Here is a 55,057-nt window from a genome sequence, read left to right on the forward strand (position 1 = left end):
TGGATGCCGAGCGAGACGATCGCCGTCAGCCGGTCGCGGGCGACAAGCACGGCGGCAAGGCCGAAGGCGGCAATCAGCAAGACCGCCCATTCATGGGGCCTGACGTCGGCCGGCCAGGCGGGAGGGCGCGGCAGTTCGCCATGGACGACAGGGGGAATGATGAGGACGGCGGCGACTGCGAGGAAGGTGCAGGTGACATAGATCTCCAGCCGCCCCGGCTGGAGGACACGCATGAGCCGGCCGGCGAAGCGGACAAGCCCCGATACGGCAAGGTCGAAACCATGATCCGGGCCGCGCCCGGCCGCGCTGAGGAAACTGACCATCGCCGAGCGGGCGGGCGCGAGCTGCCAGTACACGCCGATGCCGAGCAGTATGGTCAGGGCGGAGAGTGCCAGGGGCAGGCCTGGATGCAGCGCCAGCGAAACGTCGATGCTGGCGGGGGTCTGGCGGATGGCGGCGGCGATCGGCGAGGAGAGGACGGCGTGGGTGAAATTCGAAAAGACCGCAGCAAACAGGCCAAGGGCAGCGAGAATGGCCGGGCCGAGCCAGAGCAGGACGGGCGCTTCGTGCGGGTGTTTCGGTGTCTCCAGCGGCTTGCCGAGGAAGGGTTTCAGCCCGACAGCGAAGGCGACGGCAAACATCAGCGCGTTGCCGAAGACGGTGATGGCGGTGAGAGTCAGCGCGCGGACATCGCCGCCGACCAATGCCGTATAGATCTCCTCCTTGGCGAGGAAGCCGAAGAAGGGCGGCAGGCCGGCCATGGAGAACGCCGCCGCAACTGCGATGATTGATGTCAGCGGCATCGCCCGCATCAGGCCGCCGAGCCTGGTAATATCGCGCGTGCCAGTTTCGTGATCGATGATGCCGGCGACCATGAACAGCGCGCCCTTGAAGAGGCAATGCGCCACCAGATAGAGCGCCGCCGCCGCCACCGCATGTTCCGAGCCGAAACCGATCAGCATGACCAGCAGGCCGAGCGAGGAAACGGTGGTATAGGCGAGCTTGAGCTTCAGGTCGGTCTGGCCGATGGCAAGCGCGGCGCCGACCGCCAGCGTCAGCCCGCCGAAGAAGGGCAGAAGGATTTCCCAGGCGGTGGTCGCTCCCAGCACCGGGTTGAGCCGCATCAGCAGATAGACGCCGGCCTTCACCATGGTGGCCGAATGCAGGTAGGCCGATACCGGCGTCGGCGCCTCCATGGCGTTCGGCAGCCAGAAATGGAAGGGAAACTGCGCCGACTTGGTGAAGGCGCCGCCCAGGACCAGGATGAGGACAGCGAGATAGGCGGGGCTTTCGCGCAGGAGATCGCCAAATGCCATGAGCTGCGACATCCGGGTGACGCCTGTGATGTTCCAGAGGATCAGCAAGCCGGCGAGCAGGCAGAGCCCTCCCCCGCCGGTCACCACCAAGGCCTGCAGGGCAGCGCGGCGGGCCGCCGCGCGCTCGTGATCGAAGCCGATCAGCAGGAAGGAGGTGATCGATGTCAGTTCCCAGAAGACGAAGAGCATCAGGAAACTGTCGGAAACGACGACGCCGAGCATGGCGCCCATGAACAGGAAGATGAAGGAGAAGAAGCGGCCCAGATCCTTGTGCCCCTTGAGGTAGCCGCCGGCATAAAGCACGATCAGCGTGCCGATGCCGGTGATCAGCAGCGCGAAGGCGAGCGACAGGCCGTCGAGGAACCAGGAGAAGGAGAGATTGAAACTCGGCACCCAGGCATAACCGCCGGTGACGACCTCGCCGCGCGCGATCTGAGGAATGAAACGCAGGAAATGCAGGAAGGCCAAGAAGGGCGCGATCGCCAGCAGCCAGGCGCCGTTGGCGCCGAAGACGCGGATGACGAAGGGGGCGGCAAGAGCGCCGGCAAGCGGCAGACACAGGGCCAGAAATGTCAGAGCCGTGACATCGGCCATGTCTCCTCCCCAACCGCGGTAAACGAAGCGCCAGCGAAAACCGGCCTGTCTTCTGACTTAGGCGAAACAGGAGAGCGTCTCAAGCGATTTCGCCCAGAGGGCGAAGCCAATCAGGCCGTCGTCAGGCTGCCGTCCGGGCCGGCATCAGGCTGCCGTCCGGGCCGCCGTCAGGCCGTCGTCCGGGAAAAACGCGTCAGCAGCCGGGCGAGGCAGCCGTGCAGGACGAAGACCAGAAGCGTCAGCGGCCAGATCAGGCAGGCGAACAGCCCGGCGAGACGATGGAGCGTCAAGCCGTCATGGTTGGCCCAGCCTTCCAACAGTGTGACCGCCACGGCCGCCAGAGCGACGAGGCCGTAGAGCAGGACAATTGCTGCTTCAAACACCAGTGATTCCCCAATGCACGTAACATTAACCCTAACAGAAAACCCCTAACGGATGTAAGAGCAAGCGTCCTCCTCCAAAAGCGGTACACGGCGAATTGGGCAGGATGGTGCCCAAGGCTTGATGAATCGGCGATGGCGCACCACATTTTCTCGCAAAACGGAACCGCCCCTGGCGAAAGGAGCATGGCATGTCCGAAACTGCAACCACCGCCAAGATCCATAAAACCGATGCGGAATGGAAAGAACAGCTCACTCCCGAGCAATACCGCATCACCCGCCAGCACGGCACCGAGCGCGCCTTCACCGGCCCCTACTGGGATTCCTTCGAGACCGGGCTTTACCGCTGCGTCGGCTGCAATGCACCGCTTTTCCGCTCCGACACCAAATTCGATGCCGGCTGCGGCTGGCCGAGCTATTTCGAAGCGGTATCACCCGATGCAGTGACCGAACATCGCGACACGGCCTTCGGCATGGTGCGCACCGAAATCCGCTGCGGCAGCTGCGAAGCCCATCTCGGCCACGTCTTCCCCGACGGCCCGCCGCCGACCGGCCTGCGCTACTGCATCAATGGACATTCCATGGTGTTCGAGGCGGGGAAGTAAGCGCCTGCCCTGCAATCGGCAAGCGGCTCATCCGGATGCGATGAGCCCAGACCGGCCCCTCATCCGCCTGCCGGCACCTTCTCCCCGTTCTGACGGGGAGAAGGGGATATGCCGCAACCTCTCGGTCCCTCTCCCACGTCTCGCAGGGCACGTCCCCTCTCCCCGTTTTTACGGGGAGAGGGCTAGGGTGAGGGGCAAACCACATCGACGCTGAGCGAATCTGCCCGATCATTCGTGCTCGGCAGGGCATGGCCAGCTTGTCGGAACGGAGAGGCCGGCAGGGAGTTTGGTCGAGGCATCGCCGCAGGCGAGGTCGATCTGGGCCTGTTCGAGCCCGGATGCGGCCGAGAGATCAAGCCCCTCGATGCGGGTGAGGAACATGAAGGCGCGCTCGAACATTGCCGGGCCTTCGAAGGCGGCGCCGGAGAGATCGGCGCGGGAGAGATTGGCGAAAGAGAATTTCGTTCCCGTCAGCACCGCCTTGTCGAAATCGGCGCGGCCGAGCTCGGCCTTTTCGAAACTCGCGCCGGCAAGCCGGGCGCCGGCGAAATTGGCCCGCTGCAGCTCGGCGCCGGCGAAGCTGGCGCCTTCGCCGATAATATTGGCGAAGCTGGCGCGATAGGCCTCGATCTTGGCGAAGTTGGCGCCTTCGGCATGGGCGCCCTCGAGCGAGGCGCGCACCAGCGTTGCCTTCTCGAGATTGGCGGATTTGAAGTTGGCGCCGGCCAGATCGGTCAGCGAGAAATCGGTGCCGATGAGATTGGCGCCTTCGAGATCACTGCCCTGCAGCATCAGGTTTTTCTTGGTGCATTCCTGCCAGTCGAGCTTCGGTGAGGCCAGGCTGCCGCAATCGGCGGCCCGGGCGGCAACCGGCGGAAATGCCAGAAGGACGAGGGCAAGGAGACCGAGTGACGATCCGTGCATTGCCATTGAACTGTTCACCTCCATGACATCAGGGCATTTTCGGGCACGACATTTCGGGCATGCCGTTCTGAAGCCGCCTCTCGCGAAGCAGGCTGCCTCGCCTTTCTTACACAGCTCAGACTACAATAAAAAGATGGCGAACGCCTTCACAAAGGGTTGCCGGGAGTTGCCGGATCAGGCCGGAGGCAGGCGAAGCTCCATGCAGGTCAGATCGAGCCAGCGGCCGAACTTGGTGCCGACTTCCGAAAATCGGCCGGCGATGCGGAAGCCGAGCTTTTCGTGTAGCCGGATCGAGGCGGTATTCTCGGCCTCGATGCCGGCGATCATCACATGGATATTGCCGGCCGCGGCACGGACGATCAGTTCCCGCATCAGGCGCTCGCCGATGCCGGCGCCACGGCAATCCTTGTCGACATAGACGGAATGCTCGACCGTGTGGCGATAGCCGTCGAAGGCCCGCCAATCGCCATAGGAGGCGTAGCCTGCGACCTTGCCCGAGAGTTCGGCGACGATGACCGGAAAGCCGCGCGCCTTGCGCGCCTTCATCCATTCCCGGCGGTTGTCGAGATCGACCAGCGTATCGTTCCAGATTGCCGTCGTGTGTTCGACGGCGTGGTTGTAGATATCGCGGATCGCGGAAAGATCGGCTTCGCTGGCGTCGCGGAGGAGAACGGCGTCTGTCATGATTGCCCGGCTCGAATTGACTGCCGGGATGGCATACGCGCCCCTCCCGAAGATGTAAACGACGGCTTTGGGAACAGTTAATGTCAGACGCCTGACGCCGACAGGCTGAAACAGGTGAAGACGGCCGAATAATGCACGGCTGCGGCGGTAACGACGAAACCGTGCCAGATGGCGTTCTGGAAGCGCAGCTTCTCCCAGACATGGAAGATGACGCCGAGCGAATAGATGACGCCGCCGATGACGATCAGCAGCATCGAGGCGGAGGGAATGCGCGCGGCGACTGGCCCGGCCACCAGCACGCCGCTCCAGCCCATGGCGAGGTAGAGCAGGATGGCCAGACGGTCGTAACGCCCGGGAAAGACGCATTTCAGCACGATGCCGGCGGCGGCGAACAGCCAGATCGCCACCAGCATGAAGAAGAGCAGCGGATCGTCGGCGCCGCGCTGGAGGAAGGGCGTGTAGGTGGCGGCGATCAGCAGGAAGATCGCCGAATGATCGAAGCGGCGCAGGTACCATTTGGTGGGCGAGACCGGCCAGGCATTGTAGGAAAAGGAAATGGCGAGCGTCAGCACCAGCCCGACACCATAGATCCAGGCCGCGGCGAGCGCGCCGTAAGAGCTCCAGAGCGTGGCATAGAAGATCAGCACGGTGGCGCCGATCAGCGCCAGCACGAGACCGACGCCATGGACGATGCCGTCGGCGATCAGTTCATATTTGTCGTAGACCCAGCGAATACCGTTGAACTCGGCCATGCACGCCAATCCGTGTTGGACCCCCGCCTGTAATCGTCTCATCGAACAGACGGGCGCGCAACTGGGGCTAAGCGCACAGGCGGTAAATCTTCGTGACAGGCTGCAAGACCTGCCGCACATCAGATCTTTTGCCGGTCGACCAGCACCGAGCATTTGGCATGGCGCACGACCCGGTCGGCGGTGGCGCCGATGAAGTAGTTGGAAAAGTCCGGAACATGCGAGGCGACGATGATCAGGTCGGCTCCATGGCTTTCGGCAGTCGCGATGATCGCTTTGGCGGGTGGGCCGTTGCGGATCTCGACGGTTGCCGCAATACCGGTCGTGGCGACCAGCGTTTCCAACTGGTCGCGGCTGTCCTGCATGGCGTCCTCGACCATATTGGCCGGCAGTTCGACCGCGACATAGGTCGGTATATCCTCGATGACGTTGAGGGCGATAATCTCGCCGCCGGCGTCGAGCAGGGACGCCGCCTTGCGGAGGATCTTTTCTCCCTTTTCGATGCCGCCGAGCGCCACCGCGACGATGATCTTCCTGTACATGGCTCCCTCCATGACTGCGATGCATAAGCTTCCTCTAAAAAGATATGATCGCATTGATCGCAATCAAGTGGGCGCAAGTCATCGTCAACAATTGCTCAACGCTTCATCCTCAAAAACGCGTCTTCTGTGAACAATCGGAATGCCCCATATAGAGCTCAAGTACGGCAACCGAGGAGACAGAGCGAATGAACCGGCGAAACTTCCTCGGGCTTGCTGCGGGCGGCACTTTTGCCGCCACCGCCGGTACGCCTTCCATTCTACAGGCCGGATCAAGGACAGGAGAACAATCCATGACGACCGAAACTTCCTATGCACTGACGCGGCCCGCCTATGTCGACCAGTCGCATCTCGTCGTCACCGATCTCGGCCTGGTTTCCGGCTTCTATCAATCGATGCTCGGCCTGAAGGTCATCGAGAAGACGGCGAGCGGCGAAGTGCTGGGTGCCGGCGGGCAGCCGCTGCTGACGCTGACGACAGCGAAGAACGCCGCGATCGCGCCGCGCAACGCCGCCGGCCTTTTCCACACTGCCTTTCTGATGCCTGACAGGGTCGAGCTGGCGCGCTGGCTGCGCCATGCAGCCCATAACAATGTCGTGCTCGACGGCGCTTCGGACCATCTGGTCAGCGAGGCGATCTATCTTTCCGACCCCGAAGGCAACGGCATCGAAATCTATGCCGACCGGCCGCACGAACAGTGGAAATTCGATCAGGACGGCATGGTCGATATGGCGACGCTGCGCCTCGACCTGCAGGCACTCTATGACAGCGCGCCCGAAGACCGCTGGGACGGCATGGCTTTGGGAACGGCGATCGGCCACCTGCATCTGCAGGTCGGCGATATTCCGAACGCAGACGCCTTCTATCGCGACGTGCTCGGCCTCAAGCTGATGGCGAGCCGTCCGGGCGCGAGCTTCTTTGCGACCGGCGGCTACCATCATCATATCGCCGCCAATATCTGGAACAGCCGGGGTGCTGCGGCACGCACCGCCAACATGACCGGACTGTCGGACTACAAGATCCGCTTCAACGACAAGGCGACGCTGGATGCGGCGGTCGCCAAGCTCGACGAACTGGAGATCAAGAGCGAGAAACGCGACGGCGGCACCTTCCTCAGGGATCCCTGGGGCATCGGCCTGACGCTGTCGGCCTGATTTCTCGGCGGAGCGGCTCGGCCATAGCGGTTGAAACGGTTGGCGCCATGCCGGCAAAACCCTCCGCGTGAAGGCACGGCGGCTGCCGCTTGCCGGCCGGCCGTCCCGGTCAGGGAACCGGAACCGCATCAGCGCGTTTCCATCGCGAAGCAATGGGGCTTCGGGGACCTCACCGCATGGGCATCGCCAACGGCATCCGCAAACATGCAAAGAAGATCGCCATCGGCGAACGCCATACCAGCGCCTGGGCGCAGACACTGAAGGAAACGGCGGAAGAGCTGCCGCCGCCACCGCTGCACCGGCTGGAAAAGGACGGGCTCGACATCAGCATGGCCTGGGCGATCATCGGTATCTTCGCCATACTCGGCCTTGCCGCCGTCTACATGATGTCGCTGATCCTCATCCCGATCACCCTTGCCGTCGTCGTCGGCATGATCCTCGGCATGGCGGCGGAAAAACTCAGCAGGATGGGCGTGCCGCGGCTTGCCAACGCCGTCCTGCTGTCAAGCTGCGTCGCGCTGGTGATCTTCCTGCTGGTCAACTCGCTCGCCGGCCCACTGGTGGCTTTCGCCAATGAAGCGCCGGCTTTTGCCGAGCGCACCATCAACCGCGTCATGCCCTATCTCGAGCGCATCCAGTGGCTGCATATCACGCCGGCGACATTCGAAAGCGGGCCGATGTCGATCGGGGCGCTGATCGAAAACACCGGCAACGTGCTGCATGTGGTGACCACCAGCCTGACGCCGGCACTGGTGCAGGGAATGATCTTCTTTGCGGCGCTGCTGCTCTTCCTCGCCAGCCGGGTCAACCTGCGCAAGGCAATCATCATGACCTTCCGCACCCGCACGCAGCGCCTCGCGGCAATCCGCGTCATCAATGGCGTCGAACAGGTGCTCGGTTTCTATTTCGCCACGGCCTCGCTGATCTATATCGGGCTCGGCGTGGTCATGACGATCATCGCCTATGCCAGCGGGCTGGCGGCGCCGGTGCTCTGGGGTTTCTTCGCCTTCCTTTCGAGCTTCATCCCCTATCTCGGCATCACGCTGATGACGCTTGCCGTCGCGATCGCCGGCATCCTCACCTATGACAGCCTGTTCACCGGGCTGATGCCGGCCGCAGCTTTCTTCACCGTGCATCTTCTCATGGAGAACCTGATCTTCCCGGCGGTGATGGGACGGCGGCTGGAAATCAATCCCTTCATCGTCTTCCTCGCCATCCTGTTCTGGACATGGATGTGGGGCGCTGTCGGCGCCATGCTGGCGCTGCCGCTGTCGCTCATCGTCATGACTGTTATCGATGAACTGCTGATCGAAGAAAAACCGCAGCCGCAATTGCCGAAGTGAACTGAACGGGAGGCGTGGGTGGCATCCGATCTCGATCTCAACGAATCCGATCACGACCAGATGGTCAGCGGCCGGTCTCTCTGGGGGAAAAGCGGCATACGGCCGCAATGGCGGCCGATCGAACAGAGCTTTTCCGTCGAGGTGGCGGTGATCGGCGGCGGCATCACCGGCGCTTTGGTGGGCGAACATCTGTCGGCGCGCGGTTTTTCCGTTGTGATCATCGACCGGGAGGAGCCCGGCTTCGGCAGCACGTCGGCGAGCACAGCGATGCTGCAATGGGAAATCGACAGCACGCTGACCGAGCTTGAGGATTATTACGGCTTCGAGCGCGCGGCCGGCATCTACCGCCGCAGTGGTGCAGCGGTCGCCGGCCTTTCCAAGCTGATTGCCGCAAACGGAATTGCCTGCGGCTTCCGGCCGCGCAACACGCTCTATCTTGCTGGCAATCGCGAAGGCGCGCGAGACCTTCTGGAGGAGCGGCAGCTCCGCCGCCGGGCGGGTCTGCCGGGCGTCTATCTCGAACATCCCGATCTCTTCACCCAGTTCGAAATCGACCGGGATGCGGCGATCTTTTCGCCGAGTTCGGCGGAATGCGACCCGCTGCTCCTGACCTGGGCGCTGATCGAAATGGCCGTTCGGCGCGGCACGAAGCTGGTAAAGGCTTCCGTGACGGCGCTTCACAGCGAAAGCGATCACGTCACGGCCCAGACGGACGCAGGCCACCTCATCGAGGCGCGCCATGTCGTGCTTGCGACCGGCTATTCGATGCCGGGCTTCGACATGCCGAAGCTGCACCGCGTCAGTTCGAGCTGGGCACTCGCCACCGTGCCGCAGGATCCGGCAAATTTCTGGCGCGACAGGGCGCTGATCTGGGAAGACAACCATCCCTATCTCTATATGCGCACGACAGCCGACAACCGCATCGTTGCCGGCGGTGAGGATGACGGCACAACCGATCCCGAAATGCGCGACCGCAAGCTGCCGGCAAAGACCACGGCAATCCGGGAAAAGATGAAGCGGCTATGGCCGAAGGCGGATACGCGGGTGGAGCACGCCTGGTGCGGAACCTTCGGCGAGACGGTCGACGGCCTGCCGCTGATCGGCCCGGTGCCCGAGATGCCGCATGTATTCGCGGCCTACGGCTACGGCGGCAACGGCATCACCTTTTCCTACCTCGCAGCCCAGATGATCGGCGCCATGCTCGCCGGCATGCATCGCGACTGGTTCGAGGATTTCGCGCTCGACAGGGAGGGACCGGGGATGCGGCGGTTTGAGGATCGGTTCGGAATTGGGGACGAGTTGCGGTAGACGTTCGCATTGGCTGTTGTGCCATGTACCCCCTCTGCCCTGCCGGGCATCTCCCCCACAAGGAGGGAGATCGACAAGAGGCTGGACCATCGTTCTCTCGTTGCCACAGCGCAGCAGCTATGCGGTCGTTGTTTGGGGAAGCCACCGCGCCCAGCCAATCTCCACCCTTGTGGGGGAGATGCCCGGCAGGGCAGAGGGGGGTGCCGCACGGCACACCTTCAACCGCCGCACTACTCCGTCGTCTTGTCGTCGCCGGTATCCTCGACATCCTCGAGGCGGACGAACTCGGTGCCCTTGGCTTTCAGATCGACCAGCGCCTTGGCGACCCCCTCGCCGGCCGCATGGGTCGGCTGGTTGATGTGGGAGATGACGACGTCGCCGTCCTTGGCCGAAGCGATGCGCTTTTCGGTGATCGCTGCCCCGAGCAGCGAGCCGCCGTCGCCATTCACCGAATAACCGGCGATACGGTAACCCATGGCGCGGATCTCGGCGATGGCGGAAAGGTCATATTTGGCCGTGGAGCCTCGGAACCAGTGCGGCGCCGGAATGCCGGCCGCGGCCATGGCGGCAGCGCCGCCCTCGACTTCCTGCTTTACCGCCTGGGCCGAGCCGGCCGACGCGATGCCATAGATCAGCGTCGGCGTGTCGACGGCCGGAATATGGTTCTGACCGTGGTTTTCCAACTCGAAGAGATCGGGATTCTCGAGGAAGACGGCAAGGGCTGCAGGATTGCGCTTCAGCCAGCGGGCGGTGACGAAGATCGTTGCCGGGATGCGTTCCCGCACCAGGGTCGAAAGAATGCGCTCATCCGCCTGGCCCATGCAGGCATCGAAAGTCAGCGCGATGCGGGCATGGCCGGCGAGGTTGGAGCGGGCGATATGCAGATGCGGCTCGACGAGTTTTACAGCCGGCGCCTTCGAGACCGGAACTGTTGCGGCCGAGATCGGCGGCGCAGACGGCAATTCGTCCGCCGATGCGGCTGATATCGCGGCCAGGAGGAAGGCCGAAGCGAAAAGGATGCGGTTCATATCGGGGCTTCTACGATTGGGTCCGTCGATTTTAGCGGGTGTTCCTGCATGGCGCCATGTGGCCGGATGTCACCGCAGCCGCCGGAACAATCCACGGCATCAATCGTAGAGATAATATTTGTCCCACTTCTCGCGCGGCACCTTGTCGCCGATCTGGTAATCGAGCTCGCGCACGTTGATATGCTGCGGACCGGTGATGCAATTGTAGGAGAGATGGTACCAGTCGCCCTTGCTGCGGAAGACCGCACCCGGCGCCTGCAGCGAATTGTCGCCGGCGACCGGATCCTTGAACGTATAGGCGATGACTTTGTCGGGCTTGAAGCCGGTGCTGTCATTGTTGATGCGGCTCATCGCCTCGGTGTCGCAGCTCTGTTCCAGCCGGGTCGAGGGATCGAGTTTTTCCAACTGCTTCTTGATGGCGGGATCGACGGCAAAGGCGGGGGCAGCAAGGCCAAGGAGGGATACGAACAGGAGCAGACGTTTCGGCATTGTGGAGAAAATCCCTTACTGTTGTCCATTCTTCACCCTGCCCCGGGCAGCTTGCCGGGGGCTTGGCATGTGCAAATTTCGCTCAGCGAGAGCGGACATTCTTAAATATTGTGGTGACATCAAGGCAAAGCGGGCAGAGCCGTCTCCTTGCCTGTGGAAGGTCATCCGCACCCTTGGCGCAGCCTTGCCGCTTGATCCGGCGGCGGCGCGCCTCTATCTCTTGCCAACCCGACATTCCCACCGGAGCCAATTCCTTGTCCGTTTTCAAGAGCCTGCCGACACCGCCCGCCGCACCGAAAAAGCCCGTCTCCGATACGCGCCACGGCATTACCCGCACGGACGATTATGCCTGGCTGCGTGCCGACAACTGGCAGGCGATGTTCAAGGATCCGTCGATCCTCGACCCCGAGATCCGCCAGCATCTCGAAGCCGAAAACACCTATATGAATGCGGCGATGGAGGACACCAAGCCGCTGCAGAAGGCGCTGTTTTCCGAAATGCGCGGCCGCATCAAGGAAGATGACAGCTCGGTGCCGATGAAGGATGGCGCCTATGCCTACGGCACATTCTACGTCACCGGCGGCGAACAGCCGCGTTATTTCCGGATTGCCCGTGACGGCGACGTTGCCGACGAGACGATCCGCACGGTGCTGCTCGACGGCGACAAAGAAGCCGCCGGCAAAGCCTATTTCCGCCTCGCCGGCCTCGACCATACGAGCGACCATAGCCGCGGCATCTGGGGCTATGACGACAAGGGCTCGGAATTCTTCACCCTGAAAGTGCGCGACCTCGCGACCGGTGAAGATCTTGCGGACCGGATCGAAAATACCGGCGGCGGCGGCGTCTGGGCGCCCGACGGCAAGAGCTTCTTCTATTCGGCGCTCGACGAGAACCACCGGCCGTCGAAGGTCTTCCACCATATTGTCGGCCGGCCGCAGTCGGAAGACCGGCTGGTCTATGAGGAGGCCGATGCCGGCTTTTTCATGGGCGTCGGCGGCTCGCTGCTCGACGATGTCATCTATATCGATATTCACGACCACGAGACCAGCGAATACCGGCTGCTGTCGACCAAGGATCTCACCGCCGAACCGAAGCTGGTGGCGGCGCGCGAGGAAGGCATCGAATATTCGCTGACCGAGGGCGGCGACGTCTTCTACATCCTGACCAATGACGGCGGCGCCAAGGATTTCAAGATCATGGAAGCGCCGGTCGACAATCCGGTCAAGGAAAACTGGCGCGAAGTGGTCGCCCACAAGCCCGGCACATTGATCATCAGCCACATGGCCTATGCCCGCCACCTTCTGTGGCTGGAACGCAAGGACGGCCTGCCGCAGATCATGATCCGCGACCGGGCGACCGGCGAGGAACATGCGATCGGCTTTGCCGAGGAAGCCTATTCGCTGGGGCTTTCGGGAGCGGCGGAATACGACACGGATATCATCCGCTTCTCCTATTCCTCGATGACGACGCCGTCGCAACTCTACGACTACAATATGGTGACGCGCGAGCGCACACTGTTGAAGACGCAGGAGGTGCCGTCCGGCCATAATCCCGACGACTACGTCACCCGCCGCGTCTTCGCGCCGGCATGGGACGGCGAGAAGGTGCCGGTCACCCTGCTCTATCGCAGGGATACGCCGCTCGACGGCACCGCCCCCTGCCTGCTTTACGGCTACGGCGCCTATGGCATCACCATTCCGGCCAGCTTCAACACCAATTGCCTGTCGCTTGCCGACCGCGGCTTCGTCTATGCCATCGCCCATATCCGCGGCGGCAAGGACAAGGGATTTGCCTGGTACGAAGACGGCAAAATGGAAAAGAAGACGAATACCTTCAAGGACTTCGTCGCCGCCGCCGATTATCTGAATCAACAGAAGTTCACCTCTTACGCGAAGATCATCGCCGAAGGCGGCTCGGCCGGCGGCATGCTGATGGGCGCGGTTGCCAACATGGCGCCGGAAAAATTCGCCGGCCTCATCGCCGCCGTTCCCTTCGTCGATGTGCTCAACACCATGCTCGACGATACGCTGCCGCTGACCCCGCCGGAATGGCCGGAATGGGGCAACCCGATCGACAACAAAGAAGAATACGAGCAGATCGCAGCCTACTCGCCCTACGACAATGTCGGCGCAAAACCGTACCCGCCGATCCTGGCGCTCGGCGGCCTGACCGACCCGCGCGTCACCTATTGGGAGCCGGCCAAATGGGTGGCGAAGCTGCGCGAGGAGACGACCGGTGAAGCGCCGATCCTGTTGAAGACGAACATGGACGCCGGCCATGGCGGCGCGTCCGGCCGGTTCCAGCGGCTGGAAGAGATCGCGTTCGAGTATGCGTTTGCGATCAAGGTGGCTGGGAAGATGTGAAATCTTTAGGGGTGCCGTGTTGCACCCCCCTCTGCCCTGCCGGGCATCTCCCCCACAAGGGGGGAGATCGGCAAGAAGCTATGCCTCGCCCTAATTTTGCGATCCATGTGACGGCCAGTTATTTGGGGAAGCCGTCGCACCCAGTCAATCTCCCCACCTGTGGGGGAGATGCCCGGCAGGGCAGAGGGGGGTGTCCCACGGCACACCATCCACGGAGAAAGAAATGCCCGTCTACATCGCCCTGCTCCGCGCCGTAAACGTCGGCGGCACCGGCGCCTTGCCGATGGCTGACCTCAAGGCGATCTGCGAAGACCTCGGCTTTACCGACGTGAAAACTTACATACAGAGCGGCAATGTGCTGTTCCGCTCGAATGAGACAGAAACGGCAGTCGAGGAAAAGCTCGACGAGGCGCTCGGGCAGAAGATGGGCAAACGCCCGGGCGTTATGGTGCGCAGCCGGAAAGAACTCGAGGCGATTGCCGCCGGCGCGCCCTTCCCCGACGCCAAGCCGAACTTCCTGCTCGTCTGCTTCCTGCCCGAAAAGGCATCCGCCGATACGCTTGATAAAATGGTGGCGCCCGATGGCGAAGAGGCGAAGCTCGCCGGCCGGGAGATCTATGTGCATTATCCCAATGGCTCCGGCCGCTCGAAACTGAAGCTGCCGGCGCTGAAGCCCGGGACCTCGCGTAATCTCAACACCGTCCGCAAGCTTGCGGAACTGGCGGCCGGCATGGAGAACAAGGACTGAGTGCGAGGCGCAGAATTTGATTCAAGCGACGCGCGTCAAGCCTTTGTTTCTCCAGCCACCTTCGTCCGTCTGGCCTTATAGCCGCTGATCTCCTCGCCAGCGGTCGGCGAGAAGCGCAGGTTCCAGACGGTCGCGGTGATCGAGATGAGGGTGACGACGATGAAGGCGGTGGAAAAATCGCCCAGATCAGGCGTTTCGACATTGTTGAAGGCCATCGAGCCGTGCAGCGCCAAGGCGCCGATGCAGATGCCGAGCGACAGCATAAGCTGCTGGAAGGTGGTGTAGAAACTGGTGGCCGAGCTCATCCGCTCCTTGTCGATCTCGTCATAGGCAATGGTGTTATAGGCGGTGAACTGGAACGACAGGAAGAAGGCGCTGAGCACCAGAACGACGAAAATCAGCGGCATCGGCCAATCCGGCCGGAAGGCGGCGCAGAGGGCATAACCGACCGTGCCGAGGATGCCGTTGAGCACGAGGCTGCGGCGGAAGCCGAGCCGGCTGAAGACGAAGCGCGCCATCGGTTTCATGGCGAGCGAGCCGAGCGCTGTGCCGACGACGATCTGGCCGGCCGCGGCGGCGGACAGGCCGAAGCCGATCTGAAAGAGCAGCGGCAGCAGGAAGGGCTGCGCGCCCTGGGTGATGCGGGTCAGAGAACCGGCGATGACTGAGGTGCCGAAGCTCGGCACCTTCATCAGCGAAAAATCCATGATCGGCGACGGATGCCGGCGGGCATGCCTGAGATAGGCGATGCCGAAGAGCAGGCCGACAGCAATCAGGAATATCGAGAAGGCGCCCTCGCCTTCGTGGCTCGACATTTCGAAGCCGAAGAGCAGCGAACCGAGCGAAATGCCGGAGAGCACAAAGCCGATCGTATCGAACGGCCCGCTTGCCTTGCCCTTCACCTCGTCGATGTAGATCGAGACGAAGATCATGCCGATGATGCCGATCGGCACGTTGATGTAGAAGATCCAGCGCCAGTCGAGATAGGTGACGAAGAAACCGCCGAGCGGCGGGCCGACGATCGGGCCGATCAGCGCCGGCACCAGCAGCCAGGACATGGCGCTGACCATATCCTTGCGAGCGACGCTGCGCATCAGCACTAGGCGCCCGACCGGCATCATCATCGCGCCGCCTATGCCCTGCAGCAGCCGCGCCAGCACCAGGAAGGACAGGGTGGGCGCCAGCGCGCAGAGGATGGAGCCGATGACGAAAACCGCAATGGCGGCGCGGAAGACGGTGCGCGAGCCAAAACTGTCGGCCATCCGGCCGCTCGCCGGAATGAAGATCGCCAGGCTCAAGAGATAGGAGGTCAGCGCGATCGACATGGCGGGCGCGCTGACGGCGAAATCGCGCGCCATGGTGGGCAGCGCGGTCGCCAGCACGGTCGCGTCGATGTTTTCCATCAGCATCGCGCTCGCGATAATCATCGCGATCACCCTGAAATTGGGCGCGGCGCGCCGAACCATCGGCGCCTGGTAAATCTGATCCGACATCGTCCGGAATCACTCGCGGTGGCGCGGCGGAGCACACGAGGCAGCAAGGCCGCTGATATGACTGGCACAAGGCCAAGGGGAGACGATTTGCTATACGCCTCAGATCATGGCGGCGCTATGTCCTTTGTGGCAAAGCTGCTTTGACGCGAGGTCAAGGCGGATCACGATTGCTTGCATCGGCCTGATCTTCGTGAAGGTCATGAGCGGCTTGCGCCGCAGACGCCCCGGCCCTACCTATGAAGCATGACCTCCGCCCTTGAGACAAACCGGCCCGGTGCGGCCTTTCCGTTCAGCAACAGCTATGCCGGCTTGCCGCAGCGCTTCTTCGCGCCGCAAGTGCCGACGCCGGTGGCGGAGCCCTGGCTGATCAAGCTGAACGAGCCGCTGGCCGCCGAACTCGGGCTCGACGTCGAGACGCTGCGCCGCGATGGTGCGGCGATCTTTTCCGGCAATCTCGTTCCCGAAGGGGCCGAACCGCTGGCGATGGCCTATGCCGGCCATCAGTTCGGCGGTTTCTCGCCGCAGCTCGGCGACGGGCGCGCCATCCTGCTCGGCGAGGTGGTCGACCGCGGCGGTAGGCGCTTCGACATCCAGCTGAAGGGCGCCGGGCCGACGCCTTTTTCCCGCCGCGGCGACGGGCGTGCGGCAATCGGGCCGGTGTTGCGCGAATATATCATCAGCGAGGCGATGTTTGCGCTCGGCATTCCGGCAACGCGGGCGCTGGCGGCGGTGACGACCGGCGAGCCTGTTTATCGCGAAGAGGTACTGCCGGGCGCAGTCTTCACCCGCGTCGCGGCCAGCCATATCCGGGTCGGCACCTTCCAGTTCTTTGCAGCAAGAGGCGATACCGAGGGTGTTCGGGCGCTCGCCGATTATGTGATCGACCGGCACTATCCCGCGCTGAAGGCGGCTGACAATCCCTATCTCTCGCTGTTCGAGGCGGTCTGCGACCGCCAGGCCGCGCTGATCGCCCGCTGGCTGCATGTCGGCTTCATCCATGGCGTGATGAACACCGACAATATGACCGTTTCCGGCGAGACCATCGATTTCGGCCCCTGCGCCTTCATGGATGCCTATGACCCGGCGACCGTCTTCTCGTCGATCGACCAGCATGGCCGTTATGCCTATGCCAACCAGCCAGGCATCGGCCAGTGGAACCTTGCAAGGCTCGGCGAAACGCTGCTGCCGCTGATCGACGAAGAGCCGGATGGCGCCGTCGACAAGGCGAATGGGGTGATCCGGGCCTATGGCGAACGCTTCCAGGCGCATTGGCTGGCCGGCATGCGAGACAAAATCGGGCTTGCCGGCGAAGAGGACGGCGACCTCGAACTGGTGCAGGCCTTGCTGTCGCTGATGCAGGCGCAGGGCGCCGATTTCACCCTCGCCTTCCGGCGGCTGTCGGATCTTGCCGGCGACGCCGCCGCAGAGCCCACCTTTGCGGCAAGCTTCCGCGAAGCGGAGGCCTGCCGCGCCTGGCTTGCACAATGGCGCGAGAGACTGTCGCGCGATCCGCAGACCGCAGCCGAACGCGCCATTGCCATGCGCCGCGTCAATCCGGCCTTCATTCCGCGCAACCACCGGGTCGAGCAGGCGATCGAGGCCGCGGTCGAGAACGGCGATTTCTCGCTGTTCGAAGCGCTGCTTGCCGTTCTTTCCAAACCCTATGAGGACCAGCCGGGCTTTGCCGCCTATCTGGAACCGCCGAAGCCGAACGAACGGGTGCTTGCGACCTTCTGCGGGACGTGAGCGCGACTTTTCCCGTTTGCGCGCAGCAATCCGGCAGCCGGACCCACCGCCATCCGCCCCTACGGCCTGGCCCGATACAACCGTACCGTGACGACGGCCTGCGGCAAATGCTGCCGTTGAAAGGCATCTCCTTCGCGCTATCTGCCTGATCGGCGGGGTTTTTCCGCCGACCTCCACCCGGCTAGATCAAGCGGGAGACAGCCCTTATGGCGATCGTCATCACCTCCATTTTTTTCATTATCATCGGGTTGACGCTCGGCGGCGGCGGGTTCTGGCTCGTCACGCTCGGCGGCAGTATCTTCTATCTGTTCGCCGGCCTGATATTTCTGATCACCGCCGGGCTGCTTCTGATGCGCAAGGCGGTGGCGCTCTGGGTCTATGCGGCGCTGGTCATCGTGGCGCTCGCCTGGGCGGTCTGGGAGGTCGGCTTCGACTGGTGGCAGCTCGGTCCGCGCGGCGGCATGATCATCCTGCTCGGGCTCTGGCTGCTGACGCCGTGGATCCGCCGGCCGCTCGGCCTGCGCAGCCCGACCGGCTTCACCTATGGCGCCAATCCCTGGCCTCTCGCCGTGCCTGTTATCCTCGCCATCCTCGTCGCCGTCTATTCGATGACCAGAGACCCGCACGATCTCGCCGGCGAGCTGCCGGCCGATAAGGTTGCCGCCAACCCCGCCTTCGGCGGCAGCGTGCCGGATGGTGAATGGCACCAGTACGGCCGCACGCCTTTCGGCCAGCGTTATTCGCCCCTCGACCAGATCACCGCTCAGAATGTCTCCACCCTCAAGGAAGCCTGGCGATACCAGACCGGCGACGTCAAACGGCCGGAGGATATCAGCGAAACGACCTATCAGATGACGCCGCTCAAGGTGAAGGACACCCTCTATCTCTGCACGCCGCACAACTGGGCGATCGCGCTCGACGCCAAGACCGGCAAGGAGAAATGGAAATACGACGCCAATTCGGGCATGAATTCCAACCGGCAGCACCAGACCTGCCGCGGCGTCACCTATTATGCCGATTCAACCGTCGCCGCCGGCCAGCCCTGCGCCGAACGTATCTATCTGCCGACATCGGACGCCCGGCTGATCGCGCTCGATGCGGCGGACGGCAAGATCTGCACCAGCTTTGCCGACCAGGGCGTGCTGCATCTGGAAACCGGCATGCGCTACAATCCGGCCGGCTATTATTATTCCACCTCGCCGCCGGTGGCGGTGGCCGGCAAGATCATCGTCGGCGGAGCGGTGAACGACAATTATTCGACCGAGGAACAATCCGGCGTCATCCGCGCCTTCGACATCAATAGCGGCGCGCTGATCTGGAACTGGGATTCCGGCAATCCCGAGGTGACGTCGCCGCTCGCTGCCGGCCAGACCTACACGACCAATTCGCCGAACAGCTGGTCGGTCTTCAGCGTCGACGAGGCGCTCGGCATGGTCTACATCCCGCTCGGCAACCAGGTGCCCGACCAGCTCGGCATCGGCCGCAGCGACAATGTCGAGAAATTCTCGTCCTCGATCGTCGCCCTCGACATCGCCACCGGCCAGCTGCGCTGGGTGCGCCAGACCGTGCATCACGATCTCTGGGACATGGACGTGCCGGCCCAGCCGGCGCTGATCGACCTGACGAAGCCCGACGGCAGCGTGGTTCCCGCCCTTGTCGGCCCGACCAAGCAGGGCGATCTCTATGTGCTCGACCGGCGCAGCGGCGAGCCGATCATCCCCGTCAAGGAAATTCCCGCACCCGGCGGCGCGATCACCGGCGATCATACTTCGCCGACCCAGCCGATCTCCGATCTCACCTTTTCGCCCGAGCCGCTTCGGGAAAAGGACATGTGGGGCGTATCGCTGTTCGACCAGCTCGCCTGCCGCATCGATTTCCACCGTTACCGCTACGAGGGCCGCTACACGCCGCCGTCGCTGGAAGGCACGATCGTCTATCCCGGCAATTTCGGCACCTTCAACTGGGGTTCGGTGGCGGTCGATCCGGAGCGGCAGATCATGTTCGGCATGCCGACCTATCTCGCCTTCACCTCGCGCCTGGTGCCGGCGGCCGACATTCCGCCGAGAGGCCAGGACGAGAAGGGCAGCGAACAGGGGCTGAACCGCAATGACGGCGCGCCCTACGGCGTCTTCATGGGGCCTTTCCTCGGGCTGCTCAAGATCCCCTGCCAGGCGCCGCCATGGGGCTATGTCGCCGGCGTCGATCTGCGCACCGGCAAGATCGCCTATATGCACAAGAACGGCACCGTGCACGACATGACGCCGCTGCCCCTGCCCTTCAAGGTCGGCGTGCCCGGCATCGGCGGGCCGATGCTGACCAAGGGCGGCGTCGCCTTCCTCGGCGCTGCGGTCGACAATTACCTGCGCGCCTATGACGTGACGAACGGCCGAGAACTCTGGCAGGCGCGGCTTCCGGCCGGCGGCCAGGCGACGCCGATGACCTATACGGCCGATGACAACAAACAATATGTCGTCATGGTCGCCGGCGGCCACGGCTCGGTCGGCACGACCCCCGGCGATTATGTGATTGCATATACGCTGCCTTGATGGGGACGCTGTCCATTCCTTGAGGGAAAGACCCCTCCCCAACCCCTCCCCACAAGGGGGAGGGACTAACCTGGGGCCGCCGTCTCCCTTCCCACTGCCGGGATCAGGGCTGGCGATCGTGGCGACAGGCGAATGGCTCGGTTAAGCCCCTCCCCCTTGTGGGGAGGGGTTGGGGAGGGGTTTTCACGCGCGAATCGGACAGCTGTCGATCACGACCTTCGCATCTTCCCCGCTTCAAACCATCTCCACAATCATCTTGCCGACTTCGGCAAAGACCGGGTTGAGGTCCTTCACCGGCACGGTCGCTTCGGCGATATAGACGGCGGCGACGATCGGGCCGCGGTCGGGGGGCCAGATGACCGCGATATCGCCGAGGGAGCCGTTCGGGCCGGTGCCGGTCTTGTCGCCGACCTTCCACTCCTCGGGCAAGCCGGCTCTCAGCCGCTCGCCGCCGGTCGTGCTTGCCACCAGCCAGGCGATCAGCCTGTCGGAGGAGGCCTCTGTCAGCACCGAACCAAGGGTCAGGTTGCCGAGCGTGTCGAGCATCGCATCCGGTGTCGTGGTGTCGCGCGGATCGTCCTTTTTGCCCTCGTTCAGCGTCGGTTCGGTGCGGTCGAGACGGGTCGTGCCATCGCCGATCGAGCGCAGCCAGTCGGTCAGCGCTGGCGGCCCGCCGAAGCTTTCGAGCAGCAGGTTGCCGGCGGTATTGTCGCTGACCGTCACCGCCGCCTCGCAGAGTTCGGCGATCGTCATGCCGTCGGCATCGGCGTGTTTTTCGCTGAGCGGCGAATAGTCGACGAGCTTGTCCTTGCCGTAGGTCACCCGCCGGTCGAGCTTTTCCTCGCCCTTATCGACCCGGGCCAGCACGAAGCCTGCGGCCAGCGCCTTGAAGGTGCTGCACATCGGAAAGGCCTCGCTGCCGCGATAGCCGAAGGAGATGCTGGTCTGGGTGTCGAGCACCGAGACGCCGAGGCGGCCGCCGGTGCGTTTTTCCAGTGCAGCAAGACGTTTCTCGACGTTGTCGTCGCCCTCACCGGTCTTTTGCTCGGCCCCATCCTCGGCATTGGCGGGAAGCGCCAGCGCGGGCAGGCCCAGAGCAGGCAGGCAAAGCGCCGAGCCGAGCAGCAGGCGGCGGGTAAGGCTGAGATCCATGACATCCTCCGGTGAGTCGGAGAACAGAGCTAAGGCGAGATTGCGGCGGCATCTCGTCCCCACCGTAACACTGTTGCCGTCGCGCTCCCCGATTACGCAGCGCGGGTGACCTCGACGGTCACATGCGACAATTCCGTCAGCGCCGAAAGCCTGCCCTTGTAGAAGGCCGGCTCGCGCGGCGTCGAGGTAACGACGGCGACGATCGCCGCATGATGGCCGGGGCCGACCTGCCAGACATGCAGATCGGTGATCCGGTCTTCCCCAGTCTCGATCGCCTCGCGGATTTCCGAAGGCAGCGTCTCGCCGCGCGGGACGACGTCGAGAAGGACGCCGCCCGAGGCTTTCATCAGGCTCCAGGACCAGTTGGCGATGACCAGGCCACCGACGATGCCCATGATCGGATCGAGCCAGAGCCAGCCATAGAGACTACCGAGGGTCAGCGCTGCGATGGCGAGCACGGAGGTCATGGCATCGGCAATGACATGCAGATAGGCGGCGCGGATATTGTTGTCGCCGGGCTTTACGTGTTGACTGTGGGCGTGGTGATCGTGGGCGTGATCACCATGCCCGTGATGACCGTGATCATGGTGGTGGTGACCATGATGATGCGCGGCATGGCTGCCGCCGCCCAGCAGCCAGGCGCTGATCAGATTGACGGCAAGGCCGATCACCGCGACGGCAATCGCCTGGGCAAAGCCGATCGGCACCGGGTTCGAAAGGCGCAGCCAGCTTTCCCAGGCCATAAGCAGGGCGATCAGGGCCAGGATGATGGCGCTGGCGAAACCGGCGAGATCGCCGAGCTTGCCGGTGCCGAAGGTGAAACGCGGGTTGCGCGCCTGCTTGCGGGCGAAGAGATAGGCGAGCGCCGAAATCAAAAGCGCGCTGGCATGGGTCGACATGTGCCAGCCATCGGCGACCAGCGCCATCGAGCCGTAGGCCGTGCCGGCGGCGATTTCCGCCACCATCATCACCGCCGTCAGCGCAATCACCAGCCAGATGCGCCGCTCGTTCACCGCATGATCGGCGCCGAGAAAGATATGATCATGTTCCAGCGCGTTCATTCCAGCCTTGTCGATCCCGGCATTCATTCCCAGGCTCCTTCATCACAGTATTCAGCGGATATAGGTTCTCAGCACTTCCGATATTTCCTCGACCGCCTCCGCCCTGGCGGCGTCGTCTTCGGCATTCAGCACATGTTCGCGCAGATGATCGTCCAGCACCTCGCCGGTCAGCCCGGTCAGGGCGCCGCGGACGGAGGCGAGCAGTTGCAGGATTTCACCGCAGGGGCGCTCGGCCTCGAGCGCCCGCTCGACGGCTTCCATCTGCCCCTTCAAGCGGCTGACGCGGGCAATAAGCTTCTTTTTCTGCAGGGTTGTGTGCGACATGAGCTCTTATGTAGCATAGGGGGGTATACTATCAAGAGGAAAACGGCATCACTGCCGATGCACGGCGATCGGCCATTGACAAATGCGGCAATTCCGACGATTGATGATCCATGATCAAAAACGCGCACCAGAGCCGCTCGTATTTTTGGCTGTACCTGTAAAGGGCGGCCGGACAGATCATATTGTCAACAAGCCGCCGTCAGGCGGCTTTGTTGTATCGGCAGCGTCCTGACGGCAGATTATCAAAGGACGCGAAGACCATGACCGAAATCGAAGACAGCGAAATCTCACTGATGCGCCCATCTGTGGTAACGATCCGCACCGCCAAGCCGCGCGACCTGCCCGAACTCAACGAGATGATCGCCCTGCTTGCCGGCCATCACGGCGATGCGGCCGCGACGACGCCCGAGCAGCTGGAGCGCGATCTCTTCGGCCCGCTGCCGTGGATCCAGGCGCTCGTCGCCGAGACCGGCGAAGGTTTGATCGGCTATGCCATTCTCGTGCCGCTCTACAGGGCGCAGGAAGGCAAGCGCGGCATGGACCTGCACCATCTCTTCGTGCGCGACGGCCATCGCGGCCACGGCACCGGCCAATTGCTCGTCGACCGCGCCCGCGAGACGGCGCGCAATGCGGGCTGCGGCTACCTCTCCGTCAGTGCCGCCACCGGCAACGTGCTGGCGCACCGTTTCTACGAACAGCTGGATTTCACCCCGCGGCCGGTCACCGGCATGCGTTACATGCAGTCGATCGCTTAGAGCGGCGGGAGTTTTCCCGCCTGCCCTTCATGCGCCGGCCGCGTCGCCCATTGGTGGAGCGCGGCCTTGACGAAGGCAAGCGCAGCGGCACGCGCCGACGCCAGATCGCGGGGATCTTCCAGCGTCTCGGCGAAACGCGCCTCCATCACCCTCATCGTCTCGTCGAACCAGTTGGCAAGCAGCGCGTTGCGCCCGGCAAGACGGGCACGCATGCGGTCGATGACGAGATCGAGCTGTTCAAGGGTCGGTTTGGTCTTCATGGATTGTACAGAGCGGTTGAGCTTTTTACAGAAGCGCAGAACCGCTCTAACCTTTTGTTTTTACGCAACTCCGGACGGAAAACCGCTTCGCACTTTTCCTGGAATTGCTCTAACGACCCGGCACGGCCTTCAGATAGGCGGCGATCGCCTCGCGGTCGGACGCCGGCAGATGGGCGATATTCTGCTGCACATCGACCATCGAGCCGCCGACGGAATCGAAATCGGGGGTGAAGCCGGTTTCGAGGTAGCTGGCGATATCGGCCTCGCTCCAGCCGCCGATGCTCTTGGAGGCCGGGGTGATATCGGGAATGCGGCCCTTGCCTTCCGGATTGGGCGCGCCGGCGAGCCACTGACCTGCCTGGAAACCGCCGAGCGCATCGCGTGGCGTGTGGCATTCGCCGCAATGTCCGGGGCCTTCGACGAGATATTGCCCGCGCTTGATCTTGTCGTCGCTGTTGGCGAGCGCGACGCGCGACTGATCGTTGAAATAAAGGAATTTCCAGCCGCCGAGCGCCAGCCGGATGTTGAAGGGGAACGGCAGCTCATGCGGGGGAGCGACGTTTGCACTCTTCGGCAGGGTTTTCAGGAAGGCGAAGAGATCGTTGACGTCCTTGTCGCTCATGCGGGCATAGGAGCCGTAGGGAAAGGACGGGTAGAGATGCTGGCCGTCCGGGCCGACGCCGCGCTTCATCGCATTGCCGAATTGGGCAAGCGTCCAGCCGCCGATGCCGGCCTTTTCATCCGGCGAGATGTTCGGCACATGGAAGGTGCCGAAAGGGCTCTTCAGCGCCAGACCGCCTGACAGCGTCAGCTTGGCATCGCCTTCCGAACCGGGGGCGGCATGGCAGCTGACGCAGCCGCCCGTCCAGAAAACCATCTGGCCGTTGACCGGATCGGGCGCGCCGAGACCGGCCCAATGGCTTTCCGGCAGCGGATCGGGTGCAGTGACGAGATAGAAGGCGCCCCCGCCAAGGACGGCGACGCCGATCAGACAGAGCAGTAACCGGATGAACCTGCGGATCATGCCCCGCCTCCCCTTTTGCCGAATTTTCTGTGCGGAGCGATTCTGCGACCGGCCCGCACGGGCGGAGAATACGGTGATCCGCGCCGGCAGCAAGGCCGGCGCGGATCACGTATCAAGTTCCAGATCAAACGGCCTATCAATCCTTGATGCGATAGGCCTTGTGACAGCCGCCGCAGCTGGCGCCTAGCGTGTTGACCGTGGCGCCGACAGCGGCGGGATCGGCCGGAAGCTGGGCGAGCGCGGTTTCGGCGTCGGTGGAGAGCTTGGCGGCGCGCGCCTTGAAGTCATCCATGTTTTCCCAGATCTTCGGGCTCGCCTCTTGGTCGCCGGTTTCCGTGCCCGGCTTGAACTGATCGGGGAAGACCTTGGCCGTTGCGGCAATCGTCGTCAGCGCCGCCTTCACGGCTTCGGCGTCATAGGGCTTGGTGCCCTTGGCGATGGCGCTGAGAGCCCCGGCCGCACCGCCGATCTGCTTCATCAGGGCAATGCGCGAATCATGCGTGCCGTCGGCGGCGGTCACCGAACCGAGGGCTATTGCGGCCATCGCTGCGGCGGCAGCTACTGCTTTCCAATTCATATTCCTCTCCAATTTTCTGAAGGCCAAGGCGGCCGCCGGCCAATCTGCACCGGGAGCATGACAAAATCCATGGCGGGAGATAGTCACGTTTGCCGGATCATCATAAAAACAATGTGATACGAACAGGCTCAAGCGCTTTTCCAACCCTGCCAGAGGCTGAAGGCCGAGACTGCAACCAGCAACAGGCCGGCGAAGCGGCCGACAAAGGCGGTGGCGTCGGGATTGGCGACGAGCAGGTCGCGGCTGCGGCCCGCCGTCATCGCCAGCGTGCCATAGACGGCAAACTGGGTGACAACAGTCATGGCGCCCATGATCAGCCCCTGCATCCAGACCGGGCCGTATTCCGGCCGCAGGAACTGCGGATAGACGGCGAACATGAAGATATAGGCCTTCGGATTGACGAGACAGGTGACGGCACCCTGGCGGAAAGCACGCCAGCCGGAGCGCGCCGTTCCCGGCCCGACCGCCTCGACGGTGATCGAACTGCGGATCAGCGAAATGCCGATCCAGATCATATAGGCGACGCCGGCAAAGAGCAGCACATTGAAAAGCTGCGGCAGCATGGTGACGAGCAGGCCGACGCCGGCTGCGCCATAGGCCGAATGCACCGCGCCGCCGGCCATGATGCCGCCTGTCGCCGCCAGCCCCCGCCGGACGCCGCCGGTCAGCGAATTGGCGAGCACGAAGAGCATGTCCATCCCCGGCACGATGATGATGCCGAAGAGAAGGGTGAAGAAGAGCCAGAGGTTTTGATGGTAGTCCATGTCAGTTACCGCCTTGAGTTCCGCGGGTCATTTTGAAAGACCCTGATTGATTTCAATCCGATAGGCGGCTCTATACGCAAACCCAACTGACAGTGTATTGTCAGGAGGAGCGTAAGGGATGGGAGAGGCAAAATGCGCAAGGCCTCGCGGCTTTTCGAGATCATTCAGATCCTCAGGCTCGCCAGAAAGCCGATGACGGCGGCCGTTATGGCCGAGACGCTCGAAGTGACGGTGCGCTCGATCTATCGCGACATCGCCGCCCTTCAGGCGATGCGGGTGCCGATCGAGGGCGGGCGCGGCATCGGCTACATCATGCGGCCCGGCTTCGACCTGCCGCCGCTGATGTTCTCGATCGAGGAGATGGAGGCGATCGTGCTGTCGCTGGCGCTGCTCGAACGCACGGCGGACGAAGAACTCAAGCAGGCCGCCCGCCGGGTCAACCGGAAGATATCGGGCGCCGTACCCGCCCCTTTGCGCCAGGCGATGGACACCAAGGCGCTTTACGCCTGGGGCTCGATCGCGCAGCCGGCCGGCTTCGACCTTGCGATCGTGCGCCGGGCGATCCGCGACGAATGCAAGCTGATGCTCGCCTACCGCGACGAACTCGGCCGCGCCAGCCAGCGGACGATCCGGCCGATCGCGCTGATCTACTATTCCCAGACCGCCAATATCGTCGCCTGGTGCGAACTGCGCCAGGCGATCCGCAATTTCCGCAGCGACCGGGTGGAGCGCTGCGAAGAGGCGGAGGAATTCTTCAAGGGCGAAGGCGACCGACTGCGGGAATTGTGGACGAGCGGGTGGACGGAGAGGGCCGTGTCTGCGTGAAATCAGCCACTTGGCCAATCATCGACGCGTCAGTTGACGTTGAGCGCTGCCTCTCCGGATGAGCGGCACGCGGCGATCTCTTCGCCTAAAACCCCAGCCTGCGGCTCTCCTCGCGGCCGAAGCCGTGGATTTCGAGGTGGTCGGGGTGGACCTCGACGATCGCGAAGGCGTTTTCTGTCTCGGTGTCGACCACGCCCTTGAAATTGACGAAGTGACAGGCGCCGGCCTTGCCGTAATTGCCGGCATGGTCGTGGCCGTTGAGATAGGCGACGACATGGGGCTGCGCGGCGAGCAGCGCGACAATGCGCTCGCTGTCCCACATGCCGTGTTCGCAGGGCGGGTGCACCGGATAGTGGTTCATGACGACGACCTTTTCGCCGGCGGCGGCAGCGCTGGCGATTTCATCGCCGAGCCAGGCGAACTGTTCGTCGCTCAGTGCGGCGTTCCAGCGATGGGCATTTGCCGCACCTTTGGCCTGCAGCGCCGCCAGCATCTCAGCCGCAAGGGCGCGATGAGGATGGCCTTCGGGCGGCGCGAAGGTGCTGACCTCGTTGCCGTCGAGCACGATGAAGCGCCAGCCGTGGCGGGCGAAGCTGTAATAGGGGGACGGCATGCCGAGACGCGCGGCGACCTCGGAGAGATGGCCCGAAGAGACGGAGAAATCGTGGTTGCCGAGCAGGAAGAGCGTTTCGTGCCTGAGTTTGCCGTAGACCGGCAGAATATCGTCGAAGCTTGCGAAACTGCGGTCGATGACATCGCCGAGCGTCATGACGAAGCTCAGCTCCCAGCCGTTGAAGACCTCGATCGCCTCGGCGAGTTTGGCCAGGCTGTTGGCGTAATAGCGGTCCATGGCCTGATGCGGCGGGATCGCCGCATATTGCGGGTCGGCGATGATTCCGAAGCGGAACAGGGGAAGAGCGGAAGAGGACATGGTGGGTGATTAGGAGCGGCCGATGACAGGGCTGTGACGGCGTTGAAAACAGAACACCCGGCGCTTTGGGGCGCCGGGTGCGGATTTACAGCAGCCAGTATCGATTACTTCGTGGCTTCTTCGTAGCGTTCCAGGACGTAGTCCCAGTTGATCAGGCTGTCGACGAAGGCTTCGAGGTACTTCGGACGGGCGTTGCGATAGTCGATGTAATAGGAGTGTTCCCAGACGTCGACGCCGAGGATCGGGGTGGCGCCGTGAACGAGCGGGTTTTCGCCGTTCGGGGTCTTGGAGATTTCGAGCTTGCCGTTCTTGACGGAAACCCAGGCCCAGCCGGAGCCGAACTGGGTGGCGCCGGCATTGGCGAAATCGGCCTTGAACTTGTCATAGCCGCCGAGATCGGAAGCGAAGGCCGCTTCGAGCTTGCCCGGCAGCTTGTTGCCGCCGCCGCCCTTCTTCATCCACTTCCAGAAATGGATGTGGTTGTAGTGCTGGGCAGCATTGTTGAAGAGGCCGGCATTGGTGCCGAAGGACTTCTTCACGACGTCTTCGAGCGAGAGGTCGGAGAGACCGGCTTCAGCGGCGAGCTTGTTGCCGTTGTCGACATAGGCCTTATGGTGCTTGTCGTGGTGAAACTCCAGCGTTTCCTTCGACATGAAGGGAGCAAGCGCTTCGTAATCATAGGGAAGTTCAGGCAATTCGAAAGCCATGTCAGATCTCCTCTTGGCAATAGATTGCGTCTCGGCAGGTGAGGCGGAACATAGGAGGGGAAGCACGGAGAGGCAACCGGCGAAATATCAAAAAACGCGCCGCCGGAGGAAAATTTGCCTCACTTTCCAGGCTGGAGTTGCGCTTGCGAATTGCCCGGACAAATCACCGGGGACGCCGCCCGCGAAAACCGCTTCGCTGCCATTGAGATCAACGGAGATCCGATATGAACAGGAATATAATCCCGCTTCTGGCCATCGCCGCGCTGCCTTTCCTTTCAGTTGCGGCGCACGCTTCCTCGGATGAGGCCTGGAAAGAGCTGGCGGCAGATATCGAGGCCAAGTGCAAGAAGGCGGCTGTGGCGATCGAGACGCCGAATGCAGCTGTCGATCCCTTCGGCACACCCCATTACGGGCTCGCATTGCTGACCGGCAAGCCGAAGGGCGCCAAGGGGCTGGTGGCGCAGATCTGCGTCTACGACAAGCAGACGAAGTCGGTCGAGATCGGCAGCGAACTGGACGCCGAAAAGCTCGGCCTCATGCCGGCAAAATAGGTTGCTGCAGGCCGCTGCCGCGGCAGTTTGTGTCTTCCATCACATTCCGAGTGGAACCGGAACCTGCTCTCGGGAGTTGAGGACGGGGCTTCAGGGAGGTACGGCATGTCAGGGCTTGGCAACAGCGCGGAAGATCAGCAGAAAATCTATCGGCGCTGGGCACCGGTCTATGACCGCGTCTATCGCGGCATCCTGCGCGACGGCCACCGCAAGCTTGCCGCACTCGCAGCCGCGGCCGGGCCTGACATACTGGAGATCGGCGTCGGCACCGGGCTGACGCTCGGGCATTACCCGCGAGGCTGCCGGGTGACCGGCATCGATATTTCCGAACACATGATCGCAAGAGCGCGCCAAAAGGCGAAACGCGAGAATCTGGGGCATGTGCAGGCGCTCGAGGTGATGGATGCGCATGCCCTCGCCTTTGCCGACCGGTCCTTCGATGCGGTCAGCCTGCCCTTCGTCATCACGCTGATCCCCGAACCCGAACGGGCGCTGGACGAATGCGCCCGGGTGCTGAGGCCCGGCGGCGAGATCATCCTCGCCAGCAAGCTCGGCGACGGCGCCGGCCTGCAGGGCGCGATCGAGACGGCGGTGGCGCCGCTGGTGCGTCACATCGGCTGGTCCTCCGCCTTCCGCCTCCACCGCATCCTCGCCTGGGCCGAGCGCCGCGGCGATTTTGCCGCTGCGGAAATCCTGCCGATCTTTCCGAATGGTTTTTTCAAGATCGTCCGGCTGAAGCAGCGCGGGCTTTCCTGCTGAGAGCACTGGCATCCTCAGAGATGATTGGCCGCCTGACGGGATTGGCCGCCGGAGACCGAAAGTTTTTTCCCGCGTCGACTGTTCTGATGCTACCGTTCGTCTGAGGGGACCCGCATGACATCGGATTTCTTCTTTTTCATCGTCGTGGGCTTTTGCGCGCAGATCGTCGACGGCGCGCTCGGCATGGCCTTCGGCGTGCTGTCGACCACGAGCCTTCTTGCCTTCGGCGTGCCGGCGGCCAATGCCAGCGCCATGACGCATGTGGCGGAAATGTTCACGACCGCAGCGTCCGGCCTCTCGCATGCCTATCATCGCAACGTCGATTGGCGCCTGGTGGCGCGGCTCGCACCGGCCGGCATGATCGGCGGCGCGATCGGGGCTTATCTCCTTGCCAATATCGACGGCAAGACGATCGCGCCCTTCGTCTCGGCCTATCTGATCGCGATCGGCCTGCTGATCCTCTACAAGGCGTTTCGCTCACCGCCGAAGCGCGATGTCCGCGATTGGATCGTGCCGCCGGTCGGGCTTTGCGGCGGCCTGCTCGATGCGATCGGCGGCGGCGGATGGGGACCAGTCGTCACCAGCACGCTCGTCAGCCGCGGCCATGATCTGAAGCGGGTGATCGGCTCGACCAACTTCACCGAATTTGCGGTGACGCTGACGATTTCGCTGACTTTCGTCGTCACGCTCGGCTGGTCGGAGCTCAATTCGGCGATCGGCCTGATCATCGGCGGCGTCATCGCCGCCCCTTTCGGCGCCCTCCTCGTCAAGCGGCTGCCGGTGCGGGCGCTGATGGTGGCGGTGTCGATGATCATCATCGTGACGTCGGCGATGCGGATCTTCTAAGCCGCTCGGTCGAGGTCATAAATTCCGGCCGAAATAGACCTCCACGGAGGCGATCCTGTCGCCACGGAAACGCAGGCTCTCCATGTTGGCGAAGCTGCCGCCCTCGAGTTTTTCGGCGCGGTAGCGAACAGCAGCCTCGTCGCCGTCGACCGCCAGGAATTCAATCTCGATCGCGCGGAAGACCGGCTCCTTCGGCCAGCAGCGCTCGAAATAGGCTGCCCGGTCGATGTGGTCGTCACGCGGACTGGAGAAGGTGAAATCCTCCGTCAGCATGGCGCCGACAAGGTCCTTGCGATCGGCGAGATAGGCGGTGTAGAGATCGCGGACAGTCTGTTGCCTGGATCGCATCTCGTTCATGGCAAAACCCTCCGATTATCCGATTGCACTATGCAATCAGTTATCTCTTACCACTTTCACCCGAGATGATCCAGCTTGCGGCGCAACGGCGCCCGCAGGATCGATGCCGAGGCAAGAATGACCGACACGCAACGGGACGCGGCCAGCGCTGGAGCAGGCTCGATCTACTGGAGGCGCAACCTTGCCGTCTCGCTGATCGGCTCATTCACCACGATCGTGGCGATGACGCTGCTGCTTCCCTTCCTGCCGCTTTATGTCGAAGAGCTCGGCGTGACCGATCATGCGGCGATCGTGCAATGGTCGGGCATTGCCTATGGCGCCACCTTCCTGGCGGCCGCTCTCGTTGCGCCGCTCTGGGGGCGGCTCGGCGATATTTACGGCCGCAAGCTGATGCTGGTGCGCGCCAGCCTCGGCATGACGGTGGCGATCTCGCTGATGGGCATGGCCGGCAATGTCTGGCAGCTGGCGGCGCTGCGCCTCTTCGTCGGGCTTGCCGGCGGTTATTCCTCCGGCTCGATGGTGCTGGTGGCGACGCAGACGCCAAAGGACCGATCCGCCTGGGCGCTCGGCGTGCTCTCTTCCGGCATCATGGCCGGCAATCTCGTCGGGCCGCTCGTCGGCGGCGTACTGCCTGGGGTTATCGGCATCCGCGGCACCTTTCTCGCCGCCGGGGCGATGATCTTCCTCGCCTTTCTCGCCACCACCCTGCTGATCAAGGAAGAGAAATCGCCGGCCCGCAAACAGGCGGCCAAGGCAAGCGGCGGCTGGAAATCCGTTGCCGACAAGCGCCCTGTCATCGCGATGCTGGCGACCGGCATGCTCTTGATGTTCGCCAATATGTCGATCGAGCCGATCATCACCGTCTATGTCGCGCAGATCGTGCCGGCCGCCGATCAGGTAACGATGATATCCGGTCTCGTCATGTCGGCCGCCGCGCTCGGCAGCATTCTTTCGGCCTCCCGGCTCGGCAAGCTCGCCGACAGGATCGGCCATTGGCCTGTCATCGCCGGTGCGCTTGCCGTTGCCGGATTGCTACTGATCCCGCAGGCTCTCGTGACCAGTTCCTGGCAGCTGATCATCCTGCGGTTCCTGATGGGCGTAGCCCTCGGCGGGCTGCTGCCCTGCATTACCGCCGTCATCCGCCACAACGTGCCGGACAGTGCGGCCGGCAGCATTCTCGGGCTTTCCATCTCCTCGCAATATGTCGGCCAGGTCGCCGGTCCTGTTCTCGGCGGCTTCGTCGGCGGGCATATCGGCATGCGCTCGGTTTTCCTCGGCACGTCGCTGCTGCTTCTGGCCGGCGCCGCCTATGCCTGGATCGTGCGCCCGAGGGATGCCAAGGCGTCAAACATGCGGGTTCCCGCAGATCAGCTCGACGCCTGAGCGGGCGATCGCCTCCAGCACCTCACGGCTGTCGCCGGCCCGGGCGCGCACGGCAAGCGAATGCATGACGGCGGAGGCGAGCCTTGCCAGCACCTGCGGGTCGGCGCTCTCGGGCAGTTCGCCGCTTTTAACCGCAAGGCGCATGCGCTTTTCGATCTCGCCGTCGAAATCGTTGAGGCTGCGGCCGAGCACTTCGCGGACCCGCTCATGCTCGACCGCCTCGGCTGTCGCCGTGCCGATCAGAAAGCAGCCGCGGGCGGCGGTCTCACCATGCAGATAGATCGCCAACGCACCGGCGTAGACGCGGGCGATATTGTCGCGAAGCTGAAGTGACGGGTCGAGCGCCTCCGTCAGCACGTCCATGCCGTCCTGCCGATAGGCCTCCAGCGCATCGAGATAAAGCGCTTCCTTATCGCCGAAGGCGCCGTAGAGGCTCGGCCGGTTGAGGTTGGTCGCGGCACTCAGATTGTCGAGCGAGGCGGCGGCAAACCCCCTGTCCCAGAAGACATCCCGCGCCTTGCCGAGAGCCGCCTTGGCGTCGAAACCCCTCGGGCGGCCGCGCTTCTTCTCGTCTTTCATATTTTGTACCATTTCGCATTAAATTATTGACGAAGGTTATTTTATGCGAAACAGTACAGATATTCAATCGGCGGTCGGCATCGACCGCCTCATGAGGAGAGGAAACCGCAATGAAACTTTATATGCACGCCGCCGCCTGCTCGCTTTCGCCGCACATCATCTGCCGGGAGCTGGGACTGGATATCGAACTCGTTCAGCAAGGACTATCTCAGCATCAACGGCAACGGCTATGTGCCGGCGCTGATGCTCGACGACGGCAAGGTGCTGACCGAGGGACCGGCGATCGTGCAGTTCCTCGCCGAAGGCTCGGCCCTGCTGCCCGAACTGGGTGATCTCACCCGCAACGAGGTGCAATCCTATCTCAATTTCATCACCGCCGAGCTGCACAAGCCGATGGTGCTGCTGTTCAATCCGGCCTATTCCGGCGTGCATGGGGAGATTCGCGCGCTGATCTCCAAACGGCTCACCTGGCTGAACGGCCGTCTCGCCGGACCCTATCTCACCGGCGAGGCCTTCACGGTGGCGGACGCCTATCTCTTCGTCTGCCTGAACTGGTCGCCCTGGACCGACATCGACCTCAAGCAATGGCCGGCGTTGCACGGCTTCATGGCGCGGGTGGCGGCACGACCGAAGGTGCGTGAAGCGCTGCAGGCCGAAGACCTCGAGGCTTTCGATGCCGACGGCGTCTATTTCGCGCCGCAGGCCTATCTCGCCTCGGCCGGACGGACAGGCGAGCCGGTCCGTCCGTGAGGCCTGGCCGCTCTCAGAGAGTGTTGACGGCGACCGGCAGCGCACGTTTGTGCGCGGTTGCCCGATAGGCGGCGAGGATGCGGCGGCGGGCGATCTCGCCGACCGGCTTGCCTTCGAGGAAATCGTCGATTTCGTCGTAGCTGACGCCGTAGGCCTCCTCGTCGGGCCGCAGCGGCCGCTGATCCTCGAGATCGGCGGTGGGCACCTTGAACACCAGTTCGTCAGGAGCGCCGAGCGCCTTTGCCAATAGGCGGACGCGGCGCTTGTTGAGGCCGGCGAGCGGCAGGATATCGGCGGCGCCATCGCCAAATTTGGTGAAGAAGCCCATGACCGCCTCGGCGGCGTGGTCGGTGCCGATGACGAGGCTGCCGAGCGCGCCGGCAAGCGCAAACTGGGCGATCATGCGCTGGCGGGCCTTGATGTTGCCGAGGATGAAATCCTGACGGCCGGCATCGGCAAAGGCGAGGCCGCCGTTTTGAGCGGCGGCCAGCATCGCATCCGCCGCCGCCTTGATGTTGACCACCATCGTGCGATCGGCACCGATCGTTTCAAGCGCCCTCGCCGCATCGGCCTCATCCGCCTGGATGCCGTAGGGAAGGCGCACGGCAATGAATTCCGCCGCATGGCCGCTGTCGCGCAGCTCGCGCACCGCCTTCTGGGCAATCAGCGCCGCCGTCAGCGAATCGACGCCGCCACTGATGCCGAGCACGTAGCCGCGCATGCCCGATGCCACGAGATAATCCTTGAGAAAGGCGGTCCGCCGCTCGATCTCACGCTCGGCATCGATCTCGGCGGCAACGCCGAGTTCGCGGATGATCTCGCCTTGTTCGTCGGACAGCACGGTCATGGGTGGTTCCTCAGTTGTGGGATTCGCGGGCACTATGGCGGAAAGATGCGGGAAGGGTAAGATGTGTGGCCCCCTCTGCCCTGCCGGGCCCGGCAGGGCAGAGGGGGGTGCCGCCACACGCTACCTTGCGATCGTAAACAGCTCCACCGGCTCCGCAAACCCCTTCAGCCGATGCGCCCCGGCGGAGACGGCATCCCCTGCCCCGGCCTCTGCGCGGAAGGGTGCCGACATCAGCAAGGGCTCACCCAACTCGCTGCAAGCGGTCTGGATGCGGCTGACCAGATTGACGTCGCGGCCGATCAGGGTGAAGTCGAGGCGGCGGCCGGAGCCGATATTGCCGTAGCTGACCTCGCCGTAATGCAGGGCGATGCCGGCCTTCACGCCGATGCCTTCATATTGAAAATGGTCGATCTCATCGAGGATGGCACGGGCGGAGGCGAGAGCGGCGCCGCAGGAATGGGCGGCGGCGTAGCCGGGGAAGAAGGCGAGCACGGCATCGCCCATGAATTTCAAGAGTTCGCCGCCTTCACGGGTGATCGCCGGGACGATCCTGTCGAAATAGGCATTGAGCAGGCCGAGCACGGTGCTGCCGGGCAGCCGGTTCGACAGTTCGGTGAAGCCTCTGAGATCGCAGAGCAGCAGGGCCGCCTGCATCGATTCGATCTCGTCCCGGCGGATGCGGCCGGCGAGAATCCGGCTTGCCGTCAGCGGGCCGATGTAAGTATCGAGCAGGCTGAGCTCGACCTGGCGCAGAATGCGCAGCTCGCTGGTGTTGCGCAGCGCCGGCAGGATGCGCTCGATCAGCTGCTGCTCGGCTGCCGTGAAGCCGCCCGGCCGCCTGGTGGCGAAGACGGCGGCGCTGACGGGGCCGTCGACATTGCAGAGCGGCGCAATGACGAGCTGCACCAGGCCGCGATCGGCAAAGACATCGATATGCTGCCAGCGGCCATGAGCACTTTCACCGATGCCGACGACCAGCGGCTCGCGGGTTTCCATCACCTTGCGCAGCGGCGTGTTTGATATGGCGACGCGGGCGCCGTGTTCCCGATCGTGGATCTCCACCGGCTCGCCCGGCGCCCAGGCGATGGTGCGGCCGATAAGCTCGGGATGCAGCGTCATCAGATGCAGGGTCAGCCGGTCGACCGGCAGGCCGAGCGCCTGGAGCCTGCGGCCGAGGCCGGAGACGAGGCCGGCTTCGTCGAGCGCGTGGCATTCGTCGCCGGAGAGCCATTCGATGACGGAGAGCAGCGCGCCGGTGCTGACGGCATTGCCGACGGCCTTTGGCTGAAACCGATCGGCATCTGGAACATGGATCGCAGTCGTCATGGCTATCTCCTCCTGCAGACTAGTGGGCGCCACCGCCGGAGATTTGACCGGGCTTTTTGAGAAGCAGGCTTGCGAGCAGGGCAACGAAGAGGGCGACGCCGAGCAGGAAGAAGGTGTCGCTGAAGGCCATGATATTGGCCTGTTTGCGAATTTTGAGCGCGATGGCGACGATGGCCTTGTGGCCGGCGAGCGCCTGATCACTGACACCGTGGCTCATGAAATAGGCCGTCAGCCTGGCAATGCGATCGCGCGTGGCTTCCTCGAAAACCGAGACCGAATTGGTCAGAATGTTCGAGTGGAACTGTTCGCGCTTCGACAGGAAGGTCTGCAGCGAAGCGATGCCGACTGCGCCGCCGAGATTGCGCATCATGTTGAAGAGGGCCGACGCCGAACCGGCATTCTCCTGCTCGATGCCAGATGTGGCGATCGCCGAGAGCGGGGTGAAGACCAGCGCCTGGCCGATGGCGCGGACGATATTCGGCCAGAACAGCTGGTCGCTCGCATAATCGCCGGTCATATGCACATTCATGAAATTCGAGGCGGCAAAGAGCGCAAACCCGACAGAGATCAGCAGGCGGACGTCGAAACGCTTCATCAGGCGCGGCACCAGCGGGATCAGCAGCAGTTGCGGAATGCCGGTCCAGGCCAGAACCATGCCGATCTGCTCGGAATTATAGCCCTGGATGCGGGTGAGATAGATCGGCAGCACGAAGACCGACCCGTAAAGCGCAATGCCGAGCAGGAAGTTTGCGACGATGCCGAAGCCGAAATTGCGCCGCACCAGCAGCCGCAGGTTCAACAGCGGATGGGCGGTCTTCAGCTCGATGACGATGAACAAGGTCAGCGAGACGGCAGCGACAACAGACAGGCGGAGGATGAAATCCGAGCCGAACCAGTCTTCCTTGTTGCCCTCTTCCAGCACGGTCTGCAGTGCTGCCAGGCCGATCGCCATGGTGACGATTCCAGGCCAGTCGCCCTTGGCCAGCAGCTTCAGGTTCATCGGCGCCCGGTCGAGCGAGGCAAAGAGCATGCCGACCATCAGCGCGCCCGGCACCAGGTTGACGTAGAAGATATATTCCCAGCCCCAATTCTCGGTGAGGTAGCCGCCGATCGTCGGGCCGATCGCCGGGGCGAAGGTGGCGGAAAGCGCAAAGAGAGCAAGGCCGATCGGCTGTTTGGCCTTGGGCAGCAGCGTGATGATGATGGTGAAGGCCATCGGGATCAGCACGCCGCCGGAAAAGCCCTGAATGGCGCGCAGGATGATCATCTGCTGCAGATTGGCGGCAAAGGCGCAGGCGACCGAAAAGACGAGGAAGAGGATGGCGTTGGCGAGCAGATAGTTGCGGAGAGAAAAGACCCGCGCCAGCCAGGCGCTCAATGGAATGACGACGATCTCGGCGATCAGATAGGAGGTCGAGATCCAGCCGCCGTCATCCGTGCCGGCGCCGATGGCGCCCTGGATATCGGCAAGCGAGGCGTTGACGATCTGGATGTTGAGGACCGCCATGAAGGCGCCGAGCGTCGAACCGACGACGGCCATCCACATGCGGACCGGGCTGATGGCGGCGGCGGCTGCCGGCGCCGCAGCGGCGGGGCGCGCCAGTGAATTGTTGTTTGCGGCGATCTGAAGAGTGGCCATGGCTGATCTCTTTCCGGCTTTGACGGAAACCTTCTCATGACGGGGTTGGGCAATCATTCGGAAAAGGGCGGAAGGCCTATCCGGCGTGGCCGGATGACCCTTCGCCTGCTGCGGCTTTGGTCCGGGCAGCCTTGGTATCGATTTCCGGCTCGACCGACATGCCGGAGCGCAACAGGCCGCTCAGAGCCTCGTCGTCGATGACAATCTTGACCGGGATGCGCTGGACGATCTTGGTGAAATTGCCGGTGGCATTGTCAGGCGGCAGCAGCGAGAATTCGAGGCCGCTCGCCGGCGAAACACTGTCGACATGGCCTCTGATCGCCGTATCGGGAAAGCTGTCGATCTTGATCTCGACCCGCTGGCCGGGGCGGACATGGGTCAGCTGGGTTTCCTTGAAATTGGCGACGACATAGACCGCGTGCAGCGGCACGACGGCCATCAGCTGCGTACCTGATGTGACGTATTGGCCGACGCGGATCGAACGGGCGCCGACCGTGCCGTCGACTGCGGCGACGATATCGGTGTAGGAGAGGTTGAGCTCGGCCTGCTGGGCGGCGGCGGCCGAGCGGTCGCGCTGGGCAACCGTCTGTTCGCGCTGGCTTTGAAGAACAGGCACCTTGTTCTCGGCCGCCACAAGGGCTGCCCGGTCGCGCTCGACGGCGGCGGCAGCCTGGTCGCGGGCCGACTGGGTCTGTTCGGCACGGGACTGCGTACCGGCGCCGCTGGTGATGAGCCGGGCCGAGCGGTCAGCATCGGAAACGGCAAAATCCAGCGAGGCCTGCGAGGCATCGATCGTCGCCCTCGCCTGCTCGATCACCGATTGCTGCAGGGCGATCTGGGCGTCGATATTGGTGATGGCGGCTTCCGCCGCCTTGAGATCGGCCTTCGCCTGCGCAAGGGCTGCCTGGAAATCGCGGTCGTCGATGCGGGCCAAGACCTGGCCTGTTTTGACCGCGTCATTGTCGTTGACCAGCACCTGGCTGATGTAGCCGGCGACCTTCGGGGCGACCGTGGTGTAATCGGCCTTCACATAGGCATCGTCGGTGGATTCGATGAAGCGGCCGACCGTCCAATAGCGGTAGCCGAAATCGCCGGACAGGGCGACGCCGGCAAGCAGCGCTGCGGCAATGACCGCACGCTTGACGATCCTGCGGCCGGTCCTTGCCGGAATTTCCGGAGCAGAGGCCTCGACGACAGGCGCTTCCGCCACCGGGGCGCTCGGCGCTTCGGCCGCCGGTGCGGCATCGGCCTGCCGGGCAATGTCGAAAACGTCCTTGCGGGGCAACTCAACCATCGTGCTTCTCCTTCAATGCCGGCCCCGTTTCAGAGGCCCTGTTCGGTTGAAGGGAAAATGCACCCTGCCACTCAATCTGATAATCTGCTTATATCGGGAAGGATCATCAACTCTCAGCGGATAATCCGAGGGCAATATGGATCGACTGACAAGCCTCGCCGTCTTTGGCAAGGTGGTGGAATGCGGCGGATTTTCCGCCGCCGCGCGACGGCTCAACATGTCGGTGACCATGGTGGGCAATCATGTGCAATCGCTGGAGGACAGGCTCGGCGTACGCCTGCTCAACCGCACGACACGCAAGGTGAGCCTGACGGAAACCGGCAAATATTATTATGAACGCTCCTCGCAGATCCTGGCCGAACTCGACGAGGCGGACCGGACGGCCGGCGCACTCAGCACCACGCCGCGCGGCACGCTGAAGGTCTATACCAGCAGCGCCATCGTGCGTTTCCTGCTGCCGGTCGTCAGCGAATATATGGCGCTCTATCCGTCGATCTCGCTCGATTTCAGCATCGGCGAGCGGATGGTCGACATGATCGAGGACGGCTACGATCTGGTGATCCGCACCGTGCCGCCGCCGGATTCGTCGCTTGTCGCCCGCAAGCTGACACCCTGGCGCCATATGCTCGTCTGCTCGCCGGCCTATTTCGAGAGCCGCCCGATGCCGCAAAGACCGGCCGAGGTCGCCGATCACAATTGCCTGCAATATGCCTATTATCCCTATGGCGAGGAATGGCGCTTCGAGGATAGTGAAGGCCGGCAGGAAAGCGTCAAGATCGGCGGCAACGCCATCTCCAACAGCGCCGAGATGCTGCGCTTCCTGACGCTGAATGGCCAGGGCATCTTCCTGGCGCCGAGCTTCGTGGTCTTCGACGACATCGCCGAAGGACGGCTGGTGAAGATCATGCCAGACTACCGGCCGATCGAGTTCAACATCAACGCCGTCTATCCCAACCGCAGCCATCTGGCGACGAAGGTGCGGCTGTTCATCGACCTGCTTGCGGAGAGATTTGCCGAGCATCGGAAGTGGATGACGTGAGGGGGTAATTTTACATCAGAGCCGCCTTCACTGCGACATAGTGGCAGCAGGACCGCTCTGCCCCAAAAATGCCTCGACTTCACTGAACACAATTCGACTATGAAAAACAAAGGGATGGTGCGTCGGTTGTGCCCATAGACACTTGGAATGTTCGGCGCATGATCATCGCAGCTTGTCTTGGCACCACATGTGCCGCTTACAATCGCGCTTTTGATTTTTGGCCGCTTGATTCGACTTATGAGCTACGAGGGCTCTTCGATCTATTGGGAGGGCCGCTGCTCTTTCTGTCGGTCGTGGGCGTTCTGCTCGTTTGGTTTATCGGCGCATTTATCGCGTTATGTCGTCTTCGTCTCCGTGGAATGGTGAGTCGTCTTTTTGCTATCATCATAGTTCCGGTTTGCTTTGGGACCTTGATCAACGTGCCCTTGTTCGATCCTTGGCTATGGTACGTCATTTTCAATAAATCGAGTTTGGAAGCGGCGGCAGCCGCGAGCGGCTCTTCGCAGAACGGTACAAAATTTTCGGTCATCGAGGGGTGCGACGTTTCGACAGGGATCGCCGGCCTGGGTGTCAACCATTTCGTCGCTGTCATTTATAGCGAAAGCGACCCGCACAAACTGGTTTATGGCGACAGCGATGAAGACAAACTGGCATCCAATGCGGTGCTGACGCATCTCTACGGCAATTTCTACAGGCGAGACGAGTACTTCTGACGAAACAGAAAGCTGTCATCTTTGTTTCACACAGCAGAGATAGGGCGCTGTCCAAATCGGGGTCAAGACATGTCCGGCGACCTGCCTCTTTATGATGACGATCATCTCTTCTCGGCTTACCAGGACATGCGTTCGGCGCCAGGCCGACTGAACGAGGTTGTCGAGAGACCGGCGATCTGGTCCCTCATGCCGAACCCGGAAAATTTCGTTGTCGCCGATCTCGGCTGCGGTGCCGGAGACATGGTCCGCGATCTCTGCGCCAAGGGTGCAAGGGCTGTGCTTGGCATCGATGCCTCCGAGCGGATGATCGCTGAGGCAACACGCTCGTCCGTTCATCCGGCTGCCCGTTTTCTGGTGCGGCCTCTTGAGAGGCTGGAACTATCGGAGAATACTTACGATCTGGTGGTGAGCAGCCTGGCTCTGCATTATGTCGAGCCCTACGACAAGCTCGTCGACGATGTCAGGCGGGCATTGAAACCTGAAGCCAGGTTCGTCTTCTCGGTTGAGCATCCGATCGTGACCTGTGCCCGGCGCGAGTGGGAGACCGATGCGCACGGGGAGCGAATCCATTGGCCGGTGGACCACTATGCCGAAGAAGGGAGCCGAATGATCCGGTGGCTCGGGCTCGATGTGCCACGTCAACACCGAACCGTCAGCTCCTACCTGAATGTCCTGATCGACAGGGGCTTCGTGATAGAAAAGGTGCTGGAACCAGTGCCCGATGACGGCGCGATCGCCAGATGGCCGCGCCTTGCCGATCAGCGCCGCCGACCTCCATTCCTGCTCGTTTCAGCCAGGAAGGTGTAGGCGGGCGAGAGGTTGCCATTCGGAGATTTGCCCCTCACCCTAACCCTCTCCCCGTTTTACGGGGAGAGGGGACGTGCCCTGCGAGACGTGGTGGGAAGGGAGAGCTTGCGGCACGGTCCCTTCGCCCCGTTTACGGGGAGAAGGTGGCGGCAGCCGGATGGGCGGATGCAGACGCTATTTTAAGAGCCGAACCGCTCTGGCCCTGCGCTTGCGCTTCGGGCGTTCGCAGCTGCAATCGATTCACTGGATCGATTGCTTCGGCTGCGCCGAACCGCTGCTCACTCCTCGCTCTCGCTTCTGCCGTGGGCCCAGTCCATGTAGAGATCCAGCGCCTTGCGGGTGACCGGGCCTTCCTGGAGGTTGCGGTCGTCGAGGCGGATGACGCCGACGACTTTGGAGTAGTTGCCTGACGTGAAGATTTCGTCGGCGGCAAGGAAATCCTCGACGGAAAGCGTGGCTTCGACGACGTCAAAACCGGCCTTGCGCAAGAGACCGATGACGCGGGCGCGGGTGATGCCGGCAAGAAAGGTGCGGTTGGCGGCCGGCGTCATCACCACGCCGTCGCGCACCAGGAAGACGTTCGAGGAGGCGGTTTCGACGACGTTGCCGTTCAGATCGCGCACCAGCGCATTGTCGAAGCCGCGGCTGCGCGCCTCGGCGATCATGCGGCCGCTGTTGGGATAGAGCGAACCGGTCTTGGCCTCGGTCATCGCCGTTTCCGGCGACGGGCGGCGGTAGGGCGAGACGGTGAGGCTGGTGCCGCCATGGCCGCCCATCGGCGCCTCGAACAGGCAGAGCGCGAAGCGGGTCGATTCGGCATCGACGGAAACGACGCTGCCGGGCGAACCATGTTCGCCCCAATACATCGGCTTGATGTAGATCGGCGTGGCGCCATTGAATTTCGCAATGCCTTCCCAGGCGAGTGCGGCGATTTCCTCGGCCGATTTCACCGGCTTCAGGCCCATGGCGAGCGCGGATCGGTTGATGCGCTGGCAATGCAGGTCGAGGTCCGGCGCGATGCCGTCGAACCAGCGGGCGCCGTCAAAGACCGTGGAGCCGAGCCACATGGCATGCGAGGTCGGCCCGATCAGCGGCGGATTGCCGGGGAGCCATTCCCCGTCGACATGGGTCCAGGTGGTTGAACGCGGTGATGTATCGACAGCCATGGTGCCCTCCCTATCAAGTTGGAAAAGCAAAAACCGCCGCCGCAGGCCGGGTCAAGGAGAAATCCAGGCGGGAAAGGCGGAAGCAAGAAAATGCCGGAGGATGGCGCCGGGCCGCAATATTCGTGCGCGGCGGCCATGGCTTAAGCGATGGGTGCATCAGCAAAAATGATGGAATGACATGTTGGAATGGCGGCCTGCCACATGCCATCATGGACGCAAACATGAATAAGGGAAGACGCCTGTGAAAGCCATGTACTACGAAGCCTTCGAAAAGGCACCGGAGATTCGCACCCTGCCCGATCCGACGCCTTCCGAGGACGGCGTCGTCATCTCCGTCGGCGCCAGCGGGCTTTGCCGCAGCGACTGGCACGGCTGGATGGGACACGATCCCGATATCCGCCTGCCGCATGTGCCGGGACACGAGCTTGCCGGGCGGGTCGTCGCCACCGGCCGCGGCGTGATGCGCTTCAAGGTGGGCGACCGGGTGACCGTGCCTTTCGTTTCCGGCTGCGGCCATTGCGGAGAGTGCCATTCCGGCAACCAGCAGGTTTGCCCGAACCAGTTCCAGCCGGGCTTCACCCATTGGGGCTCCTTCGCCGAATATGTGGCGATCGATTATGCCGACACCAATCTGGTGCATCTGCCGGATACGATCGACGATGCGACGGCGGCGAGCCTCGGCTGCCGCTTCGCCACCTCATTCCGCGCCGTCGCCGACCAGGCGCGCACCGGCCCCGGCGAGTGGATCGCCGTGCATGGCTGCGGCGGTGTCGGCCTGTCGGCGATCATGATCGCCACCGCGCTTGGCGCCAATGCGATCGGCATTGATATATCGGAGGAGAAGCTTGCCTTTGCGCGCGAATGCGGAGCGGTGGCGACGATCAATGCCTCAGGCGTCGCCGACGTCGCGGAGGCGGTGCGCGAGATCACCAAGGGCGGTGCGCATGTCTCGATCGACGCGCTCGGTCATCCCGTCACCTGTTTCAACTCGATCAAGAATCTGCGCCGACGCGGCCGGCATGTGCAGGTCGGGCTGATGCTCGGGGAACATGCCACGCCGCAAATCCCTATGGGCCAGGTGATCGGCCACGAGTTGGAGATCTACGGCAGCCACGGCATGCAGGCCTGGCGATACGATGCCATGCTGTCGATGCTGGCAGCCGGCAAGATCGCCCCGCAGAAGCTGATCGGCCGGCGCATCAGCCTCGATGAGGCCGTGCCGGCACTGATGGCGCTCGACAAGGCGGAAGCGACGGGGATCAGCGTGATTACGCGGTTTTCGTGAGGGAAGTGCCGTAGCAATTCCGGGCAACGGACCTTATTCCGCCACCCCAATCGAGGCGAGATAGGCAGCGGAGGCCGGGATTTTCGATTTGTCCTTGATCTCGATGATCAGGCGCGGGTTGCTGTCGAGCTTGCCGAGGGCCGCAAAGACGGCGTGCCAGTGGATCGAGCCTTCGCCGAGGCTCCAGTGACGGTCGGCATAGCCGTCGGCATCCTGCAGATGGACGTGCTGCAGGCGGTTGCCGGCTGCCTTGACGTAATAGTCCACCGGCGGCGCACCGGTGTAACCATGGGCATAATGGGCGTGGCCGGTATCGATCGAAACGGCGACGGCGGGTGAATGGAAGCTGTCGGCGAGCGCCACGCGAATATGCGGATCCTTGTCCTCGATGTTTTCGAGAACCATGGTGCAGCCGATATCCTCGGCGCGCCTGACTGCATCGCGCAGCGTCAGATGCACGCGCTCGACCAGATCCTCGCGGGCGCCATCATTATTGTCGAGATTGTTGTAGGACCACGAGGTGTAAGGGCTGTGGACGACCATCTGCGTCGCGCCGATGGCGGCGCAGACATCGAGGCCCTGCAACAGCCGCCTGGCGACGATGGCGCGGATGTCGGGATCTTGCGAGGCGATGGTAAAGCCCCAGAACGGGCCGTGAATGCCCAAGCGGCCGGTATGGCCGTCGAGAAGCCTGCGTGCGCGTGCCGCGAGCGGCGCCCAGTCGCCATTCAGGACCTCGGCCTCGACGAAGCTCTGCAATTCGAGATCGCGCGGCTTTTCGAACAGCCAGTCGCGGTGAAGCTCGACTTCATCGAGCGTCATGGCGGCGCCGACGACGGGAAGAGAAGACATGAATGGGCTCCATCGATCAATGCCGGCAATGAATGCCGGCGCGGCGTGAAGGGATGGCCGGAACAGCCGCCGCGTTCTATGCGCCCCTTCTGTGTCGGCGGTATTACAGGCTGAGAGCCTTCCAAGGCCGGCGTTTGATGATCAGGAGCTTTTGCCGCAGCCCGGCAGGTCTTGCGAAAACGCCTCGCCGCACCGATATCGGGGGCGATCGGCTTCCTGACCTCTATATCGCGGTGGTTGCCAAAGGCGGCGCAAAGGCCTATCGGCTGCGCCCGCAAGAAAAGCCAACAAGAAAAAGCCTGCAAGAAGAAAGAGACATGATGTCCAACTCATTTGTGAACGTGCATGCCGGTAAAGAGACGGGTGATGGGGCGAAACGCTTCTTCGTCCTCGGCGAAAGGATCGAGCGGCGGCTCCGCATCCGCGGAAACTGGCTCAATCTCTTCGACGTCACCGTACCACCCGGCAGCCGGACGCCGAAACATGCGCATGCGAGCCCTGAGGTATTCCGTATCCTCGAGGGGTGCCTGACGATCTGGCGCCAGACCGACAACGGTCCCGAAGAGATCGAGGCCCGCGCCGGCGACATCGTCAGCATCGCACCCTTCATGGTGCACGGCTATGCCAACCGCGGAACCGTCCCCGCCGTCTTTTCCGCGGTCGTCGATCGCGACATGGCGGAATTCATCGAAGCGGAAGGTGCGACCGAGCCACCGAAGGCCCGCCCGTCTGCGGAAACCATCGCCCGGATGACGGCGGCCGCCAATGCCTATGGGATCACCATCCTGGCGGCCTGATGGTGCGAGAGAATGATGCCGAAACCTTTCGAAGGGTTTCGGCATCACGCAGATATGCGAAACACTCCCCTAAAATCCTCAGCGAGAACGTGGCCCCCTCGCCGTTTCGAAACTGTCACAACAGTGCGGTAAAAGGATTTTCGCCCGGCGCCTCTTGCGTCGGATCGGTTTCATCGCCAAAATTGCGCCATGCCTGACAGCGACCCATCCAGTATAAGCTCCGCCCGTTCCAACCGGGACCTCCCGGCCGAAGATGCGGGCGGCGACTGTAGACGGCGTGACGATACCCGCCGCGCCCTGGGTCTATCACCGCGCGTGCTGAGAGGGCCGTTTTCCCAAGCTTTGCCGCCGACAGGCCGGGCATGGCCGGTTTCCTCGTGCAGACGGCATATGACTTCCACTTCAAAGGCGCGGTCCTTCGTGACGACGACCGCGCCCCGCCGCGTCGCTTGACGCGGCACGACAACCTCAACGAATAGGGTCCCTGTGTTTCTGGAAATTGGAATTGTGGCGTTTCTCACCATCCTGAATGGTGTGCTCGCCATGTCTGAACTGGCCGTTGTGTCTTCGCGGACTGCCCGCCTGAAAGTTCTTGCCGACAATGGCAGCAAGGGTGCGGCGCAAGCGATCAAGCTTGCCGAAAACCCCGGGCGTTTTCTCTCGACGGTGCAGATCGGCATCACGCTGGTCGGTGTTCTCTCCGGTGCTTTCTCAGGCGCGACCCTCGGGGGCCGCCTGACCGGATGGCTGGAAACCCAGGGAATGTCATCGACGGCCGCCGACGCGATCGGCGTCGGTTCGGTCGTCGTCGCCATCACCTACCTCTCCCTGATCGTCGGCGAACTTGTTCCCAAGCAGATCGCGCTGCGGGAACCCGAAGCGGTTGCAGCGAAGGTCGCGCCGGCGATGGCGGTGCTTTCAAAAATTGCCCTGCCCCTCGTCTGGCTGCTGAACGCCTCCGGAAACCTGGTCCTCAAGCTTCTCGGCCAGGCGGGAAAAGGCGGCGACAATGTCTCGGACGAAGAGATCAAGACCGTTCTCGCCGAGGCGCAGTCGGCCGGCGTCATCGAAAGCGAGGAGTCGGCGATGATCTCAGGCGTCATGCGGCTGGCGGACCGGACCGCCCGCGCGCTGATGACGCCCCGGCGCGACGTCGAAATTATCGATATCGACGACAGCCTCGATGAAATCCGAACGCAATTGCACCGGACGAAACGCTCGCGCCTGCCGGTTCGCAAAGGCAGTTCGGACGAAGTGATCGGCATCCTCCCGGTCAAGGATTTTTACGACTCGATGTCGGAACACGGCAGTGCCGACATCAAGGCCCTGACGCAGGACGTGCCTGTGGTTTCAGATCTTTCCACCGCCATCAACGTGATCGAAGCCATCCGGAAATCGCCAGTCCACATGGTGCTGGTTTTCGACGAATACGGCCATTTCGAGGGGATTGTTTCCTCCGGCGACATTCTGGAAGCGATCATGGGGGCCCTGCAGGAGGGACCTGTCGACGAGCAGGCCATCGCGCGCCGTGATGACGGCTCCTACTTGGTGTCCGGCTGGACGCCGATCGACGAATTCGCCGAGTTCCTGAATCTAAAGCTCGATGACGATCTCGAATATCAGACGGTCGCCGGCCTGGTGCTGGAAGAGTTGAAACATCTGCCGGAATTGGGTGAGAGCTTCACGAGAGACGGATGGCGCTTCGAAGTCATCGATCTCGACGGCAGACGTGTGGACAAGATACTCGTGTCTGCGGAGTGACGGTCGGCGGGTGCCATCGCTTCCGGCGGTAACATCTGAGATCTGCATCCAGCACGGGAACGATTTGGAAGCAGGAGTGAACGCCATGGCATGGTCTGCCAGCCAATATGTGAAATTCGAGGATGAACGCACGCGGCCGGCACGCGACCTTCTGGCGCAAGTGCCGCTGCAAAACATCCGCCGCGCCGTCGACCTCGGCTGCGGCCCTGGCAATTCGACCGAGCTGATCATCGAGCGTTATGGAGCGGACGGCGTCTCCGGCCTCGACAGCGACATGAACATGCTGGAAGCGGCGCGCAAGCGGCTTCCCGGCACGGCCTTCGTCGAGGCCGATCTCGGCAGCTGGCAACCGACCGAACCCGCCGATCTGCTCTTTGCCAATGCCGTCTTCCAATGGCTGCCCGACCATCTTGACATTTTCGACCGGCTGATGGACGGGCTTTCCGAAGGCGGCGTTCTCGCCGTGCAGATGCCCGACAATCTCGGCGAACCCTCGCATCTGGCGATGGAAGAGACCGCCCATGCCGGCCCCTGGAAGACAGCCTTCGAGGCGAAGAGCGTGCGCCGCAAGGGACTGCCTGCGCCATCCGCCTATTACTCCCGGCTGATCGCCAAGGCGTCACGCGTCGATGTCTGGCATACGATCTACAATCACCCGATGGCGGACGCGGCCGCGATCGTCGAATGGGTGAAGGGAACCGGGCTGATGCCCTATCTCGCCCATGCCGGCGAGAAATATCGCGAGGCGTTTCTGGCGGATTATCTGCAGCGGGTGGAAAAGGCCTATCCGAAGCTGTCGGACGGCCGGGTGCTGCTGCGGTTTCCGCGGATTTTCATGGTGGCGGTGAAGGAGTAGCCGGCGGCAGCGGCATGTTCTTTGCGACCGTGGCCTGAAGCGCGTCGCATCAATCCAGTTTGACGCAACGCGCTTTGTTTTTACGCATGTCGTTATCGCAAAACGCGACACAGTTTTGCACGACATGCTCTGGTAACGACGTCAGTCCGCCAACAGCGCATCCAGTTGGGCAATTTCAGCTGCGGTCAGAACGATCCCTTTGCTTTCCGATTTGCTGCGCGCGGCAAAGCGGCGCTGCGACGGAAGCCGAGCCCCTTGTCCCACGATCGCTTCGAAGAGCGTTTCGGCACGCGCGAACGGATCGCCGGGACGGCCCCTGGCGAAGGCTTCGGGTGACATCGCAATGATCAGTTCGCCATGGAACGGCGCCAAGGTCGTCGTGCCGAGGTAGTCGAGAACCTCGGGGCTGGTGAGATCGCCGATCATGATGCCGGCAAGCAGCTCTATCATGGTGCCGATGGCGGAACCCTTGTGGCCACCGAAGGGCAACATGGCGCCTTCGAGCGCAGCAACGGGGTCGGTGGTTGGATTGCCGGCAGCGTCAATCGCCCAACCTTCCGGCAGTTGCTTGCCGGCGCGGCGGTGCAATTCGATCTCGCCGCGTGCGGCCACCGAAGTGGCAAAATCGAACACATAGGGCGGCTGCTCCTTGCGAGGCCAGCCGAAGGCAAATGGATTGGTGCCCAGCAGAGGCTTGTTGCCACCGGACGGGGCAACCGTTGCATAGCTCGGGCACATGACCAATGCTGCCAGGCCGTGCGCGGCCACCGCTTCGACCTCTGGCCACAGGGCTGAGAAATGCGAGCAATCGTTGATGACCATGGCTGCGATGCCAAGCCGCCTGGCGCGCTCCGCCAGTGCGGGCACGCCGAGTTCAAACGCCGCATTGGCAAAACCGCCCTGCGCATCGACCCTGACGATGGCGCTGCCGTCATCCGGCGCGAGAGCGGGAACGGCATCGGGCTTCACCTTGCCGGCTTTTACCGTGCGCAACGCACCCTCGATGCGGTAAATGCCGTGCGACTTGCAGGCATCGCGTTCTCCGGCCACGATGACATGCGCCAGAGCCGCCGCCTGGATCTTGTTCAACCCCGCGCGCACGAAGATGGCACAGACGCGATCTTGCAGGGCTTCGACGCTCATCGCAACGGATTCAGTCACGCAATTCTCCATCCGAGGTTAAGTTCGGCTTTCGCCAGCCTTGCCTTTCGGCCGCCACCGACAGGCTGACAAGTCTTCGACGGTTCTGCAACCCAGTTGCGCCATCGTCGCCGTCAGTTCGGCTTTCAGGACGTTCATCACGTGATCGCCGCCGTGATGCCCGATGGCGGCGGAGGCAAACAGAAATGCCCGGCCGATCAGGACAAAATCGGCGCCGAGCGCCAGCATCCGGGCGATATCGAGGCCGGAGCGCACGCCGCCGTCTGCAAGCAGCAAGGTCTCAGGCCCCAGTCGTGCGCGGATTTCACCGATGACCTCCGCCGCCGACGGCGCTGCGTCGAGTTGCCGTCCACCATGATTGGAGACGATCAGGCCATCCCCGCCCAAGGACATATAGTCCTGCGCTTCGTCGGGGTGAAGGACGCCCTTGACCAGGATCTTGCCCGGCCATGCGTCTCGGATTTTCTTGAAGCGCTCGCGCGTAACGTGACCCGTCATCACCCTGCCGACAAATTCGGCGGCTGCGGCAAGGCTGGAGCCCTTCGGGTAGTAGGGCGAGAGATTGGCGAAGTCGGGAACGCCGTTCCGCAGAATGCCTATCGCCCAAGCCGGCCGCACCGCGACCTGCGCTATCGTTGAAAGGTCGTAGACCGGCGGGATGGACAAGCCATTGCGGATGTCGCGCTCGCGCCGGGTGGATGCGGGAATGTCGACGGTCACGACAAGAACGTCGTAGCCCGCTCTGCGCGCCCGATCCACCATGTCGTCTTCCATGGCGGGATCGTTAGGTGGGTAGAACTGGAACCAACTGTGATCACCGCCTTCAGGGCGGATCGCCTCAAGCGAAGTGTTGGCGAATGTGCTCAGGATATAGGGAAGCTTATGCTGCCTGGCAGCCTGCGCCAGCGGCAGCTCGGACCCGGGCCACAGAAGGCCGGCCAGCCCAAGTGGCGCCACGGCAAACGGCGCGTCGAAACGATGGCCGAACAGGTTCGCGCCTATATCGGGCGCGTCGGCGTCGGCGAGGTAGCGCGGCATCAGCGCCACCTCCTCCATAGCCGCCAGATTGCGCCGCACGGAGGCTTCGCGCCCGAGCCCGCCGGCGAGATAATCCCAGGCGAAACGTGGCATGCGTCTTTGCGCGGCCTTTTCCATGTCGGCGACGCAGGGAAAGCGTCGTTCCAGCGCTAGGTCCATCTCGGGTGCTTCGATATTCAGGAGGAAAAGACAGCGGAACGCTCTGGGGTTCCGTGGCGGGGATTGGTTGTCTCGATCAATTTTCGCTCGAGGTCATTGCGCCCAGCAGTTTCGGTAGGTCACCGAAGCGCGCGACGAGACTGAAGACGATCCCTGCCGTCGCCACGAAGAGGATCGCCACCGCCGCCATGGTCGGCGTGTAGCCGTAACGCAGCGAATTGAAAATCTTGATCGGCAGCGTTTCCAGCGTAAAGCCGACCGTCATGTAGGCAACGATGTATTCGTTGAGCGACAGCACAAAGGCAAAAGCATAGCCCGACACGATATACGGCGAGATCAGCGGCAGAACGACGGTTCTGAACACGGTGCGGTCATCGCCCCCCAAGGTCGAGGCGGCCTCCACCAGCGAGCGGTCGATAGCCGAAAAGCCGAGCGAAATGGTTACCAGCGGCAGCGTGACGAAGAAGATGGCGTGGCCGATCACCGCCGTCCACGGCTGGCCGTAAAATCCGGTCGTGGCCCAGAACGTCAGCAGGCCGAGCGCCGTGATAACCGGCGGCAAGGTAAAGGGCGCCACGCCGAGCAACTGGAAGATGTGGGCCCAGGGCGCGTAGCGGCGCCAGAGGAACCAGGCGAGCGGCAAAGCGATCATCACCGCCAGCGCCGCCGACGACAATGCCAGCACAAATGACGCGATCAGCGCGCTGCGCCATTCCATGTCAAGAAATATCTGAGCGTACCAACTCAGCGAGAAGCCTTGCGGCGGGAAGGTGAGGCTCTGCCGGGCATTGACCGACACGCCGGCGACAACGATCAGCGGCAGAGCGAGAAACAGCCCGACCAGCCCGAAAAAGATATTCCGGAGAATAGTCATGCGATGGCCCCTCCTCGGCGGCCAACGAGCAGGGTCAGCGCAACAAGGGCCAGTGTGACCAACACCAGGAACACCGCCATCGCCGCCGCGAAGGGCATGTTCGACTGATAGATCGCCTGGTCGGTAATGTGCACGGAGAGCGTCCAGTGCTGCGGGCGGCCGAGCAGTTGCGGCAACAGATAGGACCCGAGCGCGAAGATGAAGACCATGATCAGCGTGGCGAGGATCGTATCGCGCAGCGCAGGCACGACGACGGTGAAGAAGGCCCTGACAGGTGAAGCGCCGAGCGTGCGCGCGGCTTCCGACAGCGTCGGATCAAGCCGCACCAGCGCGGGGTAGAGCACCAGGACCGTATAGGGGAAGGCCTGGTAGACCATGCCTGTGACAACGGCCCCGGCGCTCGGCGTCAGGGCGACTGCCTGCTCCATGAGACCGAGCCACACGAACAGGTTGGTGATGCCGGCCGTGCGCGAAAACAGCGTCGACCAAGCGAAGCCGATGATGACCTCGGACAAGGACAGGATCGAAAGAAGTGCAACCAGCCAGACCACCTGGGTGCTCCGCCTCATGCGGATCAGCAGATATGTGAAAGGCAGAGCGAGAACGACACAGGTAACGGCCACCGAAATCGCAAGGAGCAGCGAGAAGCTGAGCACCCCGCCAAAAAAGGCCGAGAGGAAACGGGCGTAATTGTCGAAGACAAAGTCAGGCGTGTAGAAGCCGCCCTGCTGGCGCTTGAAGAAGCTGACGGAAATCATCGTGCCGAAAGGCACGACGAAGAAGACAATCAGCATGATCGCCGGGAAGGCCAGAGGGGCATAGTCGCCGAGCGTCTGCGGGGCTTCGCGTCTCATCGCTCAAGCACCACGCAGTCCTTGTCGGTGAGCGCAATGCCTACCTTCTGGCCCACTGTCACGTCAGGGCGCTCACGCGGCGTCGAGACCGCAATGAACTGCTGACCGCCGACATCGACAAAGGTTTCGATGACGCCGCCGAGATCGCGCACGAAGGTGACCTCGCCCGTCAGTGCGCCGGCCGTCGGCGGCCCCAGGCGCAGGTCTTCCGGCCGGATCGAGAGCGTGACGCGCTCGACGCCTGCCGACAGCGACAGGGTGGCGACGGGTTGCCCCAATATGCTGACCGCGCCGCCCTCTCGCTTAGCCTCGACCAGATTTGTCTGCCCAATGAAATCCGCGACGAAGCTGTCTGCCGGTCTGCGATAAATCTCGGTCGGCGACGCCGCCTGGCGTATCTGACCGCCGCTCATGACCACGACCGTATCGGCCATGGTCATCGCCTCGCGCTGGTCGTGCGTCACGGCGATCGTGGTGATGCCGAGCCGCTGATGAAGCTGGCGGAGCTCCACCTGCATGGCTTCACGCAACTTGGCATCGAGCGCCGAAAGCGGCTCGTCTAGCAGAAAGAGTTTTGGCGAAATCGCCAATGCCCTTGCGATTGCGACGCGCTGCCTCTGGCCGCCGGACAATTTCGACACGGCGCGATCGGCGTAACCCGGGAGGTAAATCATCGCCAGCAGCTCTTCGACCCGCTTCGCCTGCTCGTCCTTGGGACGGCCGCGAATACGCAGCGGATAGGCGATATTCTCGCCAACCGTCAGGTGCGGGAACAGCGCCAGCGACTGGAACACCATGCCAAGCTCGCGCTGGTGCGTCGGCGTGCTGGTGATGTCGCTCTCATTGAGCGTGATGCGGCCCGATGTCGGCAGATCGAGACCTGCGATCATGCGCAGCAAGGTTGTCTTGCCGCAGCCGGAGGGGCCGAGCAGACAGACGAATGCGCCGTGCGGCACGGTCAGGTCGACATTGCTGACAGCGCGGAAGGCGCCGAATTCCTTGACGATATTTTGAAGCCTGAGTCCCGACATATGCCTCTTCCTAACCGGGAGGGCAGGCCCCGGACGAGGCCCGCAAAAGAACGATCGGTGTCAGCCGGCGATCATCTCCGTCCACTTCTCGTTCAGCCAGTCGGCCTTGGAGGTGTACATGTCGTAGTGCGGAATGATCGGTTCGATGTCGGAGGAAACCGCCGCAAATTCCTTCTCGTTCAGATCGGTCGTTTCGCGCTTGACTGTTGGCGACGTGCCGACCTTGCGAGACAGCACGGCCTGGATCGACGGCTGGCACATATAGTCGATGAAGAGATGCGCCTCTTCCGTCTTCTGTGACGCCTTCGACAGCGCCCACGAGCCCGCATCCTGAATGCCGCCCTCCTTCGGGAAGGTCGAGCGAACCGGCTGGCCGTCCGCGGCGGCGAGGCCGGTCACGTCGTGATAATACTGTCCCATCGGGATTTCACCCGACTTCAGCGCCTGTTCGAATTGCGCCTCGTCGCGATACCACAGGCGGACATTCGGCTTCAGCTCGGCCAGCTTGGCGAAGACCTTGAGGATATTCTCCTCGGTGTCGAGCGCCTGCGCGCCGCCGAAATAGATCTTTGCCGTCACGTCGAGCAAAAAGGAGTTGGAGACGAGCGCCAACAGACCGAGCTTATCTGAATTGGCGGGATCCCACAGCGCAGTCCAGCTTGTCGGCGCTTCCTTGTAAACATCGGTGTTGGTGACCAGGGTGATGAACCAGGACACCGCGCCAATGCCGGCGACGCGGCCGTCCGGGTATTTGTTGATAAAGCGCTCGAGCAGGTTGCTGGAATTCTTGATCTTGGCGAGGTCGAGCGGAGCCCATAGCTCTGTGGCCTGACCTTTGCGCATCGCTACCTGCGACATCATCGAAACGTCGGCCGGCGCCTGGCCTGCCTGGGCTGCCTGCTGCATCTGCACCAGCCAGGCCTCACCGGTCGGCTCTGCGATGGATTCAACCGCGATGCCGGTCGCCTTGGTGAACTCCGGAAAGATGTTCTTGTCGAACGAATTCTTGAAGTAGCCACCATAAACACCGACCTTCAGCGACTTGTCCTGGGCGCGCAGCACATTGGGCATTGCCAACATGGCTACACCAGCGCCGATGCCGACGCCGAGCGCGGCGCGGCGGTTCATTGTCAACTTCGTCATGGTCTCTCTCCTCACCGATGCGGCCGCGCCGCTTCCCTCTTTCAATCTATCCGAGGCTTTTGCAGCCTTCTTGTCGTTCCGGCCGCCTTGAGCTGCGGCCAAGAGCATCAGGCGGCACGGCGGATTGCCGGGCTGAACGCCATCAGGCTCAATATTTCGAACAGCATCTGCGCGCCGGCATGGGCCGTGTTGGTGGTGGCGTCATACTGGGGCGCGACCTCGACGACATCGCCGCCGACCAGGTTCACACCCTTGAAGCCGCGTATGAGTTCCAGGGCCTCACGGGTGGTGAAGCCGCCTATCTCCGGCGTGCCGGTACCCGGCGCGAAGGACGGATCGAGGCTGTCGACGTCGAAGGAAAGATAGGTCGGCCCGTCGCCGATAATGGTTTTTGCCTTTTCGATAATCGCAGGGATGCCCATCGCCGAGATCTCCTCGGCATGGATGACCGTCATTCCCGAGGCATAAGAGAACTCCCAGAGATATTCAGCCGAGCCGCGAATGCCGATCTGAACCACGCGCGTCGGGTCGAGCACACCGTCCAGCACCGCGTTGCGGAACGGGCCGCCATGGTGGAATTTGGTCAGGTCGTAAGCGCCGCCGGTGTCGCAATGTGCGTCGATATGGATCATACCGACCGGCCGCTCCTTGCCGACGGCCCGCAGAATTGGATGGGTGATCGAGTGGTCGCCGCCAACCGAGAGCGGCAGCACGCCTGCCGCCACGATCTGCGCCACGCGTTTTTCGATATCCTCATGCGACAATTCCAGCCGGTAGCGGCTCTGAAACGCCACGTCGCCA

The 55,057-nt window shown here is 63.0% G+C and carries 54 protein-coding genes and 1 pseudogene (2 of these 55 cut by a window edge); 22 read left to right on the top strand and 33 right to left on the bottom strand.

Annotated features, from left to right (window positions below; all coding sequences use genetic code 11):
* Nucleotides 1–1,910: the 5' portion of a putative monovalent cation/H+ antiporter subunit A gene (locus GGD57_RS20080; RefSeq protein WP_184472040.1), read on the bottom strand. The gene continues 457 nt to the left of window position 1, outside the view; 1,910 of the gene's 2,367 nt are visible here — the first part of the coding sequence; it begins with the start codon at nt 1,908–1,910; the stop codon falls past the left edge of the window.
* Nucleotides 1,911–2,077: 167 nt separating this feature from the next.
* Nucleotides 2,078–2,293 (bottom strand): hypothetical protein, encoded by a 216-nt coding sequence (locus GGD57_RS20085; protein ID WP_184472041.1) that lies wholly within the window; start codon nt 2,291–2,293, stop codon nt 2,078–2,080.
* Between the two features lie 188 nt (nt 2,294–2,481).
* Here GGD57_RS20085 and msrB point away from each other — a divergent pair, with 188 nt between their 5' ends.
* Nucleotides 2,482–2,895: a peptide-methionine (R)-S-oxide reductase MsrB gene (gene msrB / locus GGD57_RS20090; RefSeq protein ID WP_184472042.1), complete on the top strand. Its 414-nt coding sequence runs from the start codon at nt 2,482–2,484 to the stop codon at nt 2,893–2,895.
* A 228-nt stretch (nt 2,896–3,123) separates the two neighbouring features.
* On the opposite strand, the gene GGD57_RS20095 is transcribed toward msrB, so the two are convergent.
* From GGD57_RS20095 to GGD57_RS20110, 4 genes are all read right to left on the bottom strand, one after another.
* Nucleotides 3,124–3,825, bottom strand: a complete 702-nt coding sequence (locus GGD57_RS20095) for a pentapeptide repeat-containing protein (RefSeq protein ID WP_184472043.1) — start codon at nt 3,823–3,825, stop codon at nt 3,124–3,126.
* Nucleotides 3,826–3,993: 168 nt separating this feature from the next.
* A complete protein-coding gene (locus tag GGD57_RS20100) occupies nt 3,994–4,503 on the bottom strand; it encodes a GNAT family N-acetyltransferase (protein WP_179869625.1) in 510 nt (169 codons plus the stop codon).
* Between the two features lie 83 nt (nt 4,504–4,586).
* Entirely contained in the window at nt 4,587–5,255 is a 669-nt protein-coding gene (gene trhA, locus GGD57_RS20105) for a PAQR family membrane homeostasis protein TrhA (RefSeq protein ID WP_184472044.1), read from the bottom strand.
* Nucleotides 5,256–5,374: 119 nt separating this feature from the next.
* On the bottom strand, nt 5,375–5,794 hold the full coding sequence (locus GGD57_RS20110; RefSeq protein ID WP_184472045.1) for a universal stress protein: 420 nt from the start codon (nt 5,792–5,794) through the stop codon (nt 5,375–5,377).
* A gap of 185 nt (nt 5,795–5,979) precedes the next feature.
* Between GGD57_RS20110 and GGD57_RS20115 the strand changes: the two genes are divergently transcribed.
* The 3 genes from GGD57_RS20115 (at nt 5,980) to GGD57_RS20125 (ending at nt 9,596) form a co-directional block, all read left to right on the top strand.
* Nucleotides 5,980–6,945, top strand: coding sequence for a VOC family protein (locus GGD57_RS20115; RefSeq protein ID WP_184472046.1), 966 nt, complete (start codon nt 5,980–5,982; stop codon nt 6,943–6,945).
* 176 nt (nt 6,946–7,121) lie between these two features.
* Entirely contained in the window at nt 7,122–8,288 is a 1,167-nt protein-coding gene (locus tag GGD57_RS20120) for an AI-2E family transporter (RefSeq protein WP_184472047.1), read from the top strand.
* A gap of 18 nt (nt 8,289–8,306) precedes the next feature.
* The gene (locus GGD57_RS20125; RefSeq protein ID WP_184472048.1) at nt 8,307–9,596 is read left to right on the top strand and encodes an FAD-dependent oxidoreductase; all 1,290 of its coding nucleotides are present in this window, start codon (nt 8,307–8,309) and stop codon (nt 9,594–9,596) included.
* A gap of 230 nt (nt 9,597–9,826) precedes the next feature.
* Here GGD57_RS20125 and GGD57_RS20130 read toward each other — a convergent pair whose 3' ends face one another.
* Nucleotides 9,827–10,624, bottom strand: coding sequence for a polysaccharide deacetylase family protein (locus tag GGD57_RS20130; protein WP_184472049.1), 798 nt, complete (start codon nt 10,622–10,624; stop codon nt 9,827–9,829).
* Nucleotides 10,625–10,723: 99 nt separating this feature from the next.
* Nucleotides 10,724–11,113: a DUF930 domain-containing protein gene (locus GGD57_RS20135; protein ID WP_010069440.1), complete on the bottom strand. Its 390-nt coding sequence runs from the start codon at nt 11,111–11,113 to the stop codon at nt 10,724–10,726.
* Nucleotides 11,114–11,367: 254 nt separating this feature from the next.
* Between GGD57_RS20135 and GGD57_RS20140 the strand changes: the two genes are divergently transcribed.
* The gene (locus GGD57_RS20140; RefSeq protein ID WP_184472050.1) at nt 11,368–13,476 is read left to right on the top strand and encodes a S9 family peptidase; all 2,109 of its coding nucleotides are present in this window, start codon (nt 11,368–11,370) and stop codon (nt 13,474–13,476) included.
* Nucleotides 13,477–13,699: 223 nt separating this feature from the next.
* The gene (locus tag GGD57_RS20145) at nt 13,700–14,224 is read left to right on the top strand and encodes a DUF1697 domain-containing protein (protein WP_184472051.1); all 525 of its coding nucleotides are present in this window, start codon (nt 13,700–13,702) and stop codon (nt 14,222–14,224) included.
* A gap of 35 nt (nt 14,225–14,259) precedes the next feature.
* Here GGD57_RS20145 and GGD57_RS20150 read toward each other — a convergent pair whose 3' ends face one another.
* Entirely contained in the window at nt 14,260–15,717 is a 1,458-nt protein-coding gene (locus GGD57_RS20150) for an MFS transporter (protein WP_184472052.1), read from the bottom strand.
* A 243-nt stretch (nt 15,718–15,960) separates the two neighbouring features.
* Here GGD57_RS20150 and GGD57_RS20155 point away from each other — a divergent pair, with 243 nt between their 5' ends.
* Together GGD57_RS20155 and GGD57_RS20160 are read left to right on the top strand one after the other, a co-directional pair.
* Entirely contained in the window at nt 15,961–17,463 is a 1,503-nt protein-coding gene (locus GGD57_RS20155) for a protein adenylyltransferase SelO (protein WP_184472053.1), read from the top strand.
* 206 nt (nt 17,464–17,669) lie between these two features.
* Complete coding sequence (locus GGD57_RS20160; RefSeq protein ID WP_184472054.1) at nt 17,670–20,009, top strand: glucose/quinate/shikimate family membrane-bound PQQ-dependent dehydrogenase; 2,340 nt, start codon at nt 17,670–17,672, stop codon at nt 20,007–20,009.
* Nucleotides 20,010–20,243: 234 nt separating this feature from the next.
* Here the strand turns inward: GGD57_RS20160 and bla are convergent, their stop codons facing one another.
* The 3 genes from bla to dmeR all read right to left on the bottom strand — a co-directional run bounded on the left by bla (nt 20,244) and on the right by dmeR (nt 22,546).
* Nucleotides 20,244–21,161 (bottom strand): class A beta-lactamase, encoded by a 918-nt coding sequence (gene bla, locus GGD57_RS20165; RefSeq protein ID WP_184472055.1) that lies wholly within the window; start codon nt 21,159–21,161, stop codon nt 20,244–20,246.
* 92 nt (nt 21,162–21,253) lie between these two features.
* A complete protein-coding gene (gene dmeF, locus GGD57_RS20170; RefSeq protein WP_184472056.1) occupies nt 21,254–22,249 on the bottom strand; it encodes a CDF family Co(II)/Ni(II) efflux transporter DmeF in 996 nt (331 codons plus the stop codon).
* A gap of 24 nt (nt 22,250–22,273) precedes the next feature.
* Nucleotides 22,274–22,546, bottom strand: coding sequence for a Ni(II)/Co(II)-sensing transcriptional repressor DmeR (dmeR, locus tag GGD57_RS20175; protein ID WP_003587785.1), 273 nt, complete (start codon nt 22,544–22,546; stop codon nt 22,274–22,276).
* A gap of 260 nt (nt 22,547–22,806) precedes the next feature.
* Between dmeR and GGD57_RS20180 the strand changes: the two genes are divergently transcribed.
* Complete coding sequence (locus tag GGD57_RS20180) at nt 22,807–23,301, top strand: GNAT family N-acetyltransferase (RefSeq protein WP_184472057.1); 495 nt, start codon at nt 22,807–22,809, stop codon at nt 23,299–23,301.
* On the opposite strand, the gene GGD57_RS20185 is transcribed toward GGD57_RS20180, so the two are convergent.
* The 4 genes from GGD57_RS20185 to GGD57_RS20200 all read right to left on the bottom strand — a co-directional run bounded on the left by GGD57_RS20185 (nt 23,298) and on the right by GGD57_RS20200 (nt 25,926).
* Nucleotides 23,298–23,561, bottom strand: a complete 264-nt coding sequence (locus tag GGD57_RS20185) for a hypothetical protein (protein ID WP_184472058.1) — start codon at nt 23,559–23,561, stop codon at nt 23,298–23,300. The two genes, GGD57_RS20180 and GGD57_RS20185, sit on opposite strands and share 4 nt — an antisense overlap.
* Nucleotides 23,562–23,670: 109 nt before the next feature.
* The gene (locus GGD57_RS20190) at nt 23,671–24,585 is read right to left on the bottom strand and encodes a c-type cytochrome (protein WP_184472059.1); all 915 of its coding nucleotides are present in this window, start codon (nt 24,583–24,585) and stop codon (nt 23,671–23,673) included.
* 136 nt (nt 24,586–24,721) lie between these two features.
* Entirely contained in the window at nt 24,722–25,162 is a 441-nt protein-coding gene (locus GGD57_RS20195; RefSeq protein WP_184472060.1) for a c-type cytochrome, read from the bottom strand.
* A 128-nt stretch (nt 25,163–25,290) separates the two neighbouring features.
* Nucleotides 25,291–25,926, bottom strand: a complete 636-nt coding sequence (locus GGD57_RS20200; RefSeq protein WP_184472061.1) for a LysE family translocator — start codon at nt 25,924–25,926, stop codon at nt 25,291–25,293.
* 132 nt (nt 25,927–26,058) lie between these two features.
* Between GGD57_RS20200 and GGD57_RS20205 the strand changes: the two genes are divergently transcribed.
* Nucleotides 26,059–26,751 (top strand): helix-turn-helix transcriptional regulator, encoded by a 693-nt coding sequence (locus tag GGD57_RS20205; protein ID WP_184472062.1) that lies wholly within the window; start codon nt 26,059–26,061, stop codon nt 26,749–26,751.
* An 85-nt stretch (nt 26,752–26,836) separates the two neighbouring features.
* On the opposite strand, the gene GGD57_RS20210 is transcribed toward GGD57_RS20205, so the two are convergent.
* Both GGD57_RS20210 and GGD57_RS20215 read right to left on the bottom strand, forming a co-directional pair.
* A complete protein-coding gene (locus tag GGD57_RS20210; RefSeq protein WP_184472063.1) occupies nt 26,837–27,682 on the bottom strand; it encodes a metallophosphoesterase in 846 nt (281 codons plus the stop codon).
* Between the two features lie 104 nt (nt 27,683–27,786).
* Complete coding sequence (locus GGD57_RS20215) at nt 27,787–28,389, bottom strand: superoxide dismutase (protein ID WP_003569477.1); 603 nt, start codon at nt 28,387–28,389, stop codon at nt 27,787–27,789.
* A gap of 224 nt (nt 28,390–28,613) precedes the next feature.
* On the opposite strand from GGD57_RS20215, the gene GGD57_RS20220 reads away from it, so the two are divergent.
* From GGD57_RS20220 to GGD57_RS20230, 3 genes are all read left to right on the top strand, one after another.
* Entirely contained in the window at nt 28,614–28,940 is a 327-nt protein-coding gene (locus GGD57_RS20220; protein ID WP_184472064.1) for a hypothetical protein, read from the top strand.
* Between the two features lie 105 nt (nt 28,941–29,045).
* Nucleotides 29,046–29,699 carry a class I SAM-dependent methyltransferase gene (locus GGD57_RS20225; RefSeq protein WP_184472065.1) on the top strand — a complete coding sequence of 218 codons (654 nt, stop codon included), beginning with the start codon at nt 29,046–29,048 and terminating at the stop codon, nt 29,697–29,699.
* 114 nt (nt 29,700–29,813) lie between these two features.
* Complete coding sequence (locus GGD57_RS20230) at nt 29,814–30,545, top strand: sulfite exporter TauE/SafE family protein (RefSeq protein WP_184472066.1); 732 nt, start codon at nt 29,814–29,816, stop codon at nt 30,543–30,545.
* A gap of 15 nt (nt 30,546–30,560) precedes the next feature.
* On the opposite strand, the gene GGD57_RS20235 is transcribed toward GGD57_RS20230, so the two are convergent.
* Nucleotides 30,561–30,902, bottom strand: coding sequence for a nuclear transport factor 2 family protein (locus tag GGD57_RS20235; protein WP_184472067.1), 342 nt, complete (start codon nt 30,900–30,902; stop codon nt 30,561–30,563).
* Between the two features lie 117 nt (nt 30,903–31,019).
* Between GGD57_RS20235 and GGD57_RS20240 the strand changes: the two genes are divergently transcribed.
* Nucleotides 31,020–32,285 carry a multidrug efflux MFS transporter gene (locus tag GGD57_RS20240; protein ID WP_184472068.1) on the top strand — a complete coding sequence of 422 codons (1,266 nt, stop codon included), beginning with the start codon at nt 31,020–31,022 and terminating at the stop codon, nt 32,283–32,285.
* On the opposite strand, the gene GGD57_RS20245 is transcribed toward GGD57_RS20240, so the two are convergent.
* Nucleotides 32,247–32,864, bottom strand: coding sequence for a TetR/AcrR family transcriptional regulator (locus GGD57_RS20245; RefSeq protein WP_184472069.1), 618 nt, complete (start codon nt 32,862–32,864; stop codon nt 32,247–32,249). The two genes, GGD57_RS20240 and GGD57_RS20245, sit on opposite strands and share 39 nt — an antisense overlap.
* 110 nt (nt 32,865–32,974) lie before the next feature.
* Here GGD57_RS20245 and GGD57_RS20250 point away from each other — a divergent pair.
* Nucleotides 32,975–33,614 (top strand): annotated as a pseudogene (locus tag GGD57_RS20250) (glutathione binding-like protein).
* Nucleotides 33,615–33,627: 13 nt separating this feature from the next.
* On the opposite strand, the gene nadE reads toward GGD57_RS20250, so the two are convergent.
* The 4 genes from nadE to GGD57_RS20270 form a co-directional block, all read right to left on the bottom strand.
* Complete coding sequence (nadE, locus tag GGD57_RS20255; RefSeq protein WP_184472070.1) at nt 33,628–34,461, bottom strand: ammonia-dependent NAD(+) synthetase; 834 nt, start codon at nt 34,459–34,461, stop codon at nt 33,628–33,630.
* Between the two features lie 120 nt (nt 34,462–34,581).
* Entirely contained in the window at nt 34,582–35,787 is a 1,206-nt protein-coding gene (locus GGD57_RS20260) for an adenylate/guanylate cyclase domain-containing protein (RefSeq protein ID WP_184472071.1), read from the bottom strand.
* 19 nt (nt 35,788–35,806) lie between these two features.
* Complete coding sequence (locus GGD57_RS20265) at nt 35,807–37,426, bottom strand: MDR family MFS transporter (RefSeq protein ID WP_184472072.1); 1,620 nt, start codon at nt 37,424–37,426, stop codon at nt 35,807–35,809.
* 76 nt (nt 37,427–37,502) lie between these two features.
* Nucleotides 37,503–38,720 (bottom strand): HlyD family secretion protein, encoded by a 1,218-nt coding sequence (locus GGD57_RS20270; RefSeq protein ID WP_184472073.1) that lies wholly within the window; start codon nt 38,718–38,720, stop codon nt 37,503–37,505.
* Between the two features lie 136 nt (nt 38,721–38,856).
* On the opposite strand from GGD57_RS20270, the gene GGD57_RS20275 reads away from it, so the two are divergent.
* The 3 genes from GGD57_RS20275 to GGD57_RS20285 all read left to right on the top strand — a co-directional run bounded on the left by GGD57_RS20275 (nt 38,857) and on the right by GGD57_RS20285 (nt 41,279).
* The gene (locus GGD57_RS20275) at nt 38,857–39,759 is read left to right on the top strand and encodes a LysR family transcriptional regulator (protein ID WP_184472074.1); all 903 of its coding nucleotides are present in this window, start codon (nt 38,857–38,859) and stop codon (nt 39,757–39,759) included.
* Nucleotides 39,760–39,917: 158 nt separating this feature from the next.
* On the top strand, nt 39,918–40,472 hold the full coding sequence (locus GGD57_RS20280; RefSeq protein ID WP_184472075.1) for a hypothetical protein: 555 nt from the start codon (nt 39,918–39,920) through the stop codon (nt 40,470–40,472).
* A 69-nt stretch (nt 40,473–40,541) separates the two neighbouring features.
* Nucleotides 40,542–41,279, top strand: coding sequence for a class I SAM-dependent methyltransferase (locus tag GGD57_RS20285; protein ID WP_184472076.1), 738 nt, complete (start codon nt 40,542–40,544; stop codon nt 41,277–41,279).
* A 278-nt stretch (nt 41,280–41,557) separates the two neighbouring features.
* Here the strand turns inward: GGD57_RS20285 and GGD57_RS20290 are convergent, their stop codons facing one another.
* Entirely contained in the window at nt 41,558–42,445 is an 888-nt protein-coding gene (locus GGD57_RS20290; protein WP_184472077.1) for a branched-chain amino acid aminotransferase, read from the bottom strand.
* Between the two features lie 241 nt (nt 42,446–42,686).
* Between GGD57_RS20290 and GGD57_RS20295 the strand changes: the two genes are divergently transcribed.
* Nucleotides 42,687–43,730, top strand: coding sequence for a zinc-binding dehydrogenase (locus GGD57_RS20295; protein WP_184472078.1), 1,044 nt, complete (start codon nt 42,687–42,689; stop codon nt 43,728–43,730).
* A 33-nt stretch (nt 43,731–43,763) separates the two neighbouring features.
* Here GGD57_RS20295 and GGD57_RS20300 read toward each other — a convergent pair whose 3' ends face one another.
* Nucleotides 43,764–44,582 carry a sugar phosphate isomerase/epimerase family protein gene (locus tag GGD57_RS20300; protein ID WP_184472079.1) on the bottom strand — a complete coding sequence of 273 codons (819 nt, stop codon included), beginning with the start codon at nt 44,580–44,582 and terminating at the stop codon, nt 43,764–43,766.
* A gap of 317 nt (nt 44,583–44,899) precedes the next feature.
* Here GGD57_RS20300 and GGD57_RS20305 point away from each other — a divergent pair, with 317 nt between their 5' ends.
* From GGD57_RS20305 to tam, 3 genes are all read left to right on the top strand, one after another.
* The gene (locus GGD57_RS20305) at nt 44,900–45,379 is read left to right on the top strand and encodes a cupin domain-containing protein (RefSeq protein ID WP_184472080.1); all 480 of its coding nucleotides are present in this window, start codon (nt 44,900–44,902) and stop codon (nt 45,377–45,379) included.
* Between the two features lie 486 nt (nt 45,380–45,865).
* The gene (locus tag GGD57_RS20310; protein WP_184472081.1) at nt 45,866–47,140 is read left to right on the top strand and encodes a CNNM domain-containing protein; all 1,275 of its coding nucleotides are present in this window, start codon (nt 45,866–45,868) and stop codon (nt 47,138–47,140) included.
* Between the two features lie 85 nt (nt 47,141–47,225).
* A complete protein-coding gene (tam, locus tag GGD57_RS20315) occupies nt 47,226–47,996 on the top strand; it encodes a trans-aconitate 2-methyltransferase (RefSeq protein WP_184472082.1) in 771 nt (256 codons plus the stop codon).
* A 141-nt stretch (nt 47,997–48,137) separates the two neighbouring features.
* Here the strand turns inward: tam and GGD57_RS20320 are convergent, their stop codons facing one another.
* The 7 genes from GGD57_RS20320 to speB all read right to left on the bottom strand — a co-directional run.
* Nucleotides 48,138–49,139, bottom strand: a complete 1,002-nt coding sequence (locus GGD57_RS20320) for an Ldh family oxidoreductase (protein ID WP_432443386.1) — start codon at nt 49,137–49,139, stop codon at nt 48,138–48,140.
* A 36-nt stretch (nt 49,140–49,175) separates the two neighbouring features.
* A complete protein-coding gene (locus GGD57_RS20325; protein WP_184472084.1) occupies nt 49,176–50,354 on the bottom strand; it encodes an alpha-hydroxy acid oxidase in 1,179 nt (392 codons plus the stop codon).
* 76 nt (nt 50,355–50,430) lie between these two features.
* Complete coding sequence (locus tag GGD57_RS20330; RefSeq protein WP_184472085.1) at nt 50,431–51,228, bottom strand: ABC transporter permease; 798 nt, start codon at nt 51,226–51,228, stop codon at nt 50,431–50,433.
* Entirely contained in the window at nt 51,225–52,082 is an 858-nt protein-coding gene (locus tag GGD57_RS20335) for an ABC transporter permease (RefSeq protein WP_184472086.1), read from the bottom strand. Before GGD57_RS20335 ends, GGD57_RS20330 begins: the two co-directional genes overlap by 4 nt.
* Nucleotides 52,079–53,113: an ABC transporter ATP-binding protein gene (locus tag GGD57_RS20340; RefSeq protein ID WP_184472087.1), complete on the bottom strand. Its 1,035-nt coding sequence runs from the start codon at nt 53,111–53,113 to the stop codon at nt 52,079–52,081. The genes GGD57_RS20335 and GGD57_RS20340 overlap by 4 nt, the downstream gene beginning before the upstream one ends.
* 60 nt (nt 53,114–53,173) lie before the next feature.
* On the bottom strand, nt 53,174–54,256 hold the full coding sequence (locus tag GGD57_RS20345; RefSeq protein WP_184472088.1) for an ABC transporter substrate-binding protein: 1,083 nt from the start codon (nt 54,254–54,256) through the stop codon (nt 53,174–53,176).
* Between the two features lie 107 nt (nt 54,257–54,363).
* Nucleotides 54,364–55,057: the 3' portion of an agmatinase gene (gene speB / locus GGD57_RS20350; RefSeq protein WP_184472089.1), read on the bottom strand. 365 nt of this gene lie beyond the right edge of the window; 694 of the gene's 1,059 nt are visible here — the last part of the coding sequence; its start codon lies beyond the right edge, outside the window; it ends in the stop codon at nt 54,364–54,366.

It is taken from the genome of Rhizobium esperanzae, assembly GCF_014197615.1.
GTDB lineage: Bacteria > Pseudomonadota > Alphaproteobacteria > Rhizobiales > Rhizobiaceae > Rhizobium > Rhizobium esperanzae_A.

What these genes read in the sequence shown, in the direction of transcription:
- msrB (WP_184472042.1), top strand. Translation starts at nt 2,482, where the DNA reads ATGTCCGAAACTGCAACCACCGCCAAGATCCATAAAACCGATGCGGAA.
- GGD57_RS20095 (WP_184472043.1), bottom strand. Translation starts at nt 3,825, where the DNA reads ATGGCAATGCACGGATCGTCACTCGGTCTCCTTGCCCTCGTCCTTCTG.
- GGD57_RS20100 (WP_179869625.1), bottom strand. Translation starts at nt 4,503, where the DNA reads ATGACAGACGCCGTTCTCCTCCGCGACGCCAGCGAAGCCGATCTTTCC.
- trhA (WP_184472044.1), bottom strand. Translation starts at nt 5,255, where the DNA reads ATGGCCGAGTTCAACGGTATTCGCTGGGTCTACGACAAATATGAACTG.
- GGD57_RS20110 (WP_184472045.1), bottom strand. Translation starts at nt 5,794, where the DNA reads ATGTACAGGAAGATCATCGTCGCGGTGGCGCTCGGCGGCATCGAAAAG.
- GGD57_RS20115 (WP_184472046.1), top strand. Translation starts at nt 5,980, where the DNA reads ATGAACCGGCGAAACTTCCTCGGGCTTGCTGCGGGCGGCACTTTTGCC.
- GGD57_RS20120 (WP_184472047.1), top strand. Translation starts at nt 7,122, where the DNA reads ATGGGCATCGCCAACGGCATCCGCAAACATGCAAAGAAGATCGCCATC.
- GGD57_RS20130 (WP_184472049.1), bottom strand. Translation starts at nt 10,624, where the DNA reads ATGAACCGCATCCTTTTCGCTTCGGCCTTCCTCCTGGCCGCGATATCA.
- GGD57_RS20135 (WP_010069440.1), bottom strand. Translation starts at nt 11,113, where the DNA reads ATGCCGAAACGTCTGCTCCTGTTCGTATCCCTCCTTGGCCTTGCTGCC.
- GGD57_RS20145 (WP_184472051.1), top strand. Translation starts at nt 13,700, where the DNA reads ATGCCCGTCTACATCGCCCTGCTCCGCGCCGTAAACGTCGGCGGCACC.
- GGD57_RS20150 (WP_184472052.1), bottom strand. Translation starts at nt 15,717, where the DNA reads ATGTCGGATCAGATTTACCAGGCGCCGATGGTTCGGCGCGCCGCGCCC.
- GGD57_RS20155 (WP_184472053.1), top strand. Translation starts at nt 15,961, where the DNA reads ATGACCTCCGCCCTTGAGACAAACCGGCCCGGTGCGGCCTTTCCGTTC.
- GGD57_RS20160 (WP_184472054.1), top strand. Translation starts at nt 17,670, where the DNA reads ATGGCGATCGTCATCACCTCCATTTTTTTCATTATCATCGGGTTGACG.
- bla (WP_184472055.1), bottom strand. Translation starts at nt 21,161, where the DNA reads ATGGATCTCAGCCTTACCCGCCGCCTGCTGCTCGGCTCGGCGCTTTGC.
- dmeF (WP_184472056.1), bottom strand. Translation starts at nt 22,249, where the DNA reads ATGAATGCCGGGATCGACAAGGCTGGAATGAACGCGCTGGAACATGAT.
- dmeR (WP_003587785.1), bottom strand. Translation starts at nt 22,546, where the DNA reads ATGTCGCACACAACCCTGCAGAAAAAGAAGCTTATTGCCCGCGTCAGC.
- GGD57_RS20180 (WP_184472057.1), top strand. Translation starts at nt 22,807, where the DNA reads ATGACCGAAATCGAAGACAGCGAAATCTCACTGATGCGCCCATCTGTG.
- GGD57_RS20185 (WP_184472058.1), bottom strand. Translation starts at nt 23,561, where the DNA reads ATGAAGACCAAACCGACCCTTGAACAGCTCGATCTCGTCATCGACCGC.
- GGD57_RS20190 (WP_184472059.1), bottom strand. Translation starts at nt 24,585, where the DNA reads ATGATCCGCAGGTTCATCCGGTTACTGCTCTGTCTGATCGGCGTCGCC.
- GGD57_RS20195 (WP_184472060.1), bottom strand. Translation starts at nt 25,162, where the DNA reads ATGAATTGGAAAGCAGTAGCTGCCGCCGCAGCGATGGCCGCAATAGCC.
- GGD57_RS20200 (WP_184472061.1), bottom strand. Translation starts at nt 25,926, where the DNA reads ATGGACTACCATCAAAACCTCTGGCTCTTCTTCACCCTTCTCTTCGGC.
- GGD57_RS20205 (WP_184472062.1), top strand. Translation starts at nt 26,059, where the DNA reads ATGCGCAAGGCCTCGCGGCTTTTCGAGATCATTCAGATCCTCAGGCTC.
- GGD57_RS20210 (WP_184472063.1), bottom strand. Translation starts at nt 27,682, where the DNA reads ATGTCCTCTTCCGCTCTTCCCCTGTTCCGCTTCGGAATCATCGCCGAC.
- GGD57_RS20215 (WP_003569477.1), bottom strand. Translation starts at nt 28,389, where the DNA reads ATGGCTTTCGAATTGCCTGAACTTCCCTATGATTACGAAGCGCTTGCT.
- GGD57_RS20220 (WP_184472064.1), top strand. Translation starts at nt 28,614, where the DNA reads ATGAACAGGAATATAATCCCGCTTCTGGCCATCGCCGCGCTGCCTTTC.
- GGD57_RS20225 (WP_184472065.1), top strand. Translation starts at nt 29,046, where the DNA reads ATGTCAGGGCTTGGCAACAGCGCGGAAGATCAGCAGAAAATCTATCGG.
- GGD57_RS20230 (WP_184472066.1), top strand. Translation starts at nt 29,814, where the DNA reads ATGACATCGGATTTCTTCTTTTTCATCGTCGTGGGCTTTTGCGCGCAG.
- GGD57_RS20235 (WP_184472067.1), bottom strand. Translation starts at nt 30,902, where the DNA reads ATGAACGAGATGCGATCCAGGCAACAGACTGTCCGCGATCTCTACACC.
- GGD57_RS20240 (WP_184472068.1), top strand. Translation starts at nt 31,020, where the DNA reads ATGACCGACACGCAACGGGACGCGGCCAGCGCTGGAGCAGGCTCGATC.
- GGD57_RS20245 (WP_184472069.1), bottom strand. Translation starts at nt 32,864, where the DNA reads ATGAAAGACGAGAAGAAGCGCGGCCGCCCGAGGGGTTTCGACGCCAAG.
- nadE (WP_184472070.1), bottom strand. Translation starts at nt 34,461, where the DNA reads ATGACCGTGCTGTCCGACGAACAAGGCGAGATCATCCGCGAACTCGGC.
- GGD57_RS20260 (WP_184472071.1), bottom strand. Translation starts at nt 35,787, where the DNA reads ATGACGACTGCGATCCATGTTCCAGATGCCGATCGGTTTCAGCCAAAG.
- GGD57_RS20265 (WP_184472072.1), bottom strand. Translation starts at nt 37,426, where the DNA reads ATGGCCACTCTTCAGATCGCCGCAAACAACAATTCACTGGCGCGCCCC.
- GGD57_RS20270 (WP_184472073.1), bottom strand. Translation starts at nt 38,720, where the DNA reads ATGGTTGAGTTGCCCCGCAAGGACGTTTTCGACATTGCCCGGCAGGCC.
- GGD57_RS20275 (WP_184472074.1), top strand. Translation starts at nt 38,857, where the DNA reads ATGGATCGACTGACAAGCCTCGCCGTCTTTGGCAAGGTGGTGGAATGC.
- GGD57_RS20280 (WP_184472075.1), top strand. Translation starts at nt 39,918, where the DNA reads ATGATCATCGCAGCTTGTCTTGGCACCACATGTGCCGCTTACAATCGC.
- GGD57_RS20285 (WP_184472076.1), top strand. Translation starts at nt 40,542, where the DNA reads ATGTCCGGCGACCTGCCTCTTTATGATGACGATCATCTCTTCTCGGCT.
- GGD57_RS20290 (WP_184472077.1), bottom strand. Translation starts at nt 42,445, where the DNA reads ATGGCTGTCGATACATCACCGCGTTCAACCACCTGGACCCATGTCGAC.
- GGD57_RS20300 (WP_184472079.1), bottom strand. Translation starts at nt 44,582, where the DNA reads ATGTCTTCTCTTCCCGTCGTCGGCGCCGCCATGACGCTCGATGAAGTC.
- GGD57_RS20305 (WP_184472080.1), top strand. Translation starts at nt 44,900, where the DNA reads ATGATGTCCAACTCATTTGTGAACGTGCATGCCGGTAAAGAGACGGGT.
- tam (WP_184472082.1), top strand. Translation starts at nt 47,226, where the DNA reads ATGGCATGGTCTGCCAGCCAATATGTGAAATTCGAGGATGAACGCACG.
- GGD57_RS20320 (WP_432443386.1), bottom strand. Translation starts at nt 49,139, where the DNA reads ATGAGCGTCGAAGCCCTGCAAGATCGCGTCTGTGCCATCTTCGTGCGC.
- GGD57_RS20325 (WP_184472084.1), bottom strand. Translation starts at nt 50,354, where the DNA reads ATGGACCTAGCGCTGGAACGACGCTTTCCCTGCGTCGCCGACATGGAA.
- GGD57_RS20330 (WP_184472085.1), bottom strand. Translation starts at nt 51,228, where the DNA reads ATGACTATTCTCCGGAATATCTTTTTCGGGCTGGTCGGGCTGTTTCTC.
- GGD57_RS20335 (WP_184472086.1), bottom strand. Translation starts at nt 52,082, where the DNA reads ATGAGACGCGAAGCCCCGCAGACGCTCGGCGACTATGCCCCTCTGGCC.
- GGD57_RS20340 (WP_184472087.1), bottom strand. Translation starts at nt 53,113, where the DNA reads ATGTCGGGACTCAGGCTTCAAAATATCGTCAAGGAATTCGGCGCCTTC.
- GGD57_RS20345 (WP_184472088.1), bottom strand. Translation starts at nt 54,256, where the DNA reads ATGACGAAGTTGACAATGAACCGCCGCGCCGCGCTCGGCGTCGGCATC.